Source organism: Nocardiopsis halotolerans DSM 44410 (assembly GCF_000341065.1).
In the GTDB taxonomy this organism is placed as follows: Bacteria; Actinomycetota; Actinomycetes; order Streptosporangiales; family Streptosporangiaceae; genus Nocardiopsis; species Nocardiopsis halotolerans.
The window spans coordinates 1-42,588 of sequence record NZ_ANAX01000333.1 but is presented as its reverse complement, the minus strand read 5'-3'; the positions used below and the strand labels follow the sequence as shown (position 1 = coordinate 42,588).

48 protein-coding genes and 3 pseudogenes are annotated in these 42,588 nt (G+C 68.5%); 46 read left to right on the top strand and 5 right to left on the bottom strand.

What is annotated here, in order from left to right:
* The 37 genes and pseudogenes from D455_RS34310 to truA all read left to right on the top strand — a co-directional run.
* Positions 1-1,414 (top strand): annotated as a pseudogene (locus D455_RS34310) (hypothetical protein); the annotation flags it as partial.
* 458 nt (positions 1,415-1,872) lie between these two features.
* Positions 1,873-2,244, top strand: a complete 372-nt coding sequence (gene rpsL / locus D455_RS0124850) for a 30S ribosomal protein S12 (protein WP_013156106.1) — start codon at positions 1,873-1,875, stop codon at positions 2,242-2,244.
* Positions 2,245-2,246: 2 nt separating this feature from the next.
* Entirely contained in the window at positions 2,247-2,717 is a 471-nt protein-coding gene (rpsG, locus tag D455_RS0124845; protein ID WP_017573380.1) for a 30S ribosomal protein S7, read from the top strand.
* A 38-nt stretch (positions 2,718-2,755) separates the two neighbouring features.
* The gene (gene fusA, locus D455_RS0124840; protein ID WP_040685110.1) at positions 2,756-4,870 is read left to right on the top strand and encodes an elongation factor G; all 2,115 of its coding nucleotides are present in this window, start codon (positions 2,756-2,758) and stop codon (positions 4,868-4,870) included.
* 82 nt (positions 4,871-4,952) lie between these two features.
* Positions 4,953-6,146: an elongation factor Tu gene (gene tuf, locus D455_RS0124835; RefSeq protein WP_017573378.1), complete on the top strand. Its 1,194-nt coding sequence runs from the start codon at positions 4,953-4,955 to the stop codon at positions 6,144-6,146.
* A gap of 250 nt (positions 6,147-6,396) precedes the next feature.
* Positions 6,397-6,705 (top strand): 30S ribosomal protein S10, encoded by a 309-nt coding sequence (gene rpsJ / locus D455_RS0124830; protein WP_014908366.1) that lies wholly within the window; start codon positions 6,397-6,399, stop codon positions 6,703-6,705.
* 12 nt (positions 6,706-6,717) lie between these two features.
* A complete protein-coding gene (gene rplC, locus D455_RS0124825) occupies positions 6,718-7,368 on the top strand; it encodes a 50S ribosomal protein L3 (RefSeq protein WP_017573377.1) in 651 nt (216 codons plus the stop codon).
* 3 nt (positions 7,369-7,371) lie between these two features.
* Positions 7,372-8,043, top strand: coding sequence for a 50S ribosomal protein L4 (rplD, locus tag D455_RS0124820; protein WP_017573376.1), 672 nt, complete (start codon positions 7,372-7,374; stop codon positions 8,041-8,043).
* Positions 8,040-8,330 carry a 50S ribosomal protein L23 gene (gene rplW / locus D455_RS0124815; protein ID WP_017573375.1) on the top strand — a complete coding sequence of 97 codons (291 nt, stop codon included), beginning with the start codon at positions 8,040-8,042 and terminating at the stop codon, positions 8,328-8,330. Before rplD ends, rplW begins: the two co-directional genes overlap by 4 nt.
* A gap of 54 nt (positions 8,331-8,384) precedes the next feature.
* Entirely contained in the window at positions 8,385-9,224 is an 840-nt protein-coding gene (gene rplB / locus D455_RS0124810) for a 50S ribosomal protein L2 (RefSeq protein ID WP_026122949.1), read from the top strand.
* A gap of 12 nt (positions 9,225-9,236) precedes the next feature.
* Entirely contained in the window at positions 9,237-9,515 is a 279-nt protein-coding gene (gene rpsS, locus D455_RS0124805) for a 30S ribosomal protein S19 (protein ID WP_017573373.1), read from the top strand.
* 73 nt (positions 9,516-9,588) lie between these two features.
* A complete protein-coding gene (gene rplV / locus D455_RS0124800) occupies positions 9,589-9,957 on the top strand; it encodes a 50S ribosomal protein L22 (protein WP_017573372.1) in 369 nt (122 codons plus the stop codon).
* Complete coding sequence (rpsC, locus tag D455_RS0124795) at positions 9,957-10,763, top strand: 30S ribosomal protein S3 (protein ID WP_017573371.1); 807 nt, start codon at positions 9,957-9,959, stop codon at positions 10,761-10,763. Before rplV ends, rpsC begins: the two co-directional genes overlap by 1 nt.
* 3 nt (positions 10,764-10,766) lie before the next feature.
* On the top strand, positions 10,767-11,180 hold the full coding sequence (gene rplP / locus D455_RS0124790) for a 50S ribosomal protein L16 (RefSeq protein ID WP_017573370.1): 414 nt from the start codon (positions 10,767-10,769) through the stop codon (positions 11,178-11,180).
* The gene (gene rpmC / locus D455_RS0124785) at positions 11,180-11,434 is read left to right on the top strand and encodes a 50S ribosomal protein L29 (protein WP_017573369.1); all 255 of its coding nucleotides are present in this window, start codon (positions 11,180-11,182) and stop codon (positions 11,432-11,434) included. The genes rplP and rpmC overlap by 1 nt, the downstream gene beginning before the upstream one ends.
* Positions 11,431-11,703, top strand: coding sequence for a 30S ribosomal protein S17 (gene rpsQ, locus D455_RS0124780; protein WP_017573368.1), 273 nt, complete (start codon positions 11,431-11,433; stop codon positions 11,701-11,703). Before rpmC ends, rpsQ begins: the two co-directional genes overlap by 4 nt.
* Before the next feature lie 104 nt (positions 11,704-11,807).
* The gene (rplN, locus tag D455_RS0124775; RefSeq protein WP_017573367.1) at positions 11,808-12,176 is read left to right on the top strand and encodes a 50S ribosomal protein L14; all 369 of its coding nucleotides are present in this window, start codon (positions 11,808-11,810) and stop codon (positions 12,174-12,176) included.
* Positions 12,177-12,179: 3 nt separating this feature from the next.
* A complete protein-coding gene (gene rplX / locus D455_RS0124770) occupies positions 12,180-12,485 on the top strand; it encodes a 50S ribosomal protein L24 (RefSeq protein WP_017573366.1) in 306 nt (101 codons plus the stop codon).
* The gene (gene rplE / locus D455_RS0124765; RefSeq protein ID WP_017573365.1) at positions 12,485-13,060 is read left to right on the top strand and encodes a 50S ribosomal protein L5; all 576 of its coding nucleotides are present in this window, start codon (positions 12,485-12,487) and stop codon (positions 13,058-13,060) included. The genes rplX and rplE overlap by 1 nt, the downstream gene beginning before the upstream one ends.
* Positions 13,061-13,073: 13 nt before the next feature.
* The gene (locus D455_RS0124760; protein ID WP_017573364.1) at positions 13,074-13,259 is read left to right on the top strand and encodes a type Z 30S ribosomal protein S14; all 186 of its coding nucleotides are present in this window, start codon (positions 13,074-13,076) and stop codon (positions 13,257-13,259) included.
* Between the two features lie 269 nt (positions 13,260-13,528).
* On the top strand, positions 13,529-13,927 hold the full coding sequence (gene rpsH, locus D455_RS0124755) for a 30S ribosomal protein S8 (RefSeq protein ID WP_017573363.1): 399 nt from the start codon (positions 13,529-13,531) through the stop codon (positions 13,925-13,927).
* A 17-nt stretch (positions 13,928-13,944) separates the two neighbouring features.
* Positions 13,945-14,481, top strand: a complete 537-nt coding sequence (rplF, locus tag D455_RS0124750) for a 50S ribosomal protein L6 (protein WP_017573362.1) — start codon at positions 13,945-13,947, stop codon at positions 14,479-14,481.
* Positions 14,482-14,483: 2 nt separating this feature from the next.
* Positions 14,484-14,864, top strand: coding sequence for a 50S ribosomal protein L18 (gene rplR / locus D455_RS0124745; RefSeq protein ID WP_017573361.1), 381 nt, complete (start codon positions 14,484-14,486; stop codon positions 14,862-14,864).
* A gap of 49 nt (positions 14,865-14,913) precedes the next feature.
* The gene (gene rpsE / locus D455_RS0124740) at positions 14,914-15,516 is read left to right on the top strand and encodes a 30S ribosomal protein S5 (RefSeq protein ID WP_017573360.1); all 603 of its coding nucleotides are present in this window, start codon (positions 14,914-14,916) and stop codon (positions 15,514-15,516) included.
* Positions 15,517-15,518: 2 nt separating this feature from the next.
* On the top strand, positions 15,519-15,704 hold the full coding sequence (gene rpmD, locus D455_RS0124735) for a 50S ribosomal protein L30 (protein WP_017573359.1): 186 nt from the start codon (positions 15,519-15,521) through the stop codon (positions 15,702-15,704).
* A complete protein-coding gene (gene rplO, locus D455_RS0124730) occupies positions 15,701-16,165 on the top strand; it encodes a 50S ribosomal protein L15 (RefSeq protein ID WP_017573358.1) in 465 nt (154 codons plus the stop codon). The genes rpmD and rplO overlap by 4 nt, the downstream gene beginning before the upstream one ends.
* Positions 16,166-16,448: 283 nt before the next feature.
* Entirely contained in the window at positions 16,449-17,762 is a 1,314-nt protein-coding gene (gene secY / locus D455_RS0124725; protein WP_017573357.1) for a preprotein translocase subunit SecY, read from the top strand.
* Complete coding sequence (locus D455_RS0124720) at positions 17,763-18,419, top strand: adenylate kinase (RefSeq protein WP_193789461.1); 657 nt, start codon at positions 17,763-17,765, stop codon at positions 18,417-18,419.
* Positions 18,419-19,243: a type I methionyl aminopeptidase gene (gene map / locus D455_RS0124715; RefSeq protein ID WP_017573355.1), complete on the top strand. Its 825-nt coding sequence runs from the start codon at positions 18,419-18,421 to the stop codon at positions 19,241-19,243. Before D455_RS0124720 ends, map begins: the two co-directional genes overlap by 1 nt.
* Positions 19,244-19,302: 59 nt before the next feature.
* Positions 19,303-19,758, top strand: a complete 456-nt coding sequence (locus tag D455_RS0124710; protein WP_017573354.1) for a DUF1707 domain-containing protein — start codon at positions 19,303-19,305, stop codon at positions 19,756-19,758.
* 270 nt (positions 19,759-20,028) lie between these two features.
* Positions 20,029-20,250 carry a translation initiation factor IF-1 gene (infA, locus tag D455_RS0124705; RefSeq protein WP_013156135.1) on the top strand — a complete coding sequence of 74 codons (222 nt, stop codon included), beginning with the start codon at positions 20,029-20,031 and terminating at the stop codon, positions 20,248-20,250.
* 46 nt (positions 20,251-20,296) lie between these two features.
* Positions 20,297-20,410 (top strand): 50S ribosomal protein L36, encoded by a 114-nt coding sequence (rpmJ, locus tag D455_RS0124700; RefSeq protein WP_013156136.1) that lies wholly within the window; start codon positions 20,297-20,299, stop codon positions 20,408-20,410.
* A 214-nt stretch (positions 20,411-20,624) separates the two neighbouring features.
* The gene (gene rpsM / locus D455_RS0124695) at positions 20,625-21,005 is read left to right on the top strand and encodes a 30S ribosomal protein S13 (RefSeq protein ID WP_017573353.1); all 381 of its coding nucleotides are present in this window, start codon (positions 20,625-20,627) and stop codon (positions 21,003-21,005) included.
* A 71-nt stretch (positions 21,006-21,076) separates the two neighbouring features.
* The gene (gene rpsK / locus D455_RS0124690; RefSeq protein WP_017573352.1) at positions 21,077-21,481 is read left to right on the top strand and encodes a 30S ribosomal protein S11; all 405 of its coding nucleotides are present in this window, start codon (positions 21,077-21,079) and stop codon (positions 21,479-21,481) included.
* A 178-nt stretch (positions 21,482-21,659) separates the two neighbouring features.
* Positions 21,660-22,682 (top strand): DNA-directed RNA polymerase subunit alpha, encoded by a 1,023-nt coding sequence (locus D455_RS0124685; protein ID WP_017573351.1) that lies wholly within the window; start codon positions 21,660-21,662, stop codon positions 22,680-22,682.
* A gap of 65 nt (positions 22,683-22,747) precedes the next feature.
* Positions 22,748-23,260, top strand: coding sequence for a 50S ribosomal protein L17 (gene rplQ / locus D455_RS0124680; protein ID WP_017573350.1), 513 nt, complete (start codon positions 22,748-22,750; stop codon positions 23,258-23,260).
* 91 nt (positions 23,261-23,351) lie between these two features.
* Positions 23,352-24,191 (top strand): tRNA pseudouridine(38-40) synthase TruA, encoded by an 840-nt coding sequence (truA, locus tag D455_RS0124675; protein ID WP_017573349.1) that lies wholly within the window; start codon positions 23,352-23,354, stop codon positions 24,189-24,191.
* 195 nt (positions 24,192-24,386) lie between these two features.
* Here the strand turns inward: truA and D455_RS0124670 are convergent, their stop codons facing one another.
* Positions 24,387-25,232, bottom strand: coding sequence for a hypothetical protein (locus tag D455_RS0124670; RefSeq protein WP_017573348.1), 846 nt, complete (start codon positions 25,230-25,232; stop codon positions 24,387-24,389).
* Positions 25,233-26,600: 1,368 nt separating this feature from the next.
* Between D455_RS0124670 and rplM the strand changes: the two genes are divergently transcribed.
* The 4 genes and pseudogenes from rplM to D455_RS0124650 all read left to right on the top strand — a co-directional run bounded on the left by rplM (position 26,601) and on the right by D455_RS0124650 (position 30,321).
* On the top strand, positions 26,601-27,050 hold the full coding sequence (rplM, locus tag D455_RS0124665) for a 50S ribosomal protein L13 (RefSeq protein ID WP_017573347.1): 450 nt from the start codon (positions 26,601-26,603) through the stop codon (positions 27,048-27,050).
* 37 nt (positions 27,051-27,087) lie between these two features.
* Positions 27,088-27,594: a 30S ribosomal protein S9 gene (gene rpsI, locus D455_RS0124660; protein WP_017573346.1), complete on the top strand. Its 507-nt coding sequence runs from the start codon at positions 27,088-27,090 to the stop codon at positions 27,592-27,594.
* Between the two features lie 164 nt (positions 27,595-27,758).
* Positions 27,759-29,093 (top strand): annotated as a pseudogene (glmM, locus tag D455_RS33275) (phosphoglucosamine mutase); the annotation flags it as partial.
* 199 nt (positions 29,094-29,292) lie between these two features.
* A complete protein-coding gene (locus D455_RS0124650; protein WP_017573344.1) occupies positions 29,293-30,321 on the top strand; it encodes an ROK family glucokinase in 1,029 nt (342 codons plus the stop codon).
* Between the two features lie 51 nt (positions 30,322-30,372).
* Here the strand turns inward: D455_RS0124650 and D455_RS0124645 are convergent, their stop codons facing one another.
* Positions 30,373-30,963, bottom strand: coding sequence for a Uma2 family endonuclease (locus D455_RS0124645; protein WP_017573343.1), 591 nt, complete (start codon positions 30,961-30,963; stop codon positions 30,373-30,375).
* A 204-nt stretch (positions 30,964-31,167) separates the two neighbouring features.
* On the opposite strand from D455_RS0124645, the pseudogene D455_RS31615 reads away from it, so the two are divergent.
* Positions 31,168-31,922: pseudogene (locus D455_RS31615) on the top strand (SDR family oxidoreductase).
* A 9-nt stretch (positions 31,923-31,931) separates the two neighbouring features.
* Entirely contained in the window at positions 31,932-32,696 is a 765-nt protein-coding gene (locus D455_RS0124635; RefSeq protein WP_017573340.1) for a crotonase/enoyl-CoA hydratase family protein, read from the top strand.
* 330 nt (positions 32,697-33,026) lie between these two features.
* Here the strand turns inward: D455_RS0124635 and D455_RS0124630 are convergent, their stop codons facing one another.
* Positions 33,027-34,469: a polysaccharide pyruvyl transferase family protein gene (locus D455_RS0124630; RefSeq protein WP_026122946.1), complete on the bottom strand. Its 1,443-nt coding sequence runs from the start codon at positions 34,467-34,469 to the stop codon at positions 33,027-33,029.
* Between the two features lie 510 nt (positions 34,470-34,979).
* Between D455_RS0124630 and D455_RS0124625 the strand changes: the two genes are divergently transcribed.
* The 3 genes from D455_RS0124625 to D455_RS35960 all read left to right on the top strand — a co-directional run bounded on the left by D455_RS0124625 (position 34,980) and on the right by D455_RS35960 (position 39,771).
* On the top strand, positions 34,980-38,474 hold the full coding sequence (locus tag D455_RS0124625; protein ID WP_017573338.1) for a bifunctional glycosyltransferase/CDP-glycerol:glycerophosphate glycerophosphotransferase: 3,495 nt from the start codon (positions 34,980-34,982) through the stop codon (positions 38,472-38,474).
* 74 nt (positions 38,475-38,548) lie between these two features.
* Complete coding sequence (gene galE, locus D455_RS0124620; RefSeq protein WP_017573337.1) at positions 38,549-39,559, top strand: UDP-glucose 4-epimerase GalE; 1,011 nt, start codon at positions 38,549-38,551, stop codon at positions 39,557-39,559.
* Positions 39,560-39,639: 80 nt separating this feature from the next.
* Positions 39,640-39,771, top strand: a complete 132-nt coding sequence (locus D455_RS35960; RefSeq protein WP_017573336.1) for a hypothetical protein — start codon at positions 39,640-39,642, stop codon at positions 39,769-39,771.
* Positions 39,772-39,799: 28 nt separating this feature from the next.
* Here the strand turns inward: D455_RS35960 and D455_RS0124610 are convergent, their stop codons facing one another.
* Positions 39,800-41,374, bottom strand: coding sequence for an NCS1 family nucleobase:cation symporter-1 (locus D455_RS0124610; RefSeq protein ID WP_026122945.1), 1,575 nt, complete (start codon positions 41,372-41,374; stop codon positions 39,800-39,802).
* 298 nt (positions 41,375-41,672) lie between these two features.
* Positions 41,673-41,945, bottom strand: coding sequence for a hypothetical protein (locus D455_RS34305; RefSeq protein WP_017573334.1), 273 nt, complete (start codon positions 41,943-41,945; stop codon positions 41,673-41,675).
* Between the last annotated feature and the right edge of the window lie 643 nt (positions 41,946-42,588).

Genomic DNA, 42,588 nt, shown 5'->3' with positions numbered 1-42,588 from the left:
TTCGTGGTCCGGTGGTGCTCCGGAGCGGGATCCCCTTGGTGAGCGGCCGTGGGGGGACGATCCCCTCTCGGGCCGTTCCGACAGGCGCGACGAGCCCGCGGACGGGTTCGGCAGGTCCGGCTGGGACGCTCCCGGGATCGATGACGATCCCCTGACCGGTGTCCGTCCACGGGACGGCGGCCCCCGCGACGCGGATCCCCTGAGCGCCGACCGGCCCTGGGGCGCCGACGCGCCTCTCGGGGACACACGTGACGGGTTCGACCGCGGTCCGGCCGCGTGGGACGCTCCCACCCCCGGGACGGACGACCCCCTGGGCGCCGACCGGCCCTGGGACGGCTCCGGCGACCGGGACGCCGACGCGTGGGGCTCCGCCGACGACGACCGCGGCTCGGCCCCCTGGACCGACGTTCCCGACGACCGGTCCTGGGGAACCGACGACCGCGACGCGGGCGCCTGGAGCGACCGCCCCCACGACGACTCCGACGATCCCCTCGGCGGGCGCGGCAGGTCCTGGGACGACGACGAACTCGGCGGCGGCCCCGGCGGGCCGGACACCTACGCCGACGAGCTGTCGCCCTCGGGCCTGGGCTCGGGGACCGGCAACACCTGGGCCTTCGACCGCGACGACCCCCGCCTGCCGGACGTGGTCCGGGACGCGGAGCGGCGCCGCAGGGAGTCCTCCACGGGACGGCCCGAGACCGCCGAGTGGGGTGGCCCCGACACCGGCGAGCTCTCCGCCGCGGTGCCGGCCTCGGACGATCCCCTGAGCGCGATCGCCGACATGCAGACGCGCGCCCGGTCCAGGGAGGAGGGGTACCCGGAGGACCCCGGCCAGGCGACCCAGATGTTCGACGCCCACGCCGTTCGGGAGGACGCGTGGGAGGACGACGTCGAGGACGGGTACGACGACGGCCCCCGGGCCCCCGTGTACGACGACGAGGTCCCCGAGTCGCGGTACGACGACGAGGCCCCGGAACCGGAGTACGACGACGCCCCGGAGTCGGAGTACGACGACGGGTTCACCCCGGCCGACTACGGCATGCCCGCCGCTCCGGCGGGCGGCAGGAGGCGGCGCAAGGACCGCATCGCCGAGGACTTCCCCGGCTTCGACGACCGTCCCCTGGGCGGCGAGGCCGGCGACGCCTACCCCGGTTACGACAGCATCGAGTTCCTCGCCGACACCGAGCGGGGGGCGCTCGTCACACTGTGGCTGGGCGTGGCCTCGCTGCTGCCGGGCGTGGGCCTGGTCACGGCCCTCGTGGCGCTGCTGGTCACCGGGCCGAAGGCCAAGAAGGCCATCCGCGAGTCCCGCGGGCAGCTGGACGGGCTCGGCCTGATCACCACCGGCACGGTCTTCGCGGTGATCGGCATCCTGGTGACGGTGATCTCCGTCGCCCTCTGGCTCCTGCTGTAGCCTCTCGGCCGCCTCCCGGGGACGACGCCCCCGGGAGGCGGCCGTTCGACTTCGACCGCCCGTCGGGCGAACCGGGCGCGAAACGGCTCCGAGAGCGCGTAGAATGGGGGCGACCCACGGCTACGCGAGGACCGGTTCCACGGTTCACGCCCTGTCGCACACCGTTTTGACCGCCCTGTCGGCAAGCGGTAGCCTGTGTGATTGTGCCCGTGAGTCGACGGGTCACACGTGCGTGTGCGGCGCCCGGTCCCACGAGATGAGGACCCACGGCGCGCGTCGCATGTGAACCCCCTTCCATGAACGGCCTCGCCGGTCGGATGTGAGCTCCGTTTCGCCATGCGTGGGAACGAAGGCGACACGCCCGACATCGGGGGCCGGGGAGGTTCGGGAAATCCAGCAGGTCAATAGCGATATCGGCTACGAGAACCGGCGTAGGTCACGAGGAAGACGGAGACGCGGTGCCCACCATCCAGCAGCTGGTCCGTAAGGGCCGACAGGACAAGGTCGCAAAGAACAAGACCCCGGCGCTGAAGGGGAGTCCGCAGCGTCGTGGTGTGTGCACTCGTGTCTACACCACCACGCCCAAGAAGCCGAACTCCGCTCTGCGCAAGGTCGCCCGAGTCAAGCTGAGCAGCCAGATCGAGGTCACGGCCTACATCCCCGGCATCGGTCACAACCTCCAGGAGCACAGCATCGTGCTCGTGCGCGGTGGCCGTGTGAAGGACCTGCCGGGTGTCCGTTACCGCATCGTGCGCGGCTCGCTCGACACGCAGGGTGTCCGTAACCGCAAGCAGGCGCGTAGCCGTTACGGCGCCAAGAAGGAGAAGTAAGCATGCCGCGCAAGGGCCCGGCGCCGAAGCGCCAGCTCATCACCGACCCGGTCTACGGCTCGCCGCTCGTCACCGCACTGATCAACAAGGTGCTGCTCGACGGCAAGCGTTCCATCGCCCAGAGCGTCGTCTACGACGCCCTGGAGGGCGCTCGCGAGAAGACCGGCCAGGACCCGCTCGTCGTCCTCAAGCGAGCCCTGGACAACGTCAAGCCCGCGCTCGAGGTCCGCAGCCGCCGCGTCGGTGGCGCGACCTACCAGGTCCCGGTCGAGGTCCGCGCCTCCCGGTCCACCACCCTGGCCCTGCGTTGGCTGGTCTCCTTCTCGCGCAAGCGCCGCGAGAAGACCATGACCGAGCGCCTGATGAACGAGCTGGTCGACGCCAGCAACGGTCTCGGCGCGGCCGTCAAGAAGCGTGAGGACACGCACAAGATGGCCGAGTCGAACAAGGCCTTCGCGCACTACCGCTGGTAAGCCGGCGGATCGAAACAGACCGAGGGACGACGAGCCTCATGGCTGCTAAGACTGTTCTTGACCTGGCCAAGGTCCGCAACATCGGAATCATGGCTCACATCGACGCGGGTAAGACCACGACGACTGAGCGGATTCTCTACTACACGGGTGTCAACCACAAGCTCGGCGAGACGCACGATGGTGCCTCGACGATGGACTGGATGAAGGAAGAGCAGGAGCGGGGTATCACCATTACCTCGGCTGCCATCACCACCCATTGGAACGACAGCACCATCAACATCATCGACACGCCCGGCCACGTCGACTTCACGATCGAGGTCGAGCGGTCGCTGCGTGTCCTCGACGGTGCCGTCGCGGTGTTCGACGCCAAGGAGGGCGTCGAGCCCCAGTCGGAGCAGGTCTGGCGCCAGGCCGACCGTTACGGCGTTCCGCGCATCTGCTTCGTCAACAAGATGGACAAGATCGGCGCCGAGTTCCAGCGCTGCGTCGACATGTTCCGTGAGCGTCTGGGCGCCAACGTGATGGCGATCCAGCTTCCCATCGGCGCCGAGAGCGACTTCAAGGGCGTCATCGACCTGGTTCGCATGAAGGCCTACGTCTGGAACGCGGAAGCCGCGCTCGGCGAGATGTACGACACGATCGACATCCCCGAGAGCCACGTCGACGCCGCCCGTGAGGCTCGCGAGCAGTTCCTCGAGACGCTGGCCGAGGCCGACGACGAGATCATGGAGATGTACCTGGAGGGGCAGGAGCCCACCCTGGAGCAGCTCGTCCCGGCGATCCGCCGCGCCACCATCGCGGGTACGGCCGTTCCGGTCCTGTGCGGCACCGCGTTCAAGAACAAGGGCGTGCAGCCCCTGCTCGACGCGGTCGTCGACTACCTCCCCTCGCCGCTGGACGTCGAGGCCATCGAGGGCCACGACCCCAAGGACGAGACCGAGGAGGTCGCGCTCTCCCGCAAGCCCAGCGTGGACGAGCCCTTCTCCGCCCTGGTCTTCAAGATCGTGAGCGACCCGCACCTCGGCAAGCTCTCCTACCTGCGCGTCTACTCCGGCGTCCTCCAGGCCGGCACCCAGGTGCTGAACAGCGTCAAGGGCCGCAAGGAGCGCATCGGCAAGATCTACCGCATGCACTCCAACAAGCGCGAGGAGATCCCCGAGGTCGGCGCCGGCGACATCGTCGCCGTCATGGGCCTCAAGGACACCACGACCGGTGAGACCCTGTGTGACCAGGCGAACCAGATCGTCCTGGAGTCCATGACCTTCCCGGCTCCGGTCATCGAGGTGGCCATCGAGCCCAAGACCAAGAGCGACCAGGAGAAGCTGGGCATCGCGATCCAGCGCCTCGCGGACGAGGACCCCTCGTTCCAGGTCGCCACGGACGACCAGACCGGTCAGACCGTGATCTCGGGCATGGGCGAGCTCCACCTGGAGGTCCTCGTCAACCGCATGCGCGACGAGTTCAAGGTCGAGGCGAACATCGGTAAGCCGCAGGTGGCCTACCGCGAGACCATTCGCAAGAAGGTCGAGGGGCACACCTACACCCACAAGAAGCAGACCGGTGGGTCGGGCCAGTTCGCCAAGGTCAAGATCGACCTGGAGCCCCTCGAGAGCGAGAGCGGCGACTCCTCGGGTTACGAGTTCGTCAACGCCGTCACCGGTGGCCGCATCCCGCGGGAGTACATCCCGTCGGTCGACGCGGGCTGCCAGGAGGCCGCCGAGCTGGGCGTGCTCGCGCACTACCCGCTCGTCGGCATCAAGGTGACGCTCCAGGACGGCCAGTACCACGAGGTCGACTCCTCCGAGATGGCCTTCAAGACCGCCGGTTCGATGGCCTTCAAGGAGGCCGTCAAGCTGGCCAAGCCGACTCTCCTGGAGCCGGTCATGGCCGTCGAGGTCACCACCCCCGAGGAGTACATGGGTGACGTCATCGGCGACCTGAACGCCCGTCGTGGACAGATCCAGTCCATGGACGAGCGCTCCGGCGTCCGCCTCGTCAAGGCCCAGGTGCCCCTCTCCGAAATGTTCGGCTACGTGGGTGACCTGCGCAGCCGTACGCAGGGTCGAGCCAACTACTCGATGGTGTTCGACTCCTACGCGGAGGTTCCGTCCGCCGTCGCCCAAGAAATTGTGGCGAAGGTCCGCGGCGAGTAGTCGCGGACACGTAACCAATCCGATCCCCGGCCCCCGGGCCGGGGATGGACCCAGATAGCTCTGTACGTCTAGGAGACTTCCAGTGGCGAAGGAAAAGTTCGAGCGGACTAAGCCGCACGTCAACATCGGCACCATCGGTCACATTGACCACGGCAAGACCACGCTGACCGCCGCCATCACCAAGGTGCTGCACGACGCGTACCCGGAGCTGAACCCGTTCACGCCCTTCGAGGACATCGACAACGCTCCCGAGGAGCGCGAGCGCGGTATCACCATCTCCGTCGCGCACGTCGAGTACCAGACGCAGGAGCGTCACTACGCGCACGTCGACTGCCCCGGTCACGCCGACTACGTCAAGAACATGATCACCGGTGCGGCGCAGATGGACGGCGCCATCCTGGTCGTGGCCGCCACCGACGGCCCGATGCCGCAGACCAAGGAGCACGTGCTCCTGGCCCGCCAGGTCGGCGTTCCGGCCATCGTCGTGGCCCTGAACAAGGCCGACATGGTCGACGACGACGAGATCTTCGAGCTCGTCGAGCTCGAGGTCCGCGAGCTCCTCAGCGAGTACGAGTTCCCGGGCGACGACGTCCCCGTCACCAAGGTCTCCGCGCTCAAGGCGCTGGAGGGCGACGAGACCTGGGCCAAGGCCGTCCTGGAGCTCATGAGCTCCGTGGACTCCTTCGTCCCCGAGCCGCAGCGTGACACCGACAAGCCGTTCCTGATGCCGATCGAGGACGTCTTCTCGATCACCGGTCGCGGCACCGTCGTCACCGGCCGCATCGAGCGCGGCATCATCAACGTCAACGAGACCGTTGACATCGTGGGCATCAAGGAAGAGAAGCAGAGCACCACGGTCACCGGTGTCGAGATGTTCCGCAAGCTGCTCGACCAGGGCCAGGCGGGCGACAACGTCGGCCTGCTCCTGCGCGGCACCAAGCGCGAGGACGTCGAGCGCGGCCAGGTCGTCATCAAGCCCGGCACGACCACCCCGCACACCGAGTTCGAGGCCCAGGTCGTCATCCTGTCCAAGGACGAGGGTGGCCGCCACACGCCGTTCTTCAACAACTACCGCCCGCAGTTCTACTTCCGCACCACCGACGTCACCGGCGTCGTGACGCTGCCGGAGGGCACCGAGATGGTCATGCCCGGTGACAACACCGAGATGTCCGTCCAGCTGATCCAGCCGGTCGCGATGGAAGAGGGCCTGAAGTTCGCCATCCGTGAGGGTGGTCGGACCGTGGGCGCCGGTCGCGTCACGAAGATCAACAAGTAGGACCCGCGCTGGGGACGGCCCTTCCTGAGTCGTCCCCACCGTGGTGGGTGGACCGTGGTTCCACGGTCCACCCACCAGCACACAAGACGTCATCGGGCTCTGTGACGGTGACGCACCGCAGGGGCAAGCCCTGTTGCGGTTTCTCAAGGGAATAGGGGCTCACGGCCACACGGCGGACTTCGCCGGGCCTGGGCGTCTGTGCCCGGAAGCTCACCGTTACGGACACTGAAGCGAAGGACGAACAGGCCACATGGCGGGACAGAAGATCCGCATTCGGCTAAAGGCCTATGACCACGAGGTCATCGACAGCTCGGCGAAGAAGATCGTCGAGACCGTGACGCGAACTGGCGCACAGGTCGCGGGCCCGGTGCCGCTGCCGACGGAGAAGAACGTTTACTGCGTCATCCGATCGCCGCACAAGTACAAGGACTCGCGCGAGCACTTCGAGATGCGCACGCACAAGCGGTTGATCGACATCATCGACCCCACGCCGAAGACGGTGGACTCGCTCATGCGTCTCGACCTCCCGGCGGGCGTTGACATCGAGATCAAGCTGTAAGGACGCACAGACATGGCCACCAAGCAGATCAAGGGAGTTCTGGGCGAAAAGCTCGGCATGACCCAGGTCTTCGACGACGCGGGCAAGATGGTGCCCGTGACGGTTCTGAAGGCCGGTCCGTGCGTCGTGAGCCGCATCCGGACTCCGGACACCGATGGCTACTCCGCCATCCAGCTCGGCTACGGGCAGATCAACCCGCGCAAGGTGAACAAGCCGCTCGGCGACTACCTGCGCAAGCACGACCTGACCCCGCGCCGTCACTACGTCGAGGTCCGCACCACCGACGCCTCCGAGTACACCCTCGGCCAGGAGGTCTCCGCGGACGCCTTCGAGGACGGCCAGCTGGTCGACGTCACGGGCAAGAGCAAGGGCAAGGGCTTCGCCGGTGTGATGAAGCGCCACGGTTTCCGCGGCCTCTCCGCCACGCACGGCACCCAGCGCAAGCACCGCTCGCCCGGTTCCATCGGCGGCTGCGCCACGCCCGGCCGCGTTTTCAAGGGCATGCGGATGGCCGGTCGCATGGGCAACGTGCGCAAGACCGTCCAGAACCTGACCGTTCACTCCGTCGACGCGGAGAAGGGGCTCATCCTGGTCAAGGGTGCCGTCCCCGGTCCCAACGGCGGTCTGGTGCTCGTCCGCACCGCTGTGAAGGGGGACAAGTAAGCCATGGCCCAGATCGAGGTCAAGAACCCCGAGGGCGGCGCCAAGGGCAGTGTCGAGCTGCCGGAGAGCGTCTTCGCCCAGCAGGTCAGCATTCCGCTGATCCACCAGGTCGTGAACGCCCAGCTCGCCGCTGGCCGTCAGGGCACCCACGCCACCAAGACCCGCGGTGACGTCCGCGGCGGTGGCAAGAAGCCCTACCGCCAGAAGGGCACCGGCCGGGCCCGCCAGGGCTCCATCCGGGCCCCGCAGTACGCGGGCGGTGGCACGGTTCACGGACCCCAGCCGCGCGACTACGCCCAGCGCACCCCGAAGAAGATGAAGGCCGCCGCCCTGCGCGGAGCCCTCTCGGACCGGGCGCGCCACGGCCGCATCCACGTCGTCAGCCACTTCGTGGCCGAGGACCTGGAGAACAAGTTCACGCAGACCGCTCTGAAGGCGCTGCGCCAGGTCACCGAGTCCGACAAGGTCCTGGTGGTGCTGGCCCGCGAGGACGAGCACAACCGGCGTGCCCTGCGCAACCTCGAAGAGGTGCACATCCTCGACGCGGACCAGGTGAACACCTACGACGTCCTGTACTCGGACGACGTGGTCTTCACCGAGGCGGGCTACGCCGAGTTCCTGGCCCACGCGGCCGGTGCCTCCAAGGCCGCGCAGTCCGAGGAGGACGAGCAGTGAGGATCGCCGACCACCGGGACATCATCGTCGAGCCGGTGATCTCCGAGAAGAGCTACGGGCTCATGGACGAGAACAAGTACACGTTCATCGTCCGCCCGGACGCCAACAAGACCCAGATCAAGATCGCGATCGAGAAGATCTTCGAGGTGAAGGTCACGAACGTGAACACGATCAACCGCAAGGGCAAGCGCAAGCGCACCCGCTTCGGTTACGGGAAGCGTCCGGACACCAAGCGCGCGATCGTCAGCGTCGCCGAAGGCGACCGGATCGACATCTTCGGTGTCTGACCTCTTCCGGGCTGACCGCTACACACCCAGCAAGTAAAGGAATGCGCGAAGAAGATGGGCATTCGTAAGCACAAGCCGACGACGCCGGGTCGTCGCGGCTCCAGCGTGAGCGACTTCGTCGAGATCACGCGCTCGGAGCCCGAGAAGTCCCTGGTGCGTCCGCTGCACTCCAAGGGCGGACGTAACGGCCACGGCCGTATCACCGCCCGCCACCAGGGCGGCGGTCACAAGCGGGCCTACCGCGTGATCGACTTCCGTCGCCACGACAAGGACGGCGTTTCGGCCAAGGTCGCTCACATCGAGTACGACCCGAACCGCACCGCCCGCATCGCCCTGCTCCACTACGTGGACGGCGAGAAGCGCTACATCCTGGCGCCCGCCGGCCTCAAGCAGGGCGACCGGGTCGAGAACGGTCCGCAGTCCGACATCAAGCCCGGCAACTGCCTCCCGCTGCGCAACATCCCCACGGGTACGTTCGTGCACGCGGTCGAGCTGAAGCCGGGCGGCGGCGCCAAGCTGGGCCGCTCCGCTGGTTCCCAGATCCAGCTCCTGGCCAAGGAGGGCAAGTACGCCACGCTGCGTATGCCCTCCGGTGAGATGCGCATGGTGGAGATCACCTGCCGCGCCACCGTCGGCCAGGTCGGCAACGCCGAGCAGTCCAACATCAACTGGGGCAAGGCCGGCCGCTCCCGCTGGAAGGGCAAGCGTCCGACCGTCCGCGGTGTCGTGATGAACCCGATCGACCACCCCCACGGTGGTGGTGAGGGCAAGTCCTCCGGTGGCCGCCACCCGGTCAGTCCCTGGGGCAAGAAGGAAGGCCGGACCCGCAACAAGAACAAGGCCAGCTCGAAGCTCATCGTGCGGCGTCGGCGTAGCGGTAAGAAGAAGCGGTAAGGAGCACGTCTGATGCCACGTAGCCTTAAGAAGGGTCCCTTCGTCGACGACCACCTGGTCAAGAAGGTGGAGACGCAGAACGAGAAGGGGACCAAGAACGTCATCAAGACGTGGTCCCGGCGGTCCATGATCGTCCCGGAGATGATCGGTCACACGATCGCCGTCCACGACGGCCGCAAGCACGTCCCCGTGTTCGTGTCCGAGTCGATGGTCGGCCACAAGCTCGGTGAGTTCGCTCCCACGCGTACTTTCCGCAGCCACGTCAAGGAAGACCGCCGTAGCCGCCGTTAGCGGTTGCAGCAGGAGTTAAGAACCATTTCTCCACGGTGAGTGGAGATGAATTTCCGTGAGCGAGGGAAAAGCGATGGGAACGAGGGCACAGGCACGGTTCATCCGTGTTACGCCCCGGAAGGCCCGCCGTGTGGTGGACCTTATTCGCGGGTTGCCCGCTGACGAGGCACAGGCGGTGCTCCGGTTCGCGCCCCAGTCGGCGAGCGAGCCCGTTGGCAAGGTACTGGCTAGTGCCATCGCCAACGCCGAGCACAATGACAAGCTGGACCGCGAGACGCTGGTGGTCGAGCGCGCGTGGGTGGACGAGGGTCCGACCCTGAAGCGCATTCGTCCGCGAGGCTTCGGCCGCGCCTTCCGGGTGACCAAGCGCACGAGCCACATCACCGTGGTCGTCGCTGAGCGCTCGGGCGCCTCGTCCAAGACGAAGGAAAGGACCCGATAGTGGGGCAGAAGGTAAACCCGCACGGGTTCCGCCTCGGAGTCACCACCGACTTCAAGAGCCGTTGGTACGCCGACAAGTCCTACAAGGACTACGTCAAGGAAGACGTCGCGATCCGTCGGATGCTGACCCGCGGTATGGAGCGCGCGGGCATCTCCAAGGTGGAGATCGAGCGCACCCGTGACCGCGTCCGCGTCGACGTCTACACCGCCCGGCCGGGCATCGTCATCGGCCGCCGCGGCGTCGAGGCCGACCGCATCCGGACCGACCTGGAGAAGCTGACCGGCAAGCAGGTGCAGCTGAACGTCTTCGAGGTCAAGAACCCCGAGATCGACGCGCAGCTCGTCGCCCAGGGCGTCGCCGAGCAGCTGAGCAGCCGTGTGGCGTTCCGCCGCGCGATGCGCAAGGCCATGCAGAGCGCGATGAAGAGCGGTGCCAAGGGCATCCGTATCCAGTGCGGTGGCCGCCTGGGTGGGGCCGAGATGTCCCGCTCGGAGTTCTACCGCGAGGGCCGGGTCCCGCTGCACACGCTGCGCGCCGACATCGACTACGGCTTCTTCGAGGCTCGTACGACCTTCGGTCGTATCGGTGTGAAGGTGTGGATCTACAAGGGCGACGCGCCCGCGACCCGCGCCGAGCGCGAGGCGGCCCAGGCCGCGCAGCGCTCCGCCGGTGGTGGCGGCGGCGGCCAGCGCCGTGAGCGTCCCCAGCGTCGTCGCCGCGGTGGCGGCGGTGCCGGGAACACCGGTGGCGGCCAGCAGCAGAACGCCGAGACCAAGGCCGAGCCCGCGAAGACCGAGGGGAGCTGACCAGTGCTTATTCCTCGTAAGGTCAAGTACCGCAAGCAGCACCACCCGGACCTGCGCGGCAAGGCCAAGGGCGGCACGGCGGTCACCTTCGGCGAGTTCGGCATCCAGGCCCTGGAGTCGGCCTACGTGACGAACCGCCAGATCGAGTCCGCTCGTATCGCCATGACGCGTCACATCAAGCGTGGCGGCAAGGTGTGGATCAACATCTTCCCGGACCGCCCGCTGACCAAGAAGCCCGCCGAGGTCCGGATGGGTTCCGGTAAGGGTTCTCCCGAGTGGTGGGTCGCGCCGGTCAAGCCCGGTCGCGTGATGTTCGAGCTGTCGGGCGTGCCCGAGGCCGTGGCCAAGGAGGCCATGCGCCGTGCGATGCACAAGCTCCCGATGAAGTGCAAGTTTGTTACGCGGGAGGGGGAGTGATGGCCAAGTCCGTGACTGCCCATGAGCTCCGTGACCAGTCCGTCGAGGACCTGGTCGCCAAGCTCAAGGAAGCCAAGGAAGAGCTCTTCAACCTCCGCTTCCAGGCCGCCACCGGCCAGCTCGACAACCACAGCCGACTGCGTACCGTCAAGCGCGAGATCGCGCGGATCTACACGGTCCTGCGGGAGCACGAGCTGGGTATCGCCCCGCTGTCTGGTGAGTCGGCGCAGGAGTCGAAGGAAGCAGCCGAATGAGTGAGAACCAGACCGCGACCCGCAACTACCGCAAGGTGCGCGAGGGCTACGTCGTCAGCGACAAGATGGACAAGACCGTCGTTGTCGAGGTCGAGGACCGCACCACGCACGCCAGGTACGGCAAGGTCATCCGCCGGACGACCAAGTACAAGGCGCACGACGAGGCGAACTCCTGCGGCGTCGGCGACCGGGTCCGACTGATGGAGACCCGGCCGCTCTCCGCGACCAAGAACTGGCGCGTCGTGGAGATCCTGGAGAAGGCTAAGTAACCCCAGCCTGTCGGCGGCCGACACCCGTTGTCGGCCGCCGGCGCGAGGGGTGAGACCACCTAGCCGTGCGGCAGTGGACCGCACGCATCACATCAGGAGCAGACGTGATTCAGCAGGAGTCGCGACTCAAGGTCGCCGACAACACGGGTGCCAAGGAGATCCTCACCATCCGTGTTCTCGGCGGCTCGGGTCGGCGCTACGCCGGGATCGGCGACACCATCGTCGCCACGGTGAAGGACGCCCTGCCTGGCGCTGGAGTCAAGAAGGGCGACGTCGTCAAGGCCGTTGTCGTGCGCACCGCAAAGGAGCGCCGCCGGCCCGACGGCTCCTACATCCGCTTCGATGAGAACGCTGCCGTGCTCATCAAGGACGGTGGGGACCCGCGAGGCACCCGCATCTTCGGCCCGGTCGGCCGTGAGCTGCGTGACAAGAAGTACATGCGCATCATTTCGCTGGCGCCGGAGGTGCTCTAAGCGATGAAGATCAAATCTGGCGACGAGGTCATCGTCCTCGCCGGCAAGGACAAGGGTGCCACCGGCAAGGTCGTCAAGGCCCTGCCGAAGGAAGACCGTGTCATCGTCGAGGGCGTCAACCTGGTCAAGAAGCACAGGAAGGCCAACCCGGCGGGCGGCCAGCAGGGTGAGGTCGTCACCAAGGAGGCCCCGATCCACGTGAGCAACGTCGCGCTCGCGGAGGACGGCAAGGCCACCCGGGTCGGCTACCGCTTCGAGGAAGACGGAACCAAGGTCCGCGTCTCCCGCCGCACCGGTAAGGACATCTGATGACGGTTACCAACGACATCACCGCACCTCCGATGCCGCGGCTCAAGGAGAAGTACCGCAACGAGGTCATCTCCTCCCTCAAGGAGGAGTTCGGGATCGCCAACATCATGCAGGTCCCCGGTCTGACGAAGATCGTGGTCAACATGGGTGTCGGCGAGGCCGCTCGTGACGCGAAGCTGATCCAGGGCGCGGTCGCCGACCTCTCGGCGATCACCGGCCAGAAGCCGAGGATCAACCGGGCCAAGAACTCCATCGCTCAGTTCAAGCTGCGCGAGGGCATGCCGATCGGCGCCAGCGTCACGCTGCGCGGCGACCGGATGTGGGAGTTCCTCGACCGGCTGCTCTCCCTGGCCCTGCCCCGTATCCGGGACTTCCGCGGCCTGTCCCCGAAGCAGTTCGACGGCAACGGCAACTACACCTTCGGACTGACCGAGCAGGTCATGTTCCACGAGGTGGACCCGGACAAGGTTGACCGGCAGCGTGGGATGGACATCACGGTCGTCACCACCGCCACGACCAACGAACAGGGCCGTAGCCTGCTCAAGCAGCTCGGTTTCCCGTTCAAGGAAGCCTGAGGGGTAAGCACACATGGCCAAGAAGTCCCTGATCGCCAAGGCTCAGCGGAAGCCGAAGTTCGGCGTTCGCGCGTATACTCGATGCTCGCGGTGCGGCCGCCCGCGTGCCGTCTTCCGGAAGTTCGGCCTGTGCCGTATCTGCTTCCGCGAGATGGCGCACCGGGGCGAGCTGCCCGGTATCACCAAGTCGAGCTGGTAGTTTCCGGCGGGGCCGACCAGGCGCTCATCCCCTGAGCGCGCAGTCGGCCCCCCGAAGCGCCGGCGCTTGGTCCCACAGCGTCCGTGACCGCGTACGCGGCCACGGTCCGGCAACATCCAACCATCAGGGCACGGCAGTCCCGGGAGGGACCGCGGTGCCCACGACCACGCCGAAGGTCCGTTTGTGCACCTTCGTGGGGAGACCCACGCAAGGGCAGGCTCTGGGAAAGCCCGCACTCGGAAACCGCGGTGAGGAAGGGCCAGTCGGCCATGACGATGACCGACCCGATCGCAGACATGCTCACACGTCTGCGCAACGCGAATTCGGCTTACCACGACACCGTGACGATGCCGTATTCCAAGATCAAGGCGCACATCGCCGAGATCCTCCAGCAGGAGGGCTTCATTCAGGGGTGGCGGACCGAGGAGGCCCAGGTGGGCCAGAACCTCGTCCTGGACCTGAAGTACGGCCCCACCCGGGAGCGTTCGATCGCGGGCATCCGCCGGGTCTCCAAGCCCGGTTTGCGGGTGTACGCCAAGAAGGACAACCTGCCGCGTGTGCTGGGTGGCCTCGGTGTGGCGATCATTTCGACGTCCGGCGGCCTGATGACCGAAAAGCAGGCCAAGAAGCGTGGCGTGGGCGGCGAAGTCCTCGCCTACGTCTGGTAACAGGGAGAGATTGAAGCATGTCGCGAATCGGTCGACTGCCGCTCTCGGTCCCCAAGGGCGTCGAAGTCACGATTAACGGGCAGGACGTCACCGTCAAGGGTCCGAAGGGCGAGCTGAAGCAGACCGTCACCGAGCCGATCACCGTCTCCCTCGAGGACGGCGTGATCACGGTGGCACGTCCCGACGACAAGCCGGAGAACCGCTCGCTGCACGGTCTGACCCGTGCGCTCATCGCCAACCTGGTCGAGGGCGTCTCCAAGGGCTACACGAAGACGCTGGAGATCCACGGTGTGGGTTACCGCGTCATGGCCCGCGGCGCCAACCTGGAGTTCTCGCTGGGCTACAGCCACCCGGTCGTGGTGGAGCCCCCGGAGGGCGTCAGCTTCCGTGTGGAGAAGCCGACCCTCTTCCACGTCGAGGGCATCGACAAGCAGCTGGTGGGACAGGTCGCCGCGAACATCCGCGGTCTGCGCAAGCCTGACCCGTACAAGGCCAAGGGCGTGCGGTACAAGGGTGAGCACATCCGCCGCAAGGCCGGAAAGGCTGGTAAGTAGGCATGGGTAGCACCGTGAGCCGCAAGCGGACCACCAAGCGCGCCGTCTCCCGTGCGCGCCGCCAGTTCCGCGTCCGCAAGAAGGTCGTGGGCACCGCCGAGCGTCCCCGCCTGGCCGTGTTCCGCTCCTCCAAGCACATCGTCGTACAGGTCATCGACGACACCAGGGGCCACACTCTGGCCGCGGCCTCCAGCGTCGAGGCCGACCTGCGTGCCTCGGAGGGCACCAAGTCCGACAAGTCCGTCAAGGTCGGCCAGCTCATCGCTGAGCGCGCCAAGGCCGCCGGCGTCTCCGCCGTCGTCTTCGACCGCGGTGGCAACCAGTACGCCGGACGTATCGCCAAGCTCGCCGACGCGGCGCGCGAGGGCGGGCTGGAGTTCTAGCGATGACCTCTGCAACGGCCAAGATCAACCACGAGAAGAGGAACCACTGATGGCTGCAGCACCGCGGCGCGGCGCCGGTGGCGAGCGGCGTGATCGCCGTGACGATCGCCGCGGCGGCGCCGCAGACAAGGGTGTCTCCTACATCGAGAAGGTCGTGACCATCAACCGGGTCGCGAAGGTCGTCAAGGGCGGCCGTCGCTTCTCCTTCACCGCCCTGGTCGTCGTCGGCGACGGCAACGGCATGGTCGGTGTCGGTTACGGCAAGGCCAAGGAGGTCCCGGCCGCGATCGCCAAGGGTGTCGAGGAGGCGAAGAAGAACTTCTTCCGCGTTCCCCGCATCCAGGGCACGATCGTGCACCAGGTCCAGGGTGAGGACGCGGCCGGCGTCGTCCTGCTCCGTCCGGCCGCCCCGGGTACCGGTGTCATCGCCGGTGGCCCCGTGCGCGCCGTGCTGGAGTGCGCCGGTATCCACGACGTGCTCAGCAAGTCGCTCGGCTCGTCCAACCCGCTCAACATCGTGCACGCCACCGTGGCGGCTCTGAAGGGCCTCAACCAGCCCGAGGAGATCGCCGCCCGCCGTGGCCTGCCGATCGAGGACGTCGCCCCGGCCGCCATGCTGCGTGCCCGCGCTGAGGCGAAGGCAGGAGCCTGACCATGGCCAAGCTCAAGATCACGCAGACCCGTTCCAGGATCGGCGGCAAGGCGAAGCAGCACGCTGCTCTCCAGACGCTCGGTCTGGGGCGGATCGGCAAGTCCACCGTCCGTGAGGACCGCCCCGAGGTTCGCGGGCAGATCACGATCGTCTCGCACCTCGTCACTGTCGAGGAGGTCGCAGAATGAGCGACTACAACCCCGACGAGCTGCTCAAGCTGCACCACCTGCGTCCCGCCCCGGGCTCCAACAAGGCCAAGATCCGCAAGGGTCGCGGCGAGGCGTCCAAGGGCAAGACCGCGGGCCGCGGCACCAAGGGCACGAAGGCTCGTAACACCGTCCGTCCCGGCTTCGAGGGCGGGCAGATGCCCCTCATCCGTCGGGTGCCCAAGCTCAAGGGCTTCAGCAACGCCCGGTTCAAGACGACCTACCAGGTCGTCAACCTGGACAGGCTGAGCGAGCTCTACCCCGAGGGTGGCGAGGTCACCGTCGAGAGCCTGGTCGCCAAGGGCGCGGTTCGCAAGAACCAGCCCGTCAAGGTGCTGGGCACCGGTGAGATCACCGTCGCCGTGCAGGTGAGCGCCAACGCGTTCTCCGCCTCGGCGAAGGAGAAGATCGCCGCGGCCGGTGGCTCCACCACCGAGCTGTAGAGCTCATCTCCGCGATGCGCGACCGGGGGCGTCCGCCCGGCGGGTCAGTGAACGACCGGCCTGGCGGGCGCCCCCGTGCGTTGTGAGCGGTGATCGTTATGTCTCACGAACTCAACTGTGGAGTGATCACTGTTACAGTGCCTTCTGTTTGAGTTCACTGCTTGACGTAATGTGAATACTTCCGAGCAACGGGCGACCGCCCGGAGCTGACGTTCTACGACGATTCAGGATCGGCCGCGATGTCTGGAACCCGTTCCGCCGCCGAAGCCGCGCAGGAGGAGACGTGCTAGGTGCATTCGTCCGTGCATTCCGCACGCCCGACCTGCGTAACAAGCTGCTGTTCACACTGTTCATCCTGACGCTCTTCCGTCTGGGATCGGTGATCCCGGCGCCGGGTATCAACTCCGCGGCGATCAGGGACCAGATGGAGGCGATCACCGCCGCCGACCAGTCTGGTGTGTACGAGCTTGTCAACCTGTTCAGCGGCGGCGCACTGCTGCAACTGGCGGTGTTCGCGCTCGGGGTCATGCCGTACATCACCGCGAGCATCATCATCAACCTGCTGACGGTGGTGATCCCCCGCCTGGAGGCCCTCAAGAAGGAGGGGCAGTCCGGGCAGAGCAAGATCACCCAGTACACCCGCTACCTGACGCTGATGCTCGGGGTCCTCCAGGCCACCAGCATCGTCGCCATGGCCCGGACCGGCGCCCTGTTCCAGGGGGCCATCCCGGTCAGCTCCTACATGCCCAACCAGGACATCCTGACCCTGGTGACCATCGTGTTCGCGATGACCGCCGGTACCGCCCTCATCATGTGGTTCGGTGAGCTCATCACCGAGCGCGGTGTGGGCAACGGCATGTCGCTGCTGATCTTCACCCAGGTCATCGCGATGTTCCCCTCCTCCATCCTGACCCTGTTCGAGGAGCGCTCGGTCTGGGTCTTCTCCATCATCTGCATCGCGGGCCTGGTGCTCATCACCGCCGTGGTCTTCATGGAGCAGGCGCAGCGCCGCATCCCGGTGCAGTACGCCAAGCGCATGGTCGGCCGTCGCATGTACGGCGGCAGCTCGACCTACATCCCGCTCAAGGTCAACCAGGCGGGCATCATCCCCGTGATCTTCGCCTCCTCGCTGCTGTACCTCCCGCAGCTGCTCGTGGGCCTGCTCGGCCAGGACTCCACACACCCCGTGGTGACGTTCATCCAGGAGTACTTCCTCACCGGGACACACCCGGTGTACATGGCGACCTTCTTCGTCATGATCATCGGCTTCGCGTTCTTCTACGTGGCGATTACCTTCAACCCCACTGAGGTCGCCGACAACATGAAGAAGTACGGTGGGTTCATCCCGGGTATCCGACCAGGGCGTCCGACCGCCGAGTACCTCGACTACGTGTTGACGAGGCTGACGACCCCCGGATCCCTGTACCTGGGTGTGATCGCTCTCCTCCCGATGGTCGCCCTCGGTGCCACCGGCGCCAGCGCGAACTTCCCCTTCGGAGGGACGAGCATCCTGATCATGGTCGGTGTCGGGCTGGACACGGTGAAGCAGATCGAGAGTCACCTCCAGCAGAGGAACTACGAAGGTTTTCTGCGATAAATGCGAGCAGTATTGGTGGGGCCGCCTGGGGCCGGCAAGGGCACCCAGGCCCAGATCCTCGCGTCCGAGCTGTCGATTCCCAAGGTGTCCACGGGTGACATCTTCCGGGCCAACGTCAGCGGTGGCACCGAGCTTGGCAAGAAGGCCAAGGAGTACATGGACCGCGGCGACCTCGTCCCCGACGAGGTCACGAACGCCATGGTCAAGGACCGGCTGGCGCAGGACGACGCCGCGACGGGTTTCCTGCTCGACGGGTTCCCGCGCAACGTTCCGCAGGCCGAGACGCTCAAGGGCATCCTCGCCGACCTCGACACCACCCTGGACGTCGTCCTGGAGCTGAGGGTCGACGAGGAGGAGGTCGTCAAGCGCCTGTCGGGCCGCCGTTCGTGCCCGGAGTGCGGCCGGGTGTACCACGTGGAGTACGACGCCCCGAAGGTCGCGGGCACGTGCGACAACGAGGGCGCCGAGCTGTACCAGCGCGAGGACGACCGTGAGGAGACCATCCGGCACCGCCTGGAGGTCTACCGGGAGCAGACCGCTCCGCTGGTGCAGTTCTACGAGGCCGAGGGTCTGCTGGCCACCATCGCCGCCACGGGTTCCGTGGAGGAGGTGACGGCCCGAGCCAAGGCCGCCATCGCGGAGAAGGTCGGCTCCTGATGTTCGGCAAGGGCGATCCGGACGTACAGATCAAGACACCGGAGCAGATCGCCAGGATGAGGGCGGCGGGCCAGGTCGTGGCCCGCGCCCTGGACACCCTCCGGGCCGCGGTGCGGCCCGGGGTGTCCACCCTGGAACTGGACGCCGTCGCGGAGAAGGTCATCCGCGACGCGGGCGCCGTCCCCTCCTTCAAGGGCTACCACGGCTTCCCGGGCTCCATCTGCGCCTCGGTGAACGAGGAGGTCGTCCACGGCATCCCCAGCGCGGACCGGGTGCTGGCCGAGGGCGACATCATCTCCATCGACTGCGGGGCCATCCTGGACGGCTGGCACGGCGACTCGGCGATCACCGTCGCGGTCGGCGAGGGCCGTCCGGAGGACCTGCGCATGATGGAGACCTGCGAGGAGTCCATGTGGCGGGGGATCGCCGAGATGCGGCCGGGGAAGCGCCTGGGTGACATCGGTCACGCGATCGGTGGTCACATCTCCAGGAACGGCGGCTACGGCAACGTCCGCGAGTACGGCGGCCACGGCATCGGCACCGAGATGCACATGGACCCGCACGTGCTCAACTACGGCAGGCGCGGCAAGGGCATGAAGCTGGTCGAGGGCATGTGCCTGGCGATCGAACCCATGACCACCCTGGGCCGCCACGACGTGGTGCAGCTCGACGACGGGTGGACCGTGGTGACGCGGGACGGCAAGCGTGCCGCGCACTTCGAGCACACGGTCGCCGTGACCGCGGAAGGGCCCGTCGTTCTGACCGCGCGCGAGTCCAACCGCGATAAAATCACTGCCATGGGGTTCGTCCAGCCGACCTGGTAGGGGCTTCTCCCCGCGCGGGGCGCGGGGCCGCTGCCGGGTGAAGATACGAGGTGCGCGCAGTGTCCGACCCGGTGCCGTCGATGCGAACGTCCGACGCGGAACGCGACCGCGTGGCCCAGCTTCTCCAGGAGCACTTCGCCCAGGGGCGGCTGGACCACGAGGAGTTCACCGACCGCCTCAGCCGGGTCTACAGGTCCAGGACCGTGAACGAACTGGCCACGGTGACCAACGACCTGCCCGAGCGCGACCTCGCCGACTTCCGGAACCCCTCCCAGGAGCCCGCCGTGGCGCCGCCGATCACCATCAGGGATCCGGCGCTGATGGTGCCCTGGATGCTCTACGCCGGGGTCAACGTCCTGTGCTTCGTGATCTGGCTGATCCTGTTCCTCACCACCGACTACGACTACCCGTGGTTCCTGTGGGTCCTGGGCCCGTGGGGGATCGTGATGGGCATCGTGACCGTGGGGGTCCTGCTTCCCCAGAGAAACGCCTCGGACGGGGACGAGCCACGGTAGTCCCTGGTGGGGTAGGGTGCCCTGCTCGGCGGTTAGGAGTACTTGCCCCGAGGGGCTAGACTGTCATTGCCCATACGCGGGCTGTTGGGTCAGTCTGCCTTCTTTGCGCCACGTCCTCCCAGCGACGTTCGCCTTTGCAGTTGGCCTGAACTTCCAGTGTGTCTTGGCGTCGGCGACGGACATCCGTCGCCGGGGCCGTAGCGTCATGCTAGGCCACTGGGGTCGCGTCGGGTTGTCCATCAACCAATCGATGAGCGAGGCGTGGAGGACATGGCCAAGAAAGACGGCGCCATCGAGATCGAGGGTTCCGTTGTCGAGTCCCTACCCAACGCTATGTTCAAGGTAGAGCTCGACAACGGGCACCAGGTCCTTGCCCACATCAGCGGCAAGATGCGGATGAACTACATCCGTATTCTCCCCGACGACCGCGTCGTCGTGGAGCTGAGCCCGTACGACCTCACGCGCGGGCGCATCGTTTACCGCTACAAGTAGCCCGTCACGGGCCGCAGGGCCCGAGAGGGATGAGTTCGGAGTCACCATGAAGGTCAAGCCGAGCGTGAAGAAGATCTGCGCGAAGTGCCGCGTGATCCGCCGTAACGGCCGGATCATGGTCATTTGCTCGGACCCGCGGCACAAGCAGCGCCAGGGCTAGCTCCCGGTCGCTCGCCGCGGCTTCACACCGCGATCAACCCGGTCGGTGGACCGCCACCACACCGGGTGCACGAAACAACGACAACCTGTTCCGACTCCCGGCGCCGCCAGGGCGCGGGAGGCACCCCCGGTCGGAGGCCGGGGCCTCGTCGATTGGGCGACGAGAGGGTGGAACGGGCCAGACCTCCGCATAGGGCAATAGGAGTCTCGCCCACATGGCACGTATCGAAGGCGTTGACCTTCCCCGCGACAAGCGGGTGGAGATCGCTCTCACGTACATCTTCGGGATCGGGCGCACCCGCGCGCTGGAGACCCTGAAGAGCACCGGCGTCGACGGCAACACGCGCGTCCACCAGCTGTCCGAGGAGGACCTGGTCAAGCTGCGCGAGTGGATCGGCGCGAACTACCAGGTCGAGGGTGACCTGCGCCGCGAGGTGCAGGGCGACATCCGCCGCAAGATGGAGATCGGTAGTTACCAGGGCATCCGCCACCGCCGTGGACTCCCGGTCCGCGGTCAGCGCACGCAGACCAACGCGCGCACCCGTAAGGGCAAGAAGAAGACCGTGGCCGGTAAGAAGAAGGCCGGTAAGAAGTAGTCCGCTCGGACTGGACTGTACGTACGCGTCCGGGAACGACAACGGACCGATGATCTCTGGGAGTTTCGCTCATGCCGCCTAAGGGCCGTCAGGGTGCCGCGCGCAAGGTGCGCCGCAAGGAAAAGAAGAACATTGTCCACGGACACGCTCACATCAAGAGCACGTTCAACAACACGATCGTGAGCATCACCGACCCGACCGGTGCCGTGATCTCGTGGGCCAGCTCCGGACAGGTGGGCTTCAAGGGTTCGCGCAAGTCGACCCCCTACGCCGCGCAGATGGCCGCCGAGGCCGCTGCCCGCCGCGCCCAGGAGCACGGCGTCCGCAAGGTGGACGTCTTCGTGAAGGGCCCGGGTTCGGGCCGGGAGACCGCCATCCGCTCGCTCCAGGCGACCGGGCTGGAGGTCGGCTCCATCCAGGACGTCACGCCGACGCCGCACAACGGCTGCCGTCCGCCCAAGCGCCGCCGGGTCTGATCCCGTCGTCGGCGCCCGCGGTCCTACCCGCGCGGGCGCCGCGCCGCGCTTGTTCCCGCGCGGCCCGCTGGGGCCCGTGCGGGCGGGGTAGGAATCCGAGTAGTGGACACCGCGACCGCGGTGTCCGTCCGGTGGCCGTCAAATAGCGGGCGGCCATGTGGAAGGGAAGACACGGACCATGTTGATCGCACAGCGTCCCACGCTCACCGAGGAAGCGGTCTCGGACCTGCGCTCGAAGTTCGTCATCGAGCCGCTGGAGCCGGGTTTCGGCTACACCATCGGTAACTCGCTCCGGCGTACCCTGCTGTCCTCCATCCCCGGCGCGGCTGTCACCAGCATCCGCATCGAGGGCGTCGAGCACGAGTTCACCACCGTGCCCGGTGTCAAGGAGGACGTCACCGAGATGATCCTCAACCTCAAGGGCCTGGTCGTCAGCTCCGAGCACGACGAGCCGGTGCTGATGTACCTGCGCAAGCAGGGCCCCGGCGTGGTGACCGCCGCGGACATCGCTCCTCCGGCCGGTGTCGAGGTGCACAACCCCGACCTGCACATCGCCACGCTCAACGGCAAGGGCAAGCTGGAGATGGAGCTGACGGTCGAGCGCGGCCGCGGTTACGTCTCGGCGACGCAGAACAAGCAGGCCGGGCAGGAGATCGGCCGTATCCCGATCGACTCCATCTACTCCCCGGTCCTGCGTGTGACCTACAAGGTCGAGGCCACCCGTGTCGAGCAGCGCACCGACTTCGACCGCCTGATCGTCGACATCGAGACCAAGCCGGCCATCCGTCCCCGTGACGCGGTCGCCAGCGCGGGCAAGACCCTGGTCGAGCTCTTCGGTCTGGCGCGTGAGCTCAACGTCGACGCCGAGGGCATCGACATGGGCCCGTCGCCGACGGACGCCGCCCTGGCCGCGGACCTGGCGCTGCCGATCGAGGACCTCAACCTCACGGTCCGGTCCTACAACTGCCTCAAGCGTGAGGGCATCCACAGCGTTGGTGAGCTGGTTGCCCGCTCCGAGCAGGACCTGTTGGACATCCGCAACTTCGGTGCCAAGTCCATCGACGAGGTCAAGCAGAAGCTCGTCGACATGGGCCTGTCCCTGAAGGACTCCCCGCCCGGATTCGACCCCAGCACGGCGGCCGACTCCTACAGCTCCGACGACGACGAGGGTGAGTCCTTCGTCGAGACGGAGCAGTACTAACCGACCTTCGTTGCCCGTCCCCGGCCGAGTGCGGCCGTGGATCGCATCACTAGGAGAACGACACCATGCCCACGCCTACCAAGGGCGCCCGTCTGGGTTCCGGGCCCGCTCACGAGCGGCACATCCTGGCGAACCTCGCCACCTCGCTGTTCCAGCACGGCCGGATCCGCACCACCGAGGCCAAGGCCAAGCGCCTGCGCCCGTACGCGGAGAAGCTGATCACGCTCGGCAAGCGCGGCGACCTGCACGCCCGTCGCCAGGTCCTGACCAAGATCACGGACAAGGCCGTCGTGCACGAGCTGTTCACCGAGATCGGCCCGCGCTACGAGAACCGTCCCGGTGGCTACACCCGGATCACCAAGATCGGTCCGCGCAAGGGCGACAACGCCCCGATGGCCGTCATCGAGCTGGTCGAGGCGCTGAGCGCCCCGGCCGCCTCCCAGCGCAAGGCCGAGGAGCCCAAGGCCGAGACGACCGCCGCCGAGGCTGACGAGCAGCCGGCGGAGGACACCACCTCCGACCAGACCGCCCAGGCCGACGACAAGGCCCAGGCCGAAGGCTCGACCGAGGACAAGTAGGGCACGGAGCGCGCGGGTACGCGCGCACCGCCCGACGAGTGCCCGATCCCGTGGGGGTCGGGCACTCGTCTTTTTCCGGATGCGGTGAGGTATGGACGAGACGACGGTTCGGATACGGCTGGACGTGGCCTACGACGGCACGGACTTCTCCGGCTGGGCCACGCAGCCGGGCCGGCGCACGGTGCAGGGGGAGCTGGAGGCGGCGCTGGCGCGGGTGCTGCGCCTGCCGGAGGTGTCGGTGACGTGCGCCGGGCGGACGGACGCCGGTGTGCACGCGCGCGGACAGGTGGTGCAGGCCGACGTCCCGGAGCGGACGTGGGAGGACGAGGGGGAGCGGGTGCTCCGGCGTCTGGCCGGGGTACTGCCCAGGGACGTGCGGGTGCGCGCGGCCCGGGTGGCGCCGCCGGGGTTCGACGCCCGGTTCTCGCCGCTGTTCCGCCGGTACCTGTACCGGGTGAGCGACGCGCCCTACGGGGTGGACCCGCTGCTGCGGCGCGACGTGCTGTGGCACCGCAGCCCGTTGGACGCGGACCGGATGAACGCGGCCGCGGAGCGCCTGGTGGGTGAGCACGACTTCGCGGCGTTCTGCAAGAAGCGCGAGGGGGCGACCACCATCCGGGCGCTGCTGCGCCTGGAGTGGACGCGGGTGGACGAGCACCTGCTGCACGGGACGGTCCAGGCGGACGCGTTCTGCCACAACATGGTGCGCGCGCTCGTGGGCGCGCTCCTGGCGGTGGGGGACGGGCGCCGGGACGTGGACTGGCCGGGGAGGGTGCTCGGCGCCGGTGTGCGCGACTCGTCGGTGCACGTGGTGGGACCGCAGGGGCTCAGTCTGGAGGAGGTGCGCTATCCGGCCGACGAGGAGTTGGCCGCACGCGCCTCGACGACCCGGCGCGTGCGGGAGCTGCCCTGCCGGGGACACACGGCCTGAGGGCCGGGTCCGGCGCACGCCGAAGCGGGCGGGCCCGGGGACCCCCCGCTTTCCAGTCAACCGGAAACCGGGGCACCGCGGCAGGGGGTCCCCCGGTTCTGTGGACGGCCTCGTCACCGGACCTCCTCACGGGACCGGGCCGGTGAACGACGGGAGGGGCACCCGACGGCCCGGGTGCCCCTCCCTCGTGCGGGATCAGCCGCGGTTCTCGCTCAGGTGCGTGTGGGCCTGGTCGAGGAAGCCCTCGCTGACGGAGCGCAGCGCGGTGGCGGACTCGCTCTCACCGGTCGCCTCGCTGCCGTCGCTGTTGGCGGCCAGGGAGAAGAGCAGGTAGCGACCCCATCGGGCGCTGCTGCCGTGGCCGCCGGAGTGTCCGAGGCGCTCGGCGGGGGTGCCCTCCTCGCCGGACAACCCGGCGAACCACTGGGAGGCCACGAGGTCCTGGGCCTCCATCGCGGCGGTCGCCTCCTCGGCGGTGGGCATCGCGGCGACGCCGACGGTGACCACGCGGGCCTCGTCCTCACTGAGGTAGGAGGCGCGCGCCATCTGACGGCACCCGTTGTCGGTGAGTACCTGGCCGTAGTCGCCGTGGGTGCCAGCGGCGCAGTCCTCGGTGTCCTCCACGGCCACGCGGGTGAACGTGCCCCGCCCCTCGATCTCCACGCTCTCGGGGAAGAGGGTCTCCGGGGCGAGCGCGCCGGGGTCGTCCTCCTCGTTCGCGACGGCCACGGTGTCCGAACCGCCGCCCACGCCGCTGGCGACGAGGAACGCTCCGCCGCCCGCGAGGACCAGCAGAACGGCGAAACCGGCGATCAGCATGATCCGGCGCTTCCTCGCGCCCGGGTCAGCGGTGGTGCCGTAGTCGTCGTAGCCGTCATAACCGTCGTAGTCGTCCAGCTCCTGGACGTCGAACTGCGCGGTGTCGATCCCCGCGTCGTCGGGGACCTCGTCCCGGAACAGGGGGCGGTCGTCACCGCGTCCGGGCGCGGCCGGGACGGCGTTGATGTTCTGTGTGGCGCCCATCGCGTCCGGGGGGAACATGGGTTCGTCCCGCGCGGGAGGCGGAGGCGCGGCGGGGGGCGCGGCAGGGGGCGCTGGCGGCCCCTGGTAGGCCTGCTGGGCGTTCGGGGGCGCCGCACCCGGGGGCATGCCCGGGGGAGGCCCGGCGGGCGCTCCGGGCCGCCCCTGCGGCATGCCGGGCGCACCGGGCGGAAGGGTCCGGCCGGGCGGCGGCCCGGGGTGGCCCTGGGCGTTCGGAGGCGGGGGAGCGCCGTGCGGGGCGGCCTGACCGGGCGGAGGCGCCTGACCGGGCGGAACCGCGCCGGGGGGAAGGGGCCGGCCCGGCTGTCCGGGGGCGGTGGGAGGCACGTTCGGCCCGCTCGGAGGGGTCTGGGGGGCCTGGGGAGGGGTGTGGCCTCCCGTCGGCGCCTGCTGTGCGGGGTGGCCCCCGGAGGGCGCCTGGTGAGGGGGGAACTGGCCACCGGGCTGCGGCGGCTGACCGGGGTACGTTGGCGCCTGGCCGCCGGGGAACCCGGGCGTCTGCTGCGGTCCGCTGGGTGCCTGCTGTGGCCCGCTGGGTGCCTGCGGCGCCTGGGGACCTGGTCCGCCCTGGGAACCGGGGAAGCCCTGTGGCGCCTGCGGCCCACCGGGTTGTGTGTGGGGAGGGAAGTGGGGGTGGTGGCCGGGCACGGGCGCGCCATGCGGCTGCTGCGGTCCCGGTGTGGGATGCTGGGGGCCCTCGGGGTGGGAGGGCGCCGACCCGAGCAGGTCCTGGCCGTCACCGGCCTCCGGCCCGACGGGTCGCCCGTCGGGACCGTACGGTGGCTGGTTCGGATGGGTACTGATGGGAGTCTCCGAGGGCTCTGGGGGTGGGACTGGGCCGCGGTTCACCGGCACGTGTCCCTGGGATCATCTCGGACTCCGGGAGTGTCCGCCGAACACTCCCCGAGCCGCTCTGTGGCGTCCGTGACGGGCGTCTCCAAGGTCACGTCGGCGCCCGTCAACGCGGGAGCAGACCAGCCTTTCGGTGCAAGCGTAACCAACGCGGGGGCGGGGAAAGGACGAAGCACTCTCGGCAACGGGCATAATAAAAGACGGAGAGGTCACGGATGTGACCCCGTGCCGGTGCTTTCTCCGCCGAGCGCGGTCCGGCCGGTCCGCCCCGCCGCTGGCTTTGACCTGCGCGGCGGTGGCCAGGTAGGATATTCCGTCGTTGTGCGTTGAGTTGCCGTGGGCCCCGAACGTCGGGCGCCGATCCACGCACCATCGTCTGCGCACTCACATTCGGAGAGTCCTGTGACATGGCACGGGATATCCGGCCAGACACCCCGCAACCGCGGGTGTGTATACGAGTCCCCCTTCCCTGCGAACGGGATGGGGCAGCCGACTGAAGAGCGAAGGCAAACGATCGTGCGCACATACAGCCCCAAACCAAACGATGTCCAGCGTCAGTGGCACGTTGTCGACGCTACCGATCTCGTGCTCGGGCGTATGGCGAGCCAGGTTGCCACGCTGCTTCGGGGCAAGCACAAGCCGTACTACGCGCCCCACATCGACACCGGCGACTTCGTGATCGTCGTGAACGCCGACAAGGTCGCCCTGACCGGCAAGAAGCTGGACCAGAAGCGCGCCTACCGGCACTCCGGCTACCCGGGCGGTCTGCGCTCCATCTCCTACGCCGACCTGCTGGAGAAGAACCCCGAGCGGGCCATCGAGAAGGCCGTCAAGGGCATGCTCCCCAAGGGCACCCTCGGTCGCCAGATGGGCAAGAAGCTCAAGGTGTACGCCGGCCCGGAGCACCCGCACCAGGCCCAGCAGCCGGTTCCGTTCGAGATCGGCAAGATCGAGCAGTCCGCCTAGGCGTTCGCAGACCCTTACAGAGAGCACGAGGAGAACCGTGGTCGAGCCAACCGGCATCGAAGACGTCGAGCAGGAGTACGTGGACAACCCGGAGGAGTTCCCCTCCGAGTACACCAGCGAGTCCGACGAGACCGTCGCCGCCTACGTCCCCACCGCGTCCGGCCCCAGCGCCGGGACCGGTCGTCGCAAGAAGGCGATCGCCCGTGTCCGCATCGCCCCCGGCGCGGGCGAGTGGACGGTCAACGGCAAGCCGCTTGAGACCTACTTCCCGGACAAGGTCCACCAGCAGACCATCAAGGAGCCGCTCGTCTCCCTCGGTTTCGAGGGTGCCTACGACGTNCCCCGCCTCAACGGCGGTGGCCCCAGCGGCCAGGCCGGCGCCCTGCGCCACGGCATCGCCCGCGCGCTGGCGTCCCTGGACCCGGAGAACAACCGCCCGACCCTGAAGAAGGCCGGCTTCCTCACCCGTGACGACCGTGAGGTCGAGCGGAAGAAGGCCGGTCTCAAGAAGGCGCGCAAGGCTCCCCAGTTCTCCAAGCGCTAGTGCTCATGCGCCGGCACCCGCTCGGCTGAGCTTCGGCCCGTACGTCGTTCCCTCCACCGGGGGGCGGCGTGCGGGCCTTTCGTTTTCCCGGTGGCTCCACGGCCACGTTTGAAACCTCACCGGCGCCGCGTCGCGGCGCCACCTTCGAAAGGGGCTGACCGCCTGTGGCTCGGCTGTTCGGAACAGATGGTGTACGCGGTGTCGCCGGTCAGGACCTGACCGCCGCCCTCGCCCTGGAACTGTCCATCGCGGCGGCGCGGGTGCTGACCCGCGGCGGGAACGGACCGCGACCCAAGGCCGTGGTCGGCCGTGACCCGCGCGCCTCCGGCGAGTTCCTGGAGGCCGCCGTCGTCGCCGGTCTGGCCAGCACCGGCGTGGACGTGGTGCGCGTGGGGGTGCTCCCCACCCCGGCGGTCGCCCATCTCACCGGCGAGCTCGGTGCCGACTTCGGCGTGATGCTCTCCGCCAGCCACAACCCGGCCCCCGACAACGGCATCAAGTTCTTCGCGAGGGGCGGCCAGAAGCTGGAGGACGCCCTGGAGGAGGAGATCGAGGGCATGCTCGGCGTGCCCCCGAACCCCGCCGTGGGCGACCGCGTCGGCCGGGTCGTCGACGCCCACGACGGCGCCGAGCGCTACGTCGAGCACGTGCTGGCCTCGGTGCCCCACAGCCTCAAGGGGCTCAAGGTCGTGGTGGACTGCGCCAACGGCGCCTCCTCCCTGGTCGCCCCCGAGGCGCTGCGCCGCGCGGGCGCGGAGGTCGTGGCGATCGGCGACGGGCCCGACGGCAACAACATCAACGAGGGCTGCGGCTCCACCCACCTGGACGCCCTCCAGGAGGCGGTCCGGCTGCACGGCGCGGACGCCGGTATCGCCAACGACGGCGACGCCGACCGCTGCCTGGCCGTGGACTCCGAGGGGCGCGTGGTGGACGGGGACCAGATCCTGGCGATCCTGGCCACCGAGGCCAAGGAGGCCGGGAAACTCGCCCAGGACACCCTCGTGGTCACGGTCATGTCCAACCTGGGCCTGAAACTGGCGATGGAGCGCGAGGGGATCACCGTGGTGGAGACCGCGGTGGGTGACCGGTACGTGCTGGAGGAGATGAAGCGCGGCGGTTTCGGTCTGGGCGGTGAGCAGTCCGGCCACGTGATCCTGCTGGACCACGCCACCACCGGCGACGGCGTCCTGACCGGTCTGCACCTGCTGGCCGCGATGGCCCACCGCGAGCAGGGCCTGGCGGAGCTGACCAAGGTGATGACCCGGCTGCCGCAGGTGCTCGTCAACGTGCCGGACGTGGACAGGGACCGCGCCAAGGAGTCCGAGGAGCTCGCGGCGGCCGTGCGCGCGGCCGAGGAGGAGCTGGGCGAGACCGGTCGGGTGCTGATCCGGCCCAGCGGCACCGAGCCCAAGGTCAGGGTCATGGTCGAGGCGCCGGAGCAGGAACAGGCCACCGCGGTGGCCGAGCGGCTGGCCGCGGTGGTGCGGNCCCGCCTCGGGGCGGGCCACCACTCACCGGTGGCGCTCCGCCCCGAGGCGGGACACCGCTCCCGACGGACGCCGCGCGCGGTACCTCCCCCGTCCGGGCGTCCGTCGAAGACGGGAACCCTCACGCGCGTCCGGGCACGGAGACGGCCGGATGCGCGTTCTCATGTGTGGCCGGTGATCCGCGTGCGCGGGGCCGGCCGGAGGAGGCGCGATGGCGGACACACGGTACGGGCACGCCCTGACGATCGGGGTGGACATCGGGGGAACGAAGGTGGCCGCCGGCGTGGTGACGCCCGGCGGACGCATCCTGGCGCGTCTGCGCACGGAGACCCCCGAGCGCAGCAAGAGCCCCGCGGTCGTGGAGGAAACGATCGTCTCGGTGGTGCAGGAGCTGCGGCAGGAGTTCCGGGTGCGCGCCGTGGGCGTGGGTGCCGCCGGGTTCGTCGACGAGCGGCGCGCGAACGTATTGTTCGCCCCGCACCTGTCCTGGCGCCGCGAGCCGCTGCGCGACGCCCTGGCGCTGAGGCTGGGACTGCCGGTGGTCGTGGAGAACGACGCCAACGCCTCGGCCTGGGCCGAGGTGCGCGCGGGGGCGGCCCGCGGCGTGGACAACGTCGTGGTGGTGAACCTGGGCACGGGCATCGGCGGCGCGGTCGTGCTCGACGGGCGGCTGCGCCGGGGCCGGTACGGGCTGGCCGGGGAGTTCGGGCACATGACGGTGGTCCCGGGCGGCCACCGCTGCGAGTGCGGGAACCGGGGGTGCTGGGAGCAGTACGCCAGCGGCAACGCGCTGACCCGTGAGGCGCGCGAGTTGCTGGCCGCGGAGTCCCCGGTGGCGGGGGCGCTGCACCAGGCGGTGGGCGGCGACCTCGGGCAGATCACCGGGCCGCTGGTCAGCGAGTTGGCGCGCAAGGGCGACCGGGCGTGCGTGGAGCTGATGCGGGACGCGGGGGAGTGGCTGGGGACCGGCCTGGCCAACCTGGCCGCCGCGTTCGACCCGGAGCTGTTCGTCGTGGGCGGCGGGGTGTCGGAGGCGGGGGAGCTGCTGCTGGACCCGGCCCGGGAGGCCTTCGAGCGCAGCCTCACCGGGCGCGGCTACCGGCCGGAGGCCCGGGTGGCGGCGGCCGAACTCGGTAACGAGGCGGGCCTCATCGGCGCCGCGGACCTGGCCCGGGAGGCGCTGCCCCGCTGGCGTCAGCGGCGCCGGCAGCGCCGTCTGGGACGCTTCGACAGGAACTAGGTCGAGCGCGCCCCACCCGGCCGTGGCGAGGACGCGCTCTCCATGGGGAAGTCAGTCCTCCACCGCGATCGCGGTGACGTCGATGTCGATGTCGAACGGCAGGTCCGTCTTCAGACGGTCGCGGACGATCGCCTTGGCCACGTAGCTCTTCGTGGTCTCGTCGAGTTCGTAGACGTGGATCGCCGTGCGCTCCCCCTCGTCCTCGACCCGCCAGAAGTGCGGGATACCAGCCTCCGCGTACTTCTTCGGCTTGACCTCCCGGTCCCTGAACCGGGACTCGGAGGAGACCACCTCGACCGCGAGGACGACGTCCTCCGGAGCGACGTGGGTACGCCTGCGCCGTTCGGGAAGGGGTTCCGACGGGTGGCGGTAGACGATGACGGCCGGTTCCGGGCGCTGGTACGTGCCCAGCTTCACCGTCATCTCCTGAATGACCGAGAACCCCTCGGGCGCGGCGAGGCGGAGCTCGTGCATGAGGGTGTACATGGCTTCACCGTGAAACCACGTGTGGGGGGACATCACGATGATTGCTCCGTCGATGAGTTCCATCCGGGGCACCCCCGGAGGAAGGTTGTCCATGTCGTCCGCGGTCCAGCCGCCGGGCGGGGGCATGAACCAGTCGGGGAGCGGTTCAGCAGTCATCGATGCCTCCGGGGTCGATTCCTGCGTCCACTCTAAGGTGTTCGTCATCGCCATGACAGGAAGGTGGCGCTCCGTGACGACGGTGTGGGGTCGTTTCCCGTGAGAACCCCGAATCCCGAGGAAACCCCTGTTCGGGGCGGGCTACCCACAATTAACCGAACCCGGTTCTAGTGCGCGGGTCACATTCTCTGTAGAGTGCCGCCCATGGATCTCAACGGAATCTCCGCCCTCGTCTCGGGCGGCGCGAGTGGCCTGGGCGAGGCCACCGCCAGGGAGCTCGCCTCCGCGGGCGCGACCGTCGTCATCGCCGACCTCAACGCCGAGCGCGGCGAGGCCGTCGCCAAGGAGATCGGCGGTGTCTTCGTCAACACCGACGTCTCCCAGGAGGACCAGGTCAAGGGCGCGGTCCAGGCCGCCGCCGACACCGGCAGGCCCTTCCGCGTGGCCGTCTCCTGCGCGNTACCGTCGCCCGCCACGGCAACCCCCACGACCTGGACAGCTACCAGAAGGTCATCCAGGTCAACCTCATCGGTACCTTCAACGTGCTGCGCCTGGCCGCGGCCGAGATCGCCAAGACGGACCCGGTCAACGAGGACGGCGAGCGCGGCTCCATCGTCAACACCGCCTCGCTCGCGGGCATCGAGGGCCAGATCGGCCAGATCGCCTACTCCTCCTCCAAGGGCGGCGTCATCGGCATGACCCTTCCCGCCGCCCGCGACCTCGCGGCCGCCGGCATCACGGTCAACACCATCGCCCCCGGCATCCTGGAGACGCCCATCTACGGCGAGGGCGAGGGCGCCGAGGAGTTCAAGCAGAAGCTGGCCGCCCCGGTGCCGTTCCCCAAGCGCCTGGGCACCGCCGAGGAGTTCGGCAGGCTGGCCCGCGCCCTGCTGGAGATCAGCTACGTCAACGGCGAGGTCGTCCGCATCGACGGCGCGCTGCGCATGCCGCCGAAGTAGGGGGACACCGTGTCTGACGAGGTTCTCTACACGGCCGAGGACGGCGTCGCCGTCATCACCATCAACCGGCCCCAGGCCAAGAACGCGGTCAACGCCGCGGTCGCGGCCCAGGTGGCCGAGGCGCTCGACGACCTGGACGCGCGCAGGGACCTGACCGTGGGCATCATCACCGGCGCGGGCGGCACCTTCTGCGCCGGGATGGACCTCAAGGCCTTCATGAAGGGCGAGGTCCCGGTCGTCGAGGGGCGCGGATTCGGCGGTTTCGCCGAGCGCGGGCCCAGGAAGCCCCTGATCGCCGCCGTGGAGGGGTACGCCCTCGCGGGCGGGTTCGAGGCCGTGCTGGCCTGCGACCTGGTCGTGGCCGCCGAGGACGCCAGGTTCGGCATCCCCGAGGTCAAGCGCGGCCTGGTCGCCGGTGCGGGCGGCCTGCTGCGCCTCCAGCACCGCATCCCGCGCAACATCGCCATGGAGTTCGCCCTGACCGGCGACTTCGTGGACGCCCCGCGCATGGCCGAGCTCGGGTTGGTCAACCACGTCACCGCCAACGGAGGCGCCCTGGAGGGGGCCAGGCGGCTGGCGGCGCGCATCACCGCCAACGGCCCGCTGGCGGTGCGGGTGTCCAAGGAGGTCATCACCTCCTCGGACGACTGGTCCACCGAGCAGATGTGGGAGCGGCAGAACGAGCTGACGGGCCCGGTGTTCGTCAGCCAGGACGCCATGGAGGGCGCGGCGGCCTTCGCCGAGAAGCGCGCCCCCGTGTGGAAGGGCGAGTAACCCACCGGGCGTCACGCGGCGGCCGTCCCCTCGGGGGCGGCCGCCGTCGCCGTCTCCGGCGGAGGGTGCCGCCGAGCCGCGGTGGAATCCGGGTGAGCGCATGCCCTGAGCTGCGAAGGTGGGTGTTCTTCGCCACAGGATCCCGTGACGGTCCTCAAGGACCAGCGCGCCGCCGGGTACCTCGCGGTGGTGTGGAAACGGCCCCGCGTTCCATGGGAAATGCGGGGCCGCCGTGTCCCTGCCCGCGGTGAGAGGTCGAACGCACGATAGGCCGGAGCAGGACCGCGGCTGTGTTCGGGCACCTGCGAGCGGGCTCGGTGGGGTCCGGAACTACCTGCGCAATCCGAAGCGGCGCAGGACACGTCCCCCAACCCGGCGTGCACGCCGGTAGGGCGTCATTTTGCTCTCCTTCTCCAAGGAGGCCAGGCGCTTGTTCAACTGGGTGACCGTTTTCTGCAGCGAAGCCTGTTCCTTGGTCATCTGTGCGATGCTCTTCTGGAGGGAGGCCTGCTTTTTCTGGGACTTCTGCTGCTCCCGGCTGAGGCCCCGAACACTTTCCTTGAGCCATCCGATGCGATAACCGAACCCGCCGTCCTCATCGGACCAGGCCTCGACCGGAGGAGTGAAACTGATGCTGTTGATGCGCTCCTCGAAAGCGGCGCCGCCGTCCTGGTCGGGTTGGAAGATGTGCGGGAGGCCGTGCCTCTCCACGTAACCCGTCATCCGCTCGAAGCGTTCGCCGTGTCCCTTGACGAGTCCTGTGTAGTCGGCGTGCTCGTACAGCTTCGCGGCGTCGAACGCCTCAGTGGGCTCGGTCATCCTGCGGTGCGGGATCTCGAAGTACTCGCTGAGTTCCAGGGTGCGCGAGTCATGGCACATCACCACCGCGGGGGTACCCGCCAACAGCGAGACGACGTTCCCGTGGATGCGGGTGCCGAAGACGAAGTCGTAGTCGCGCAACTCCCTGATCCACGTGATCGGGTCCAGGTGGAGGCGGACCCGGTTCTCCTCGAAGAGCGGGTGGCTCCGCAGGACGGGCATCTCCTTGTGCTGGTCGGCGGCCAGGGAGACATCACCCCAGTAGAGCCTTTCCAGGTCGGGGATGTCCTGGGCGATGTACCGCAGGTTCGGGTAGCGGCGGTAGTTCTCCATGACGATTCGCCCGAGATCGCCCATGGTGTTGTTGGTGGTGTACATCCCGATCCTGGCATCGGTGTCCAGTTCCGCCGTCCTCTTCTCCACGGACAGGGAGCGGCCGTAACGGAACATCGAGGGGCAGCCGATGACCTCGACGTCCTTGAAGCCGAGGTGGTTGAGGTAGCGCTGGGTGAACTCGCCCCGGACACCCAGGGAGGGCGCACGGTCCAGGACGGCCGAGGCGAACCGCTTGACGGACTCGTCCATGGGGCGCATGGGCTCCAGGTCGTAGTCCAGCGAGGACTGCGCTCCCACGCTGAGGACCATGACCGGAATGGTCAACTTCTCGATGACGTCGGTCCAGGAGTCGAGCTGCTTCCGGAAACTCGGCCTGAAGGCGTTGGCGAAGGGGAGGACGAAGTAGTCGTACTCCTCGTTGATCTGTTCGGGTTCGGGTACACCGGTGCGGAAACCGGTGGTGGTGATCTCGGTGCCCGGAACGTTGAGCATCTTGTAAGCGGAATCGCTGAAAACGAGATTCCCGAGGTTCTGCCCACCGATTTTCTGCTGGATGGTTTCTTCGATGGTCGCCGCCTCGAAGGGGGTCTTGCTCGAACGCAGAAGGATTCTCGTCATGGAGGGCTCCGATTGATCAGAGAAGGGGGATGTGGCTGAATATATGACTGTTCAGCCCTGGGGAGATGAGCCCTTTGATCATAGCCGGAGCCAGGGGAGACATCACCACGGTCGCTTTTAGTCACCAAGGGGTGCCGAATGGTCACTTTCTTTCTTTTCGGGGTCGAGTCGACGCGGAGGGTCAGGATGTCAGGAGGTGAATGTGTCTTAATGCATAAGAGTTTTACGGATGCCCCGTGAACCCTGATGTCCCCTGCGCGTCGACCCGGGGCGCGCCCTTCCCGCTTGCGGGGCGGTGTCCTCATGGTTACGGACACCTTGTGGGCATGCGTTAACCTGGGATCTACTTTGCCCACCTTGTCCTGACTTGTCAGTCACCCGCCTCTGCGAACTGGCAGGCGCGGGGACCTGGTCCACTCTCCCCCCACACCCAGCGGCAATGGGTTCGCGTCACCGCATCCTGTGCTGTGCAACGGGCGTGTTCGGATCCGCGGAGCCTTGGAGTCATTTGTGGTCGCACTCAGCGTCATCGTGCCCATCTACAACGTGGAGAGGTATCTCGACGAGTGCCTGCGTTCCCTGCAGGTGCAGACATGGGATGACCTTGAGGTCGTCATGGTGGACGACGGTTCTCCGGACGACAGCGCGGCGATCGCCGCCCGGTACGCCGAGGAGGACCCCCGGTTCCGACTGATCCGGCAGGAGAACGGCGGTCTGGGCGCGGCGCGCAACACCGGCATCGAACACGCGCGCGGTGAGTTCCTCACCTTCGTGGACAGCGACGACGTCATCCCGTCCTACGCGTTCGGGTACCACCTGGAGAGCCTGCGCAAGAGCGGCTCGGACTTCTCCAGCGGGAACGTCCGCCGCCTCAACGAACTGGGCACGCGCCAGTCGCCCATGCACCGCAAGGTCTTCCGCACGGCGAAGACCCGCACGCACATCACGCGCGAGGACACGCTCCTGGTGGACCGGCTGGCCACCAACAAGGTCTGGCGCCGCTCCTTCTGGGACAAGCACGGGATGACGTTCCCCGTCGGTGTCCTGCACGAGGACATCCCGGTGGCCATCCCCCTGCACTTCCTCGCCGACGCCGTCGACGTGCTCTCCGCTCCCGTCTACCTCTGGCGGGAGCGCCCCAGCGACGACAAGTCCATCACCCAGGACCGGCTGCGGCCGCAGGCCCTGGAGGACCGCGTCAGCGCGGTCACCAAGGTCAGCGAGTTCCTCGACAAGAACTTCCCGCCCCTCCAGAAGCGGCGCTGGGACGCGGTCGCCCTCGGCAGCGACCTGCGCCTCTTCCTCCAGGTGCTGGACCGGGCCGACGAGGCCTTCACCGAGCGTCTCGTCGACCTCGGCAACGCCTACCTGGACACGGTGGACGAGAAGGTGATGCGCGACCTTCCCGCCATCGAGCGGCTCAAGTGGTACCTGCTCAGGAAGAGGAGGATCGACCAGCTCCGCGAGGTCGTCGTCTTCAACAAGAGCGTCGAGCACAAGAAGGCCAGGATCGTCCGGCACGGACTCCGCTACTACGCGGACTACCCGTTCAAGGACGACCCCGCGCAGGGCGTTCCGCGTTCGATCTACCGGGTGCGGACCGAACTCCAGCTCCGGCAGAAGGCCGAGGAGCTCGAATGGGTCGACGGGAAGCTGGTCGTGCGGGGCAGGGTCTGCCTGAAGTACCTGCGCCCCAACAAGCGCGTCCAGCAGCAGGTCCGGGCCTGGGCGGTCAACGTCGACACCGGCAGGCGCGTGCGCCTGAACACCACCACCCACCAGGCCAACGAGTTCCGCCTCTCTCCGCAGGTGACCAACTCCCGTCAGGACTGGGGCGGCTACCAGATCGTCGTCGACCCCGCCGAGCTGGGGGAAGACGGTGACTGGTGCGTGGAACTGGGGGTGGTCAACCGGGGCTTCCGCCGTACGGAACGCCTGAAGAACCCGGCCGCGGCCGACGTCCGGATGGTCAACTCCGAGCAGGTCCGCCCGGGTGTCTGGGCGCGTCCGCACTGGGTGGACAACCACGAGCTGCGCCTGTCCGTCGAGCGTCCGTCGGTCCTCCTCGACGGGTCGGGGACCGAGGGCTCCTCCCTCGTGCTCAGCGGCCGGTGGGCGGGGACCCCGGTGCAGAACCCGACCGCGTACGTCCAGCGTCTCCCCGGGGACGTCGAGGTCCCCGCGCGCGTGGAGGTCGACGGCGCGTCCGTGCGCGTGCTCGCCGACCTCGCCGACCTCACGGACGGTTACCCGGACCGGGTCGCGATTCCCGGGGGCTGGCCCCACGAGGAGTGGTCGGTCCACATCAGGGACGACGCCGGGCGCTCCCGGTGGATCCCGTGCGCCGACGGCGCCTCCGAAGGCCGCTACACGTACGCGGGGCTGAGCGTGCGGGTGCTCCCGGACTTCGCCGGGCGGGCCACGATCAGGGTGGGGCGGCACCAGCCCCTGCTCACCGAGGTCTCCTGGGACGACTACACCCTCCACCTGCGGGGCGACTTCCCCGAGACCTCCTCGGAGGAGCTCTCCCTCGTCATCAAGGCCGTCGGCCGGATGGAGGAGCACCTCTTCCCGGTGGAGGCCGGTGACGGGCGCTTCTCCGCCACCGTGCGGCCCACCGCGATCCCGAACTTCGGCACGAGTGTGCCCCTGGCCCCCGGCAACTACCGCTTCCTGCTGCGGAGCGGCGGCGGCGAGAACCAGTCGAACGACCGGCGGATCGGTTTCGCGCAGGAGCTACGCACCACCAAGTTCCCCGCCCCGGAGCGGGAGGACGGCTTCGACCTGGAACTCAAGCCGGACGGCAGGGGATGGCCCGTCCTGCGACTGGGCTCGGTGCTGCGCCCGGAGGAGCAGGGATCCTACGCGCAGCAGGTCCTGCGCGAGCAGACCTACCCCAAGCTGCGCGAGAAGCCGGTCAAGCCCGGCATCGTCTTCGACAGCTACACCGGCAAGCAGTTCTCCGACAGCCCGCGGGACATGTACGAGGAGCTCGTGCGCCGTGGCGTGGACACGCCGATGTCGTGGATGGCGCGCAACCGCCAGCTGACCCTGCCCCCGGGCCTGACGGAGATCCGGCACACGAGCCGGGAGTACTTCGAGGCGCTGGCGCGCTCGGAGTACATCGTCTCCAACGCCCATCTGCCCATGTGGTTCGAGAAGCGGCCGGGGCAGAAGATCGTGCAGACCTGGCACGGGTCGATGCTCAAGCGGATCGGCTTCGACATCGAGCACGTCCAGTTCGCCAGCCGCAACTACCACGAGCGGCTCAAGCACGAGACCAACCAGTGGGACTACCTGGTCTCACCGAGTCCGTGGGCGACGCCGATCCTGCGCCGCGCCTTCGGTTTCGAGGGCGAGATCCTGGAGACGGGCTACCCGCGCAACGACATCTTCCACAAGCCGGAGCGCGCGGCCCTGACCGAGCAGGTCCGCCAGCGCATCGGCCTGCCGAAGGACAAGAAGGTCGTGCTCTACGCGCCGACCTGGCGGGACGACAAGTTCTACGCGCCCGGCAAGTACAAGCTGGACCTGCACCTGGACCTCCAGCGCCTGTACCAGACCCTGGGCGACGAGTACGTGCTGCTGGTGCGCAGGCACCCCAACATCGTCGACCGCGTGCCGACCGTGGGCAGGGACTTCGTCTACGACGTCTCCGCCTACCCCGAGATCCAGGAACTGTTCCTGGTCACGGACGTCCTCATCACCGACTACTCGTCGCTGATGTTCGACTTCGCCAACACCGGTCGTCCGATGCTGTTCTTCACCTACGACCTGGAGGAGTACCGCGACAACCTGCGCGGGTTCTACTTCGACTTCGACGAGACCGCCCCGGGGCCGCTGCTGCGCACCTCGGACGAGGTCATCGAGTCCATCCGCGGGATCGACGAGGTCCAGGCCGCGCACGCCGACCGGTACACGGCGTTCGTGAACCAGTTCTGCCCCCTGGACGACGGCAAGGCCTCCGCCCGGGTCGTCGAGCGGGTCTTCGGCGATCTCCTCTGAGACGCGCCGTTCGGGAGACGTGAGGGGCCGCGCCGGTCGGTGCGGCCCCAGGACAGGGAAGGTGACGTAGGGCCGTGAGAATTCTGCTGACCGGCGGGGCCGGGTACATCGGCTCCCACACCGCGGTCGAGCTGATCGGCGGCGGGCACCAGGTGGTCGTCCTGGACAACCTGGTCAACAGCAGCGTGGAGGCCGTGCGCCGGGTCGAGAGGATCACCGGCACGCGGATCCCGTTCGTCGAGGGCGACTGCACCGACCCCGACGTGGTCGAGCGCCTCCTGGTGGAACACGGGATCGACGCCGTGGTGCACTTCGCCGGCCTCAAGGCCGTCGGCGAGTCCGTGAGCCAGCCGCTGCGGTACTACCGCAACAACCTGGACGCCCTGCTCACCCTCGCCGAGGCGATGGACCGCGTGGGGGTGCGGGACCTGGTCTTCAGCTCCTCGGCCACCGTCTACGGCGACCCGGAGACGGTGCCGATCGCCGAGGGCAGCGCGCTGCGGGTGACCAACCCCTACGGCGCCACCAAGCTGTTCGGGGAGCGGATCCTGGAGGACCTGGCGGCGAGCGCCCCGGACTGGCGGATCACCGTCCTGCGGTACTTCAACCCGGTCGGGGCCCACCCCAGCGGGCTGATCGGCGAGGACCCCAACGACATCCCCAACAACCTCTTCCCCTACATCTCCAAGGTCGCCGCGGGAAGACTGCCCGAGCTGACGGTCTTCGGAGACGACTACGACACCCCCGACGGAACCGGGGTCCGCGACTACCTGCACGTGGTGGACCTGGCGCGGGGGCACGTCGCGGCGCTCGACCACCTGCGCGACCAGACGGGGCTGCGGGCCTTCAACCTCGGGACGGGCAGGGGAACCTCCGTCCTGGAGGCGATCCGCGCCTTCGAGCGGGCCTGCGGGCACCCCATCCCCTACCGGGTGGGTCCGCGCCGTGACGGGGACATCGCCACCTGCTTCGCCGCCCCCGACCGCGCCAACCGCGAACTCGGCTGGAAGGCCGAGCTCACGGTGGCCGAGGCGTGCGCCGACGCCTGGCGCTGGCAGTCGGGCAACCCCGACGGGTACAGATAGGCGACTTCCCTCCCTTCCCGAGGAAACCCCGACATGCCAGACTCCCCCGAGGACACAGCAGAGAAAGGGTGAATCAGGGCATGGAAGACGACTGGGAAGAAGAGTACGAAGAGGGCGAAGAGCACTTCTACGACGACGATGGCACCTTCGGCGTCGGTCTTCCCCTGGCCGCCGCCGGGTCCACCCACGGAGAGTGGACCCGGCTGGACTGACCAGGTCCGGTAGGGCCGGTGACTCCGGTCAGCCGGCGGCGTCCTCCCGGACCCTCTCCGGGGCCTCCTCGGCGTTCACCCGGGCGGGGAGGAGCACGCCCAGACCCCAGTGCAGCAGCAGGCCGCTGACCAGGCCCACGACCCATCCGTAGTCCGCCAGCGGCGCCAGGAACGGGACCAGTCCCTCGGCCGGGAAGGGGCCCGAGCCCTCCGGGGAGTGCGAGCCGCCCACGGCCAGCAGCGAGCCGACGCCGAAGGCCACCAGGGCGCGCCAGTTCCATCCGTGCAGGTACCAGTACTCGGAGCCGCGCTGGTACAGGGCGGGCAGGTTCAACCGGGCCCGGCGCAGCAGCCAGTAGTCCGCGAGCAGGACACCCGCCACGGTTCCCAGGACGCCGCCCACCGTGCCCAGCCACGTGAAGACGTAGACGCTCTCGTTCTCCAGCAGCTTCCACGGGAAGATCAGCACGCTGAGGACGCAGGTGGTGATCGCGCCCGTGCGGAAGCTGATCAGCCTCGGCCTGAGGTTGGACAGGTCGTAGGAGGGGCCGACCAGATTGGCCGCGATGTTGGTGGAGACCGTGGCCAGCAGCACGACGAAGACCGCGAAGAGCAGGCCGATCCCGCTGCCCATCCGCGCGACGACGTCGATCGGGTTCCACAGCGGTTCGCCGTAGACGGCGGCCGTTCCCGCCGTGACCATGACGGCCAGCAGGGAGAACAGTGTCATCGTGGTGGGCAGGCCCAGCGACTGGCCCACCACCTGGGAGCGCTGGGAGGACGAGAACCGGGTGAAGTCGCTGATGTTGAGGGTCAGTGTCGCCCAGTAGCCGATGACGCCCATCAGGGACGGGAAGAACAGCGCCCAGAAGGAGGGTCCCCAGTCCAGGGGCTCACCGGAGTCCAGGGACAGCATCGGGCCCAGGCCACCGGCTTCCACGGCCATCCACACCAGCAGGGCGATTCCGCCGATGACCATCAGGGGCGCGGCCCACACCTGGACCCGGCGCACGCCCTCCATGCCCCACAGGATGATGCCGAGCTGGGCCAGCCAGAACAGGCCGAAGGACAGCCACAGGGTCCACGGGTGGCCGCCGAGGACCGCCGCGTCGCTCCAGCCGTCGCCGAGCAGGCGTCCGGCCAGGACGTACACGCCCTGACCGCCGACCCACGTCTGGATGCCGTACCAGCCGCAGGCGACCGCGCCGCGCAGCAGGGCGGGGAGGTTGGCGCCGCGCAGGCCGAAGGAGGCGCGGGCGAAGACCGGGAAGGGGATGCCGTACCTGGCGCCCGCGTGGCCGGTCAGGACCATGGGCAGCAGAACGATGAGGTTGCCGAGGACGACGGCCAGCATGGCCTGGCGCCAGTCCAGCCCCGCGGCGATGAGGCCGCTGGCCAGGGTCCAGGCCGGGATGCTGACCGACATGCTCACCCACAGGGCGCCGAAGCTGCCGGTGCCCCAGGTGCGCCGGGACATGGGAACCGGTTGGAGGTCGGCGTTGGCGAAGGGGCTCTCCGCCAGGGAGGAGCCGTCGGCCAGGGAGACCCGGCCGTCGGGATGGGTGACGGTGGCGGTGTCGGAGGGGGCGGCGGTGGACGTGATGGCGGTGGCGGTCGAGGGGTCGTGCGAGTGAGAGTGCGAGGGTGGAGCTTGGGTCACGGGATACCTGGGTTCTCGGTGGTCAGGCGGTGGTCAGGCGGTGGTCAGGTTCTCGGTGGTCAGGCAGTGAGTGGACGGTGGGACGGGGCACACCGCTGGTGCTGGCCCACCGGTGTGGAACCCGTAGAGGATGGTGAAAAATCCGGACCTGTTCCGGGCCGCCGAATATCTTCGCACGTCACACGGGGGAGTGGTCGAGCGCCGTCGCTGAACCTCTCGTGGTGCCCGGGCCCTTCTCCGCTCAGCCGTCGAGGTCGGCCGTGTCCGTCAGCTCCGCGGTTACGTGTGTTTCGAAGGTGCCGGTCGGCGCGGCTGTGCCGTCGTCCTCGTCTTCGCCCTGGTCGTCGAAGACGAAGACGATGAGGAGGACGAGGGACACGCCGATGAGGAAGAGGGCGCCGCAGCCCAAACCCAGGAAGAGCCAGGGAGAACGCGTCCCCCGGTCCCCGGAGTCCTCGGGGGGCGGGTTGCCCGGGCCCCGGGGGCCGAAGCCGGGCGGGGGTGGCGGGCCCATGGGCGGTCGGCCTCCGGCGGGTGGCATGCCTGGGAACGACGGGCCCATGGGAGGGCGGTTGTGGCGTTCGTGCGGCGGAGGCTGGCTCATGGTGGGGCCTGGCTTTCTGCTGCGGGCGGCGACGGCGGGGCATGCCGGATTCCCAGTGTGAGGGAAAGAGTGCGGACGCTCATCGTTCACCACACGGTCTCGCCTGCCACATCACGGAACTGTTGGGTGCCCGGGCGCCCGGGTGACTGGATGCCCGGGTGCCCGGGTGCCGTTTCCGGGGGCTTGGTGATGCTTGGCGGTGCCTGGTGCCTGGTGCCTGGTGGCTGGTGGCTGGTGTTTGATGCCGGATGTCGGGTGTTTGGTGTCTGGTGTCGGTGGTCTCTGGCGGTGTCCGAGGCGACGGCCGGTCGGGTTTTCCACAGGTGGTGGTTGGGGGTGTCCCGGGGTGGGGGCGTGATGGTTTCCTGGAAATAGGGGGGCCCACCCCTGCGCGCTTTGGCATGCCCACAACCTCCCAAAGGAATGGATGGGGAGATGGGATTTATTGGTCTCGAAGCTCGGGGATGGTGGTCTGGGATAATAGTAAGGAATTTAGGGGTAGGGAGGGGCCGTCATCGGGTTCCCTCCCTACGCTGTTCTTGTTGGGGGTTGT

Bases quoted from the DNA above. Each gene is read 5' to 3' on its own strand.
- rpsG (WP_017573380.1), top strand. From the start codon at position 2,247: ATGCCGCGCAAGGGCCCGGCGCCGAAGCGCCAGCTCATCACCGACCCG.
- fusA (WP_040685110.1), top strand. From the start codon at position 2,756: ATGGCTGCTAAGACTGTTCTTGACCTGGCCAAGGTCCGCAACATCGGA.
- rpsJ (WP_014908366.1), top strand. From the start codon at position 6,397: ATGGCGGGACAGAAGATCCGCATTCGGCTAAAGGCCTATGACCACGAG.
- rplC (WP_017573377.1), top strand. From the start codon at position 6,718: ATGGCCACCAAGCAGATCAAGGGAGTTCTGGGCGAAAAGCTCGGCATG.
- rplD (WP_017573376.1), top strand. From the start codon at position 7,372: ATGGCCCAGATCGAGGTCAAGAACCCCGAGGGCGGCGCCAAGGGCAGT.
- rplB (WP_026122949.1), top strand. From the start codon at position 8,385: ATGGGCATTCGTAAGCACAAGCCGACGACGCCGGGTCGTCGCGGCTCC.
- rpsS (WP_017573373.1), top strand. From the start codon at position 9,237: ATGCCACGTAGCCTTAAGAAGGGTCCCTTCGTCGACGACCACCTGGTC.
- rplV (WP_017573372.1), top strand. From the start codon at position 9,589: ATGGGAACGAGGGCACAGGCACGGTTCATCCGTGTTACGCCCCGGAAG.
- rpmC (WP_017573369.1), top strand. From the start codon at position 11,180: ATGGCCAAGTCCGTGACTGCCCATGAGCTCCGTGACCAGTCCGTCGAG.
- rpsQ (WP_017573368.1), top strand. From the start codon at position 11,431: ATGAGTGAGAACCAGACCGCGACCCGCAACTACCGCAAGGTGCGCGAG.
- rplX (WP_017573366.1), top strand. From the start codon at position 12,180: ATGAAGATCAAATCTGGCGACGAGGTCATCGTCCTCGCCGGCAAGGAC.
- rplE (WP_017573365.1), top strand. From the start codon at position 12,485: ATGACGGTTACCAACGACATCACCGCACCTCCGATGCCGCGGCTCAAG.
- D455_RS0124760 (WP_017573364.1), top strand. From the start codon at position 13,074: ATGGCCAAGAAGTCCCTGATCGCCAAGGCTCAGCGGAAGCCGAAGTTC.
- rpsH (WP_017573363.1), top strand. From the start codon at position 13,529: ATGACGATGACCGACCCGATCGCAGACATGCTCACACGTCTGCGCAAC.
- rplF (WP_017573362.1), top strand. From the start codon at position 13,945: ATGTCGCGAATCGGTCGACTGCCGCTCTCGGTCCCCAAGGGCGTCGAA.
- rplR (WP_017573361.1), top strand. From the start codon at position 14,484: ATGGGTAGCACCGTGAGCCGCAAGCGGACCACCAAGCGCGCCGTCTCC.
- rpsE (WP_017573360.1), top strand. From the start codon at position 14,914: ATGGCTGCAGCACCGCGGCGCGGCGCCGGTGGCGAGCGGCGTGATCGC.
- rpmD (WP_017573359.1), top strand. From the start codon at position 15,519: ATGGCCAAGCTCAAGATCACGCAGACCCGTTCCAGGATCGGCGGCAAG.
- rplO (WP_017573358.1), top strand. From the start codon at position 15,701: ATGAGCGACTACAACCCCGACGAGCTGCTCAAGCTGCACCACCTGCGT.
- D455_RS0124720 (WP_193789461.1), top strand. From the start codon at position 17,763: ATGCGAGCAGTATTGGTGGGGCCGCCTGGGGCCGGCAAGGGCACCCAG.
- map (WP_017573355.1), top strand. From the start codon at position 18,419: ATGTTCGGCAAGGGCGATCCGGACGTACAGATCAAGACACCGGAGCAG.
- infA (WP_013156135.1), top strand. From the start codon at position 20,029: ATGGCCAAGAAAGACGGCGCCATCGAGATCGAGGGTTCCGTTGTCGAG.
- rpmJ (WP_013156136.1), top strand. From the start codon at position 20,297: ATGAAGGTCAAGCCGAGCGTGAAGAAGATCTGCGCGAAGTGCCGCGTG.
- rpsM (WP_017573353.1), top strand. From the start codon at position 20,625: ATGGCACGTATCGAAGGCGTTGACCTTCCCCGCGACAAGCGGGTGGAG.
- rpsK (WP_017573352.1), top strand. From the start codon at position 21,077: ATGCCGCCTAAGGGCCGTCAGGGTGCCGCGCGCAAGGTGCGCCGCAAG.
- D455_RS0124685 (WP_017573351.1), top strand. From the start codon at position 21,660: ATGTTGATCGCACAGCGTCCCACGCTCACCGAGGAAGCGGTCTCGGAC.
- rplQ (WP_017573350.1), top strand. From the start codon at position 22,748: ATGCCCACGCCTACCAAGGGCGCCCGTCTGGGTTCCGGGCCCGCTCAC.
- truA (WP_017573349.1), top strand. From the start codon at position 23,352: ATGGACGAGACGACGGTTCGGATACGGCTGGACGTGGCCTACGACGGC.
- D455_RS0124670 (WP_017573348.1), bottom strand. From the start codon at position 25,232: ATGTTCCCCCCGGACGCGATGGGCGCCACACAGAACATCAACGCCGTC.
- D455_RS0124650 (WP_017573344.1), top strand. From the start codon at position 29,293: ATGGCGGACACACGGTACGGGCACGCCCTGACGATCGGGGTGGACATC.
- D455_RS0124645 (WP_017573343.1), bottom strand. From the start codon at position 30,963: ATGACTGCTGAACCGCTCCCCGACTGGTTCATGCCCCCGCCCGGCGGC.
- D455_RS0124630 (WP_026122946.1), bottom strand. From the start codon at position 34,469: ATGACGAGAATCCTTCTGCGTTCGAGCAAGACCCCCTTCGAGGCGGCG.
- D455_RS35960 (WP_017573336.1), top strand. From the start codon at position 39,640: ATGGAAGACGACTGGGAAGAAGAGTACGAAGAGGGCGAAGAGCACTTC.
- D455_RS34305 (WP_017573334.1), bottom strand. From the start codon at position 41,945: ATGGGCCCGCCACCCCCGCCCGGCTTCGGCCCCCGGGGCCCGGGCAAC.